Raw genomic sequence first — 57,671 nt, 5'->3', positions numbered from 1 at the left:
GGCAGCGAAGTGCTTGAGCGAGGTTCCGACGCCGCGAGACTGGATACCGGTGATCAGCGCTGCCGCGACGCGGCCGGAGAGGAATGGGTCCTCGGAGACGTATTCGAAATTCCTGCCACACAAGGGTGATCGTTTGATGTTGATGCCTGGGCCGAGGAGGACCGAGACCTGTTCGGCTTTGGCTTCGTCGCCCAGAGCCTCACCGACCTGGCGGATGAGGTCGAGGTTCCACGACGAGCCCAACCCGACCGCCGGTGGGAAACATGTCGCTGGAATGCTGTGGCCGAGTCCGAGTGCGTCGCCGCCCTCGGGTTGTTTCCGGACTCCGTGCGGACCGTCGGTCAGGAGTATCGATTCGATTCCGGCAACGGACTGGCTGTGCCAGAAATCCGAGCCGGACGTCAACGACGCCTTCTCCTCGAGTGAAAGCCCGTCTACGTAATTCTCGGTCACGTCATTCCTCCCGGTGGCAGCTGTGAGTTCCACTCACCACCGTAGGGGGATTTTTCGGACTTCGGGGTGGGTCAGGACGGCGCCTTCGAGGTCAGGAACGTAACAACCATGTCGCCGAGCATTGTTCGAAGATGCTCACGATGCGTCGAGTCGGTCAGATCGCGGTCGAAGAGCGCTTTGAAGGTGTATCGGTTGGCGATCCGAAAGACGCAATAACTGCTGATCAACATGTGAATGTCGAGAGCATCGACGTCGGAGCGAAATACTCCCGCCTGCTGCCCGTCGTGGAGAATCTGCGAGACGAGATCGGCGGCAGGGGCGCCGAGGCCACTGAGCAGCTCGGACTTCTCGATGTGCTCACCGCGGAGCATGTTCTCGTTGGCCACCAGGCGAATGAAGTTCGGGTGCTGTTCGTGGTGGTCGAAGGTGAGTTCTGCCAAGGCGCGGACTGCTGCGGTGGGGTTCAATCCCTCGAGATCGAGTTCACGTTCCTGCGCACGAATGACGCTGTACGCATGCTCGAGGACGGACTTGTACAGCCCTTCCTTGTCGGTGAAGTAGTAGTAGATCATGCGCTTGGTGGTGTGAGTCTTGGTTGCGATCTCGTCTACCCGGGCGCCGGCGAATCCCTTGTCGGCAAACTCCTCGGTGGCGACGGCGATGATGTTCACCCTGGTCAGATCGCTGTTTCGGCGTCGCTTCTCCGGCTTCGACACCACGGAGTTCACTGACTGCTCGGAAACCATGTGCTCACTCTATCTGTCAGCAGTTTGTCGACTTTGCTTGTCGAGTTCGCGTCGGGGGAGTAACGTCCAGTGAACTAACTCACTAGTTCGTACATTAGTTTCGAGCGTCAACCCCGAGGTGCCCCTGATGACTTCATCTCTACCGGTTCTGGTCCTCAACGGACCCAACTTGAATTTGTTGGGACAGCGCCAACCGGAGTTCTACGGGAGAGGCACCCTGGACGACGTGGTTTCCCGTTGTGAAGCGGCGGCTGAGAAGTTCGGAGCGGTGGTCGAGGCAAAGCAGTCGAACCACGAGGGTCAACTGATCGATTGGATCCACGAGGCCAGGGGAAATGTCGCGGGCATCGTGATCAATCCCGGTGGGTACTCCCACACCTCGGTTGCGTTGCGTGACGCTCTGGTCACACTCGATGCCCCCGTTGTGGAGGTGCACATCAGCAACATCCACAGCCGCGAGGATTTCCGTCACCACTCGTACGTCTCCGGCATCGCCGACGCTGTCATCTGTGGGTTGGGAATCGACGGCTACAGCGCCGCAGTCGAATTCGTCTGCATCCGAGAAGGGAAGAACTGATGAGTGATTCGATCCTCTGCGGTCTGATCGGCACCGGTATCGAGGCCTCCTTGACCCCGGTCATGCACGAGGAGGAAGGGCGCAGACAGGGCCTGCCGTACGTCTACCGCATCCTCGATCTCGACGTGATGGGAATGGGGCCGTCGGACATCGGTGAACTTCTCACCTATGCACGACGTTTCGGTTTCCGCGGTCTCAATATCACTCACCCGTGCAAGCAGTTGGTGATCGAGTATCTCGACGAACTCTCGCCGGATGCAGACAGGCTCGGGGCGGTGAACACGGTTCTCTTCGACTGCGGCAAGGCGATCGGACACAACACCGATTGGTCGGGCTTCGGCCGGAATTTCGACGACGGGCTTCCCGGAGCACAGCTCGATCGTGTCGTCCAGCTCGGTGCGGGTGGAGCCGGTGCGGCTGTTGCCTATGCGGCACTCACCCGCGGCGTGGGGACGCTGACGTTGGTCGATTCGAGCCTGGCTCGTGCGGAAGAACTCGCGCGAACTTTCTCGCAGCAGTTCCCGGCGCAGATCGTCGAGGCGCGCCACACGAGTGACCTCGCCGAAGTGCTCGGCAATGCAAACGGTTTGATCCACGCGACGCCGATGGGGATGGCGGCCCATCCTGGGATGGCATTCTCGCCGGATCTGCTCCGTCCTGATCTGTGGGTGGCGGAAATCGTCTACCGTCCGCTCGAAACGGAGCTGTTGCGTCAGGCCAGGCTGATCGGGGCGCCGACGCTCAGCGGTGGCGGAATGACCGTCTTCCAGGCCGTCGACGCGTTCCGGATCTTCACGGGCATCGAACCCGACAGTAAGAGGATGCTCGCTCACATGACCGAACTGGTGCACGGCGAACAGACTGCGGCAGCGCTGTGAGTGGCCCGGTCCGGACGTCGATCGCGACTGTATCGCTCAGCGGCACCCTCGAGGAAAAGCTCGACGCCATTGCTGCTGCCGGCTTCGACGGCTTCGAAGTGTTCGAGCCGGATTTTGTCGCTTCTCCCTGGTCGCCCGTGGAATTGCGAACGAGGGCTGCGGATCTGGGGCTGAGCCTGGACCTGTATCAGCCGTTTCGTGACTTCGACACGGTGGACGAGGCCCAATTTGCTCGGAATCTTGTTCGAGTGCAACGCAAATTCGAGCTGATGGATCAACTGGGGTGCGAGACGCTCCTGGTGTGCTCCTCGCCCCTGCCGACAGCAAGTCACGACGACGGTCAGTTGACAGAGCAATTCGGAGCTCTCGCCGAACTGGCGTCCCAGCACGGCAAGAAGGTTGCATACGAGGCGCTCGCGTGGGGTGCCCACGTCAACACGTACGGTCATGCATGGAAGATCGTCGAGGGAGTCGATCACGTAGCGCTCGGAACCTGTTTGGACAGTTTCCACATCCTCTCGCGCGGTGACGATCCTGCCGGAATTCGCGAGATTCCCGGAGAGAAGATCTTCTTCCTCCAGTTGGCGGACGCACCGTTTTTGGCGATGGACATCCTCCAGTGGAGCCGGCATCACCGAAACTTCCCGGGGCAGGGCAGTTTCGATCTGAGCGCGTTCGCTCAGCATGTGTACGTCACCGGTTACGACGGACCGTGGTCGCTCGAGATCTTCAACGACGTATTCCGCCGCGCTGACACCCAGCGGACGGCAATCGACGCTCATCGGTCGCTCCTCCATCTGGAAGAACAGGTCGCTGCCGCGAACCCTGCCGCCGGTGGACCCACGCTGTTCACCGCCCCGGAGCGCACCCCGCTCGAAGGAATCGTGTCTTTGCGAATCGCTGCGGGTCCGGCTAAACAGGACCAGGTCCACTCGATGCTCTCCCGTGTCGGTTTTCATCTGGTCGGACGGCACCACGATCACGACCTGCAGCTGTGGCGGCACGGACCGCTGACCGTTGCCGTCGACGCGACAGCGGGCACGGTGTGGACGGCGCCCGGGCTGCCCGCAGATCTGCCGGTTCTCACTCAGATCGGCATCAGGGCAACCGAACCCGAAGTGTGGGGAGAGCGCGCTCTGGCTCTCGAAGTACCGGCGACGCGAGTGCAGTTGCCCGGTTCGAGTGACGAGAACATCGCCGTACCGGACGTCGTACGCCTGAAGGTCACCGATGCGACATCGATCGACCTTCGTGGCCCCGGCAGCGCTGCGGCGTGGGAATCGGCCTTCGAGATCTACCCGCTGCCCGCCGAGCGCAATCGTGAACAGGGCGCAGTGTTCACCGGGATCGACCATGTGGCACTGGCAGTTCCGGCCGAGAGCTGGGACGGCATCATGCTGCTCCTGCGGTCTGTGTTCGAGATGCAACCGCACGAGGGGCAGGACGTCACCGATTCGGTCGGCCTCATGCGGAGTCAAGCGCTCACGCTTGTTCAAGACGGTGACGGACATGCCCTGCGTATCTCGCTGAACATGGTGGAGGGCAGTCGAAGCGGGCTGCCGACCGTCCGCCGCGGCGGCGTCAGCCACGTCGCCTTCGCGTGTGAGAACATCTTCGGTGCCGCTGCGTCCATGCAGGAGTGGGGGTTTGCTCCGCTACCCATTTCCCCGAACTACTACGACGATCTGGACGCACGTTTCGGGTTGAACTCCGAACTGCTCGACCGGATGCGCAGCGCCGGAATCCTTTACGACGCGGACGCTCACGGCGAGTTCTTCCACCTGTTCACCCCGACGGTCGGGGGAGACCTGTTCTTCGAGGTCGTGCAGCGAGTGGGTGGGTACGAGGGCTACGGGGAGGTCAACTCCGCTGTGCGACTGTCGGCTCAACTGCGCGCGAGTTCGTGACCTCGACTCGGTGCGGGTGCGAGTAGACGTTCATCGAATCGCCGCGGATGAAACCGACGAGCGTCAACCCCGATTCCTGTGCCAGTTCCACGGCCAGCGACGACGGCGCGGAGACCGCACCGAGTACCGGAAGGCCGGCCATGACGGCCTTCTGGACGAGTTCGAACGACGCCCGCCCACTGACGATCAGGATCGTGTCGTAGAGGGGCACTCTGCCGTCGGTGATGGCCCAACCGATCACTTTGTCGACGGCGTTGTGACGGCCGACATCCTCGCGCAGTGCCAGGAGTTCTCCGGTGGCGGTGAACAATCCGGCCGCGTGCAGGCCACCGGTGCGCTCGAAGATCCGTTGGCTCTCCCGCAGCGTGACCGGCATGGCCGACAGGACGGTGGAGGTGACGGAAGTCGTGTCACCGACCAGTGGATGCCGCGTCGTGGTGCGGACGGCATCGAGTGACGTCTTCCCGCACACTCCGCACGCGGAACTGACGACGGTGTTGCGGTCGGTGGTGTGATCGGGCAACGGCACTCCGGGAGCGAGCGCAATGTCGAGGACGTTGTACGTGTTCGCGCCGGTTTCGTCGACGCCGTCGCAATACCGGACGACGCTCACGTCGTCGCGGGTGCCGATGACTCCTTCACTGAGAAGGAATCCGTGGACGAGGTCGACGTCGTTGCCGGGTGTTCGCATCGTCACTGCCAGCACCTGACCGTCCACTCTCATTTCGAGTGGTTCCTCGACGGCCAGCGTGTCGGGGCGCGTGACGACCCGATCGCCCGAGATTCGAACGACCGGCGTGCGGGCGGTGACTCGTCCCATCTCAGGCCCCCGATGCCTCGAGTCGAACGGTGACGGCCTTCGAGACCGGCGTGTTCGACTTGGCTGCAACGTGTTCGAGGGGAACGAGGGGATTTGTCTCGGGGTAGTACGCTGCCGCGTTGCCGCGCGGGGTGTCGTAGGCGACGATGCGGAATTCGGTGACCCGACGCTCTTCGAGTGTGCCGTCGGGTGTTGTCCACTCGGACACGATGTCGACGAGATCACCGTCGCGGAATCCGAGTGCGGTGATGTCTTCGCCGTTGACGAGGATGACTTTGCGGCCGCCCTTGATGCCGCGGTATCTGTCGTCGAGGCCGTAGATCGTGGTGTTGTACTGGTCGTGGCTTCGCATGGTCTGCAGAATCAGGCGCCCGCTCGGAGTGGGTATCCAGTGCAGGTCGTTCACACCGAAGTTGGCTTTGCCGGTGTGCGTGCGGAATTCGCGCGAGTCACGTGGCGGGTGGGGGAGTTGGAATCCATCCGGCTGACGGACCCGGGTGTTGTAGTTTTCGCATCCGGGCACCACCCGTGAGATGGAGTCACGGATCAGGTCGTAATTGCCCTCGAAGGCCGACCAGCGGACGGAATGATCGTTGCCGAGTAGTTCGCGGGCGAGTTGGCAGATGATGGCGACTTCGCTACGCAGGTAGGGGCTGACCGGAGTGAGACGTCCGCGGGACAGATGCACCATGGACATCGAATCCTCCACGGAGACAAGCTGCTTTCCGCCGGCCTGGACGTCGAGGTCGGTGCGTCCGAGGGTGGGGAGGATGATCGCGGTCTGCCCGTGGACCACGTGACTGCGATTCAGCTTGGTGGAAACCTGCACGGTGAGTTCGCATTGACGCAACGCTGTTTCGGTGGCTGCGGTGTCCGGGCTTGCCTGGATGAAGTTGCCGCCCATCGCCATGAAGAAGCTCGCCTTGCCTGCGTTCATGGCGCGGATCGCATCGACGGTGTCCCAACCGTGCTTGCGGGGGCTCGAGATCGAGAACTCGGTGTCGAGCGCGGCCAGGAACTCTTCCGGCATCTTCTCCCAGATACCCATCGTGCGGTCACCCTGGACATTGGAGTGCCCTCGCACCGGGCAAACCCCGGCACCGGGTTTGCCCATCATCCCGCGCATGAGCAACAGGTTGACCGCTTCTTCGATGGTGGCGACGCCGTGGGTGTGCTGAGTGATCCCCATGGCCCAGCAGGTGACGGTTCGCTCGGACCGGGCAAGCGCGGCAGCCGTTTCCTCGAGCTGCGCCATCGACAGACCCGTCGCCTCGAGTACCGTGTCGAGATCGACCGCACGGATGTGCTTCTCGTATTCGTCCCAACCGGCGCAGTACCGGTCGACGAAGGCGCGATCGACGACGGTGCCGGGAGCGCGATCCTCCAGCGCGAGCAGCAGCTTTCCCAGGCCTTGGAACAGCGCCATGTCGCCGCCCAGCCGAATCTGGAGGAACTCGTCCGCGATGTCGACTCCGTGCCCGATCACGCCGGACACCTTTTGTGGATCCTTGAACCTGCGCAATCCCGCCTCGGGCAGAGGATTGATGGCGATGATCTTGGCGCCGTTGCCCTTTGCCTTCTCGAGCGTCGAGAGCATTCGAGGATGGTTGGTACCGGGATTCTGTCCGGCGATGAGGATGAGATCGGCGTTCTCGAGGTCGGGAACCGTCACCGAGCCTTTGCCGATGCCGATGGATTCGGTCAGTGCACTTCCGGACGACTCGTGACACATGTTGGAACAGTCGGGCATGTTGTTGGTGCCGTAGCTGCGAATCATCAACTGATAGAGAAATGCTGCTTCGTTGGACGTACGACCGGAGGTGTAGAACACGGCTTCGTCCGGTGAGGCGAGGCCGTTCAGATGTTCGGCGATGAGTGAGTACGCGCCGTCCCAGTCGATCGGCTGGTAATGGGTTGCTCCCGGGGTCAGGACCATCGGGTGCGTCAGTCGACCCTGTTGGCCGAGCCAGTAATCGGTCTTGCCTTCGAGGTCGGCGATCGAGTGCTCGGCGAAGAATTCGGGTGTGACCGTGCGAAGCGTTGCTTCCTCGGCAACGGCTTTCGCTCCGTTCTCGCAGAACTCGGCGGGCTTGCGATGCCCGGGAGTCTCCGGCCACGCACACCCCGGGCAGTCGAAGCCGTGACGCTGGTTGAGCCTGGTGAGCGTTCGGGCGGTCCGCAAGGCTCCCATCTGCTCGATTCCTCGTTGCAGTGACACCAGAACGGCCGGTACTCCGGCGGCGTAGTCCTTGGGGTGCGTGACTTCGAGATCGGATTCGTCGATGTCTTTCGAGGGGCCCTGGCGCGTCATGTCTCCATAGTGGCCCGAACGAGCCGGTACTGCCATCGAATGGGCCGGTCGAACTCACCGGAATGCGACATTCATCGGCTAGCCTTACCTACCGAACCAGCGGACTTAAGGGGTAAGAGCATGGATCGAACGGACGCAGGTCTGCTGACCCGGCGCGGATTTCTGATCGGCACGTCGGGAGCGTTGTTGGCATTCGCCGCAGCCTGCTCCAGTTCGAACGACGAGGACACACCCCCCAGCGGTGACTCTGCAGGATCGATCACCCACAAGTTCGGGTCTACCGAACTGCCCGAGGATCCGCAGCGGATCGTCAGTGTCGGATACAACGATCAGGATGCGATCCTGGCGCTCGGTGGGACCTTGGTCGGAACCTTCGACTGGTACGGCGATTACCCCTACGGTGTGTGGCCCTGGGCGCAGCCGCTGCTGAACGGGGCGACTCCCGAGATCATCGGAACCGCGGGCACCACCATCCAGATGGAGAAGGTCGCTGCCACGACACCCGACCTCATCGTCGGCACCTACTCCGGACTGACCCAGGCGCAGTACGACAAACTCAGTGCCATTGCGCCGACGGTGGCGCAGCCGAAGGAGTTCGCGGATTACGGAATCCCCTGGCAGGACCAGACGACCATCCTGGGCGAGGCCTTGGGCCAACAGGGCAAGGCCACCGAGTTGATCGCCGGTGTCGATCAGAAGTTCGCCGACGTGAAGACCGCCAACCCGGCGTTTGCCGGCAAGACTGTTCTGGTCGGCGCGTTGAAGGGGCCGGGGCAGTTCGGGGTCTACGGACCGGAAGACCCCAAGGTGCGGTTCTTCACCGAACTCGGATTCGTGAATCCGCCTGTCACCGATCAGATCACAGGTAACTTCGCCGAGATCAGCACCGAGCAACTCTCGCTCGCGGACGTCGACGTACTCGTCTGGTATGCCGGTGGTGGCTACGGCGACAAGCTCCGCGCGGAATTGGACAAGACCCCGATCTACCAGGAACTCGACGTCGTGAAGGACGGCCGCGCGATCATTCTGGAAGACGCTGCTGCCGAGGCCATGACGTGGAGCACCGTACTGAGCTTGCCGTATGCACTCGAACAGATTCCGCCACGGATTGCGAGCTTGCTCGTCTGATCGGTTCACCGACCGGGAATTCGGACGGTCGGCGGTACCCTCACCTCATGGGTGTACACGTGCGGCCGGCTGTCCGATCCGATATTCCGGCACTGTCGGCAGTGTTGGCCGAGGCGTTCGAGGATGATCCCTTGATGGCCTGGATGTTGCCGGACGAGGACTCCAGGGCTGAGCGCCTGTCGAAACTGTTTGCCGCAGAAGCTCGTTACCACCACTTTGCCGGTGGCGGTGTCGAGGTGGCCACCGATGACAACGGCGTGATCGGCGGGGCAACTCTGTGGGATCCGCCGGGGCGGTGGAAGCAGTCGTGGATTTCCGGGCTCGTGAGCCTGCCGGCCATGGTGCGTGTCTTCGGCAGGGGGCTACGACATGCGGCCGAGGTCAGCTCCGTTCTCGAAGGAGCACACCCGAATTCGCCGCACTGGTATCTCGCGACGGTAGGGACCGGCAGCGCGGCGCGCGGTGGGGGATACGGCAAAGCACTACTGAACTCCCGGTTGGAGCGTTGTGACCGTGAACATGTCGACGCTTACCTCGAGAGCAGCAAGGAATCGAACATCCCGTACTACAACCGCTTCGGTTTCGAAGTGACCCGCGACATCGTGATGCCAGGCGGCGGGCCGACGATCTACGCAATGATGCGTCAACCGCGTGGCGCGTGATACCAACTAGTGGTGACCCAGATTCCCGAGCTCCACGCAGGCACACCGTTCGACGAACTCGACGACTACATCGCTCTGGCCAGGTTGTCCGGCCTGGTGTTGTCACCTGACGGCTCGCTGCTGATCTGCGCGCGCGCCGTTCTCGACGACAAGCGCGCCGAATACGTGTCCTCGTTGTGGGAGATCGACCCGGAAGGTCGGCGTCCTGCACGTCGGTTGACATGGGGTTCGACCAGCGAGTCCGGTGCCGCCTTCGCGTTCGACGGCGACGTACTCTTCACTGCCACGCGAGCCGTGCCGGGCGAGAATGATCCGCAACCAGCACTCTGGCGCCTACCCGCGGCGGGCGGAGAAGCTCAGCTGTTGATCTCGCGTCCCGGTGGTGTCTCGTCGGTATCAGCGGCCAAGGCGGCGCCGACGTTCGTGGCACAGACGTCGGTCATGGCCTCGGCGATCAGCCTCGACCAGGACGATCAGGTGCGATCCGCGCGCAAGGACAAGAAGGTCACGGCGATGCTGCACACGGGGTATCCGGTGCGGCACTGGGACCACGACCTGGGCCCCGATCATCCGCATCTGGTTGTCGCCGAGACGGATTCGAAGGACTCCGTCGAATTGCGGGACATCACACCGACGGCAGGCGCGGCGCTGCGGGAGACGTCGACCACGATTTCCGACGACGGTCTCTTCGTCGTGACCACGTGGGCTGTCGGTGCGGCTAGTGCCGCCCGCCGATCGACGTTGGTTCGGATCGACACGGTGACCGGTGACCGAACCACCCTTGTCGACGAGGCCGACGCGGACGTCTACAACCCTGTGCTCTCGCCGGACGGAACCAAGCTCGCGTTCATCCGGGAGACCCTCACCACGCCGGAGTCTGCGCCGCGAATGACTCTGCAGCTCTACGACTTCGGATCCGGTGCTGTGACCGGCGTCGCCGACGGCTGGGATCGATGGCCTACCTCACTTGCCTGGCTACCCGACGGATCCGGGCTGGTGGTCACCGCTGACGACGGCGGCCGCGGTCCGATCTTCACCATCGACCTGTGGGGTCAACCAGTGCGCCTGACAGCCGACGACGCGGCGTACACCGACGTTCGAGTGGCGCCGGACGGTGAGTCGATCTACGCGTTGCGGGCTTCGTACGAAGCGCCCCCTCACGTGGTGCGGGTGGATCTGCGATCCGGTGAGATCACCGCACTTCGTGGACCCGACGCATTGCCGGAGCTGCCGGGAACACTGACCGAGATCACCGCTCGCGCCGAGGACGGTTCGACGGTCCGTAGCTGGTTGGCGCTGCCGACCGGCGCCGCACCGCACGCACCGGTGCCATTGCTTCTCTGGGTCCACGGTGGCCCACTCGGTTCGTGGAACACCTGGTCCTGGCGGTGGAATCCGTGGCTGCTCGTCGCCAAGGGCTATGCAGTACTGCTGCCCGATCCCGCACTCTCGACCGGCTACGGGCAGGATTTCGTCCAGCGCGGGTGGGGTCAGTGGGGCAAGGCGCCCTTCACCGATCTGATGGCGATCACCGATGCTGCCGTCGCGCAGCCCGAGATCGACCCCAAGCGGACAGGCGCGATGGGTGGTTCGTTCGGCGGTTACATGGCCAACTGGATTGCCGGCCATACCAACCGTTTCGACGCGATCGTCACCCACGCAAGCCTCTGGGCGCTCGATCAATTCGGCCCGACGACGGACGCGGCCTGGTACTGGCAACGCGAGATGTCGCCGGAGATGGCCGTCGAGAATTCGCCGCATCTGTACGTCGCAGACATCACGACGCCGATGCTGGTCATCCATGGCGACAAGGACTATCGGGTTCCGATCGGCGAGGGTTTGCGGCTCTGGTACGAACTGCTTGCAGAGTCAGGTCTGCCCGCCGACGACGAGGGGAAAACAGACCATCGCTTCCTGTACTTCCCCGACGAGAATCATTGGGTGCTCAAGCCGCAGCACACCAAGATCTGGTACGAGGTGGTCACCGCGTTCCTCTCCGAGCACGTTCTCGGCGAGGATGTCGCGCTGCCGGAGATTCTGGGTTGACCGCGCGTGCCTCGTTCGGCTGAAACAGCCGAACGAGGCACGATCTTCTTCGTGCGGATCCGGACTGGAATCAGGCGCCGGGGCAGCGAACCGTGTACGCCCACTCGGTGTGGTCGGGGCCGGTGACGCGAACCAGCACGGACGATGCACCGCCGGCGGGCACGTTGACGACCGCCGAACCGGTTCCCTCGTTGATGTCGTCGCCGATGTATCCGGTGCTGTGGATCAACCGTCCTTCGTAGTACACCTCGATCAGGTCCGGGATGTCCTCAGTTTCGTAGCCGAGTACGAACGACGTCGGTCCGCCGCGGCCGAGCTCGTGCTTGGTGCTGGTGATTCCTGCGCCGCCGGAGACCGTCGAGGCGTCACATCGCTGCGTCGGAGCAAACGATCCGCCGCCGCCGCTGCCGCTGGCCAGCCCACTGAGAATGTCCCTGACATTGCCACTGGCCAGGCCGTTGACGATGTCCGTCGCGCTGGTCGAGCCTGCGGCCAGGCCGCCGATGACGTCGTTGAAATTCCCGGTGGCAATTCCGCCGACGATGTCGCCCACGCTGCCGCTGGCGATGCCGTTTGCGATGTCGTTCCCGATGTCGCCGACACTCCCGTTGATCGTGGCGCTGCCACTGTCGATGCTTCCTTGCACACTTTCTTCGATGCCGGGTGCAGCGGACGCAGTCGCCGGAAGCACGAGGGCAACCGCCGCTCCGATCGTCGCGGCCGCCGCCAAGGTTCGAACGCCGGGACGGCGAGAACTCCAGTTGTTCAACATATTTGCTCCACAGGTCGTTGGTCGGTCGTCCTTCAGAGCGATCCTGTCAGCGGAGCGGATCGGTGAATATCGTTTGTTCGGCTGACCCTGGACCAACGGGACTGTCGTTCGTGCCCACCGCAGCCCTCGACGGGCGAATTCGTTCGCAGCGGGGGAGTCATTAGGATCAAGTGGTGACCAGTGCAGCTCCAGAGAACCCCCAGACCCCCGCCGACGCCCTACCCAAGAGCTGGGACCCCAGCGCGGTAGAGGCCGATCTGTATCAGGGCTGGGTAGACGCCGGGTACTTCCAGGCCGACGCGACCAGCGACAAGCCCGGCTACTCCATCGTGCTGCCGCCCCCGAACGTCACCGGCAGCCTGCACATGGGCCACGCCCTCGATCACACCCTCATGGACGTCCTCAGTCGCCGCAAGCGGATGCAGGGCTACGAGGTGCTGTGGCTGCCTGGCATGGACCACGCCGGTATCGCCACGCAGTCCGTCGTCGAGAAGCAACTCGCTGCCGAGGGCAAGACCAAGGAAGATTTCGGCCGCGAGCTGTTCATCGACAAGGTCTGGGACTGGAAGCGCGAATCCGGCGGAACCATCGGTGGCCAGATGCGGCGCATCGGTGACGGCGTCGACTGGAGTCGTGATCGTTTCACGATGGACGAGGGCCTCTCGCGCGCCGTCCAGACCGTCTTCAAGCGCATGTTCGACGAGGGCTTGATCTACCGCGCCGAGCGTCTCGTGAACTGGTCGCCGGTGCTGCAGACCGCGATCTCCGACATCGAGGTGAAGTTCGAGGATGTCGAAGGCGAGCTGGTCTCCCTGCGCTACGGCTCGCTCGACGACAACGAGCCGCACGTCATCGTCGCGACCACTCGCGTCGAGACGATGCTCGGTGATACCGCAGTGGCGGTCCACCCCGAAGACGAGCGCTACAAGCACCTCGTCGGCACCACCCTCGATCATCCGTTCACCGGGCGTCAGATCCCGATCATCGCGGACGACTACGTCGACCCCGAGTTCGGAACCGGCGCTGTGAAGATCACGCCGGCTCACGACCCCAACGACTTCGAGATGGGCCTGCGGCACAACTTGCCGATGCCCACCATCATGGACAAGACCGGCAAGATCGCCGACACCGGAACCGAATTCGACGGTATGGACCGCTTCGAGGCTCGCGTCAAGGTTCGCGAAGCTCTCGCCGAGCAGGGACGCGTCGTCGCCGAGAAGCGCCCGTACCTGCACAGCGTCGGGCACTCCGAGCGCAGCGGCGAGGCCATCGAGCCTCGTCTCTCGTTGCAGTGGTGGGTCAAGGTCGAGACGCTCGCCAAGGCTGCGGGTGACGCGGTTCGCAACGGGGACACTGTTATTCACCCGGCGAGCCAGGAGCCGCGCTGGTTCGACTGGGTCGACAACATGCACGACTGGTGCATTTCCCGTCAGCTCTGGTGGGGTCACCGCATTCCGGTCTGGTACGGCCCCGAGGGTGAAGTTGCGTGCTTCGGTCCCGACGAAACGGCACCGGAAGGCTGGGTCCAGGATCCCGACGTCCTCGACACCTGGTTCTCCTCGGGACTGTGGCCCTTCTCGACGATGGGTTGGCCCGACAAGACGCCCGAACTCGAAAAGTTTTATCCCACCAGCGTTCTCGTCACCGGCTACGACATCCTGTTCTTCTGGGTCGCCCGCATGATGATGTTCGGCACGTACGTGTCCGAGGACGAGTCGATCACCGCCGGTCCGGGCAAGTCGGGCGCGCAGATGCCGTTCAAGGACGTGTTCCTGCACGGACTGGTTCGCGATCAGTACGGCAAGAAGATGTCGAAGTCTCGTGGCAACGGTATCGACCCACTCGACTGGGTCGATCGTTTCGGCGCCGACGCCCTGCGATTCACACTCGCACGCGGCGCCAACCCGGGCAGCGACCTGTCCGTCGGTGAGGATTCGGCGCAGTCCTCGCGCAACTTCGCGACCAAGTTGTTCAACGCGACCAAGTTCGCGCTGATGAACGGCGCTGCTCCCGCGCCGCTGCCCGCTCGAAGCGAACTGACCGACGCCGATCGTTGGATCCTCGACCGTCTCGACACGGTCCAGGCCGAGGCGGACGCCGCATTCGATCGCTACGAGTTCAGCAAGGCGTGCGAAGGCCTGTTCCACTTCGCGTGGGACGAGGTCTGTGACTGGTACCTCGAACTCGCCAAGGTGCAGTTCGCCGGCGACGAGGCCGTCGCCGCGAACACCCGCGCCGTGCTCGGCAACGTTCTCGATGCACTGCTCCGCCTCCTGCACCCGGTCATTCCGTTCGTGACCGAAACCCTGTGGAAGGTGCTCACCGGCGGCGAGTCCGTCGTCGTCGCCGACTGGCCCACGTTGTCCGGCGTCGCAGTCGACGCCCAGGCCGCCACCAGGATCGAAGACACGCAGAAGCTGATCACCGAGGTGCGACGTTTCCGAAACGATCAGGGACTCAAGCCTTCCCAGAAGGTCCCGGCGCGTGCGTCCGGGCTCTCGGAGGCAGGCATGGACGGCCAGTTCGCCTACGTGGCGGCGCTGGCCAAGCTGACTGAACCCGAAGAAGGATTCACCGCGTCGATCTCCGTCGAGGTGCGTCTGAGCCAGGGAACCGTCACTGTCGACATCGACACCTCGGGCACCATCGACCTCGGCGCCGAGAAGAAGCGGCTCGAAAAGGACCTCGCGGCAGCGCAGAAGGAACTTGTCACCGCTGACAACAAGCTGGCGAACGAGGCCTTCCTGGCGAAGGCGCCCGACGCCGTCGTCGACAAGATCAAGACACGTCGCCAGATCGCCGTCGAAGAGATCGAGCGCATCACAGGACGTCTGAAGGAGTTGGCCGACAAGTGAGTTCGTACGAGCCGTCCCAATTCGACGCTCAGAGTTCGGTTCCGACTCCGGTCGACATCGCCGAACTGGCGCTGGTGGAAGCAGAACTCGACAAGCGTTGGCCCGAGACCAAGATCGAGCCGTCACTGACTCGTATCGAGGCGCTCATGGATGTCCTGGGCTCGCCCCAGCACAACTATCCGTCGGTGCACGTCACGGGAACCAACGGCAAGACGTCGGTGACGCGCATGATCGACTCGTTGATGACGGCTCTGCATCGTCGTACCGGCCGAACCACCAGCCCACACCTGCAGATCGCGACCGAGCGGATCAGCATCGACGGTCATCCGATCTCACCGCGGCTCTACGTGGACACGTTCCGCGAGATCGAGCCGTACGTGCAGATGATCGACGCACAGTCCGAGGAAGCCGGGGGACCGGCGATGAGCAAGTTCGAAGTGCTCACCGCCATGGCCTATGCGGCGTTCGCGGAGGCTCCGGTCGACGTCGCCGTCGTGGAGGTCGGACTCGGCGGACGATGGGATGCCACCAACGTGATCGACGGACAGGTCGCGGTGATCACGCCGATCAGTCTCGATCACGCCGAGTACCTGGGAACCGATCTTGCCGGGATCGCGGAGGAGAAGGCCGGGATCATCAAGAAGGGCCGCGAGGACCTGGTTCCGGTGGACACCGTCGCGATCATCGCCGAGCAGACTCCCGAGGTCATGGAGGTATTGCTGCGGCGAGCCGTCGAGGTCGAGGCCGCAGTCGCTCGCGAAGGCTCCGAGTTCAAGGTGCTCGCTCGCCAGATCGCGGTAGGCGGACAGCAGCTCGAACTTCAGGGCCTGAGCGGTGTGTACACCGACATCTTCCTGCCGCTTCACGGCGAGCATCAGGCGCGCAACGCGGCGCTTGCGCTCGCTGCTGTCGAGGCGTTCTTCGGTGCCGGTCCGGATCGACAACTCGATCAGGACGCAATCCGCAACGGGTTCGCCTCGATCGTCAATCCTGGTCGCCTCGAACGTGTTCGGAGTGCGCCGACCGTATTTCTCGACGCCGCCCACAACCCTGACGGTGCACGCGCACTCGCGGCCGCACTGGCCGCGGAGTTCGATTTCCGCAAGCTCGTGGGAGTGGTCAGCGTCATGGCGGACAAAGACGTCGACGCCATCTTGACCGCATTCGAATCCGTCTTCGACGAGATCGTCGTCACCCACAACGGGTCACCCCGGGCGATGGACGTCGAGGAGTTGGCGAACATTGCCGTCGCGAAGTTCGGCGACGAGCGCGTCGTCGTGGCGCCGGTGCTTGCCGACGCCTTGGAAGTCGCGATCGAAATCGCCGAGCAGGTGGCCGAACCCGGCGAAGCCGTATCAGGGGCAGGTGTCGTGGTGACGGGATCCGTCGTGACCGCAGGCGCTGCCCGCACGCTGTTCGGAAAGGACCCCGCGTGAGTACCCCGTCAGATGCCAATCCCGAGTCCGGCGACCATGAGTCCGGAGACCACGAGTCCGGAGACACTGCCGGCGAGTTCGGGCCTCCGACCAAGGACCCGTGGAAAAGTTTCCGCGGAGTAATGGCCGGAACCCTGATCCTCGAGGCGATCGTCGTGCTGCTGGCTTTGCCGGTCGTCGCGGTCGTCGGTGGTGGTCTCACCGCGGCCTCCGCGGGATTCATCATCGGGTTGGCGGTGCTGATGATTCTGGGTGCGGGCATCCAGGGCAAGCCGTGGGCGATGGGGTTCAACGTCGCACTGCAGGTGATTCTTCTGTTCGGTTTCTTCGTCCACCCGTCGATCGCCGGTGTCGCGATCACCTTCGGGATCGTCTGGGGATACCTCGTCTACCTGCAGAGAGACATCAAGCGCCGAATGGACAAGGGCCTGCTTCCCGGTCAGCGGGACTGACCATTTAGGCTGTCCGCTGTGACTGAGCGCACCCTCGTACTGATCAAGCCCGACGCCGTTGCCCGTGGATACGTAGGAGAAATCCTCAGCCGTATCGAGCGCAAAGGCCTGACAATTGCAGCACTCGACCTCCGCGTAGCTTCCGAAGAGGTGGCTGGTAGCCACTACGCAGAACACGCCGAGCGCCCGTTCTACCCGAGCTTGTTGGAGTTCATCACCTCCGGTCCGCTGGTGGCCGCAGTGCTCGAAGGCCCCCGCGCCATCGCTGCTTTCCGTCAGTTGGCCGGCGGAACCGACCCGGTAGACAAGGCTCTTCCGGGCACGATCCGCGGCGACTTCGGACTCGAAGCGCAGCAGAACCTCGTTCACGGCAGTGACTCCGTGGAGTCGGCAGAGCGCGAAATCGCTCTGTGGTTCCCCGCGCTGTCGTCCATCTGAATCTCCGATTCGGGCCTCCGGCCCACATGAACGGGCCTTGGGCCCACATCTCTACAGCGAATTCTCGGCATGTATCCCACATCGGTGCGCCCTTTGCAGTTGCAGGCGCATTGGTGTGGGATACTGCTTTCAGTTGAACCGCAATTTGTTTTACGCACGTTCAACCGGATGACACCTAGGTTCGATGCCCTTTCATCGCTGCTCCAGGTCAACAGGAAATCCCTGGACCTCTGCACGCTGGATGATCAGGCGCTCGCGCACAGGACAACGGCCATCCAGCCAGGCACTTCATGTGCTCGCAGTGAATAACGGGCACTGCGATCCATGCGGAGCGAGACCTTACAATCTCGCACTCACTTCTGGGTGCGAGTACACACAGCACGCTCCCGCGTGGCCGCGTGACAACTCGACTTCTGGGTTGGACGCGCCCGGGGGCTGAGGAGACTTACGTGGCCGATCAATCCCCAACCGAATCAGATTCCAGCACCACCCCGGAATTTCCCGACAAGATGCGCGTACACGCGCTGGCGAAGCTGCTCGGTGTCACCAGCAAGCAGGTCCTTGCCGAAGCCGCCGCGCTCGGTACCGAGTTGCGTAGTGCGCAGTCGAGTCTCCAACGTGACGTTGCCCAGCGGATTCACGCGTCGCTGACTTCCGCGGCCGAGGCCATCGAGCCGGTCGTCGCCGAGCTCGACACCCTCATCGACCCGGTTGTCGAGGCGCCTGTTGCCGACGAGCCTGCTGCAGAAGCCCCCGCGGAGGCTCCTGTTGCAGAGGCTCCGGCCGAGAAGCCCGTGAGGGCTCGTCGAACCCGCAAAAAGGCAGTAGTTGTCGAAGAGCCGGCAGCCGAAGAAGCGGTGGATCCGGCTGTCGCCGAGATCAGCGCTGGACTCGACGCCGCTGCTGCGCTGCAGAGCAAGGAAGCCGAGCAGTCCGATCTGTTCACTTCCTTCGAGGCACCGCAGACCCATCAGCCCGAGGCGGCCCCCGCCGCGCCGCAGGTCCCGCTGTTCTTGCAGCCGGATCTCGAAGCAGCCGAGGCAGCTCCGCGTCGCCGTCGCGCTCGCCGCGAGCCCGCAGCACCGGCAGTCGTCGAAGAGAAGCAGACTGCGGAAACCGAAACAGTCGCACCCGAGGCCTCGCCGGTTACAGTTCCTGCCGTCGAAGAGCCGGCTGTGACCGCTCCGCAAACCGAGGGTGAGAGCGCCGAGTCCGATGACGAGGACGACGATCAGCCGCGTCGCCGTCGTCGTGGACGCCGTGGACGTGGCCGTGGCCGCGGAGAACAGGGTGGAGATCAGGGCAGCGAGCAGGGTTCGGACGAAGAGTCGGATACCGCTACCGACTCGGAGCAGGAATCTGCCCCTGTGGCAGTCGAGAAGCAAACCGAAGACGTTGCCGGCGAAGAATCCGGTGAGAAGTCCGAGTCCACCGCGGATGCGGATTCCGAGAACGCCGACGATTCCGATCTCGACGCCGACGGATCGAGCCGCCGTCGCCGTCGCCGTCGCCGTCGCAAGACCGGCACCGATGGAGCCACCGACGCGACTGCGACGTCCGAGGACGATCCGCCGAACACCGTCGTTCACGAGCGCGAACCTCGCAACAAGACCCGCGTCAAGGACGAGGTCCAGGGCATCAGTGGTTCGACGCGTCTGGAAGCGAAGCGTCAGCGTCGCCGCGACGGTCGTGACGCCGGCCGTCGTCGTCCGCCGATCCTGACCGAGTCGGAGTTCCTCGCGCGTCGTGAGGCCGTCGATCGCGTCATGGTTGTGCGCGATCGAGCAGACAGCGGTCAACCGCATGCGACTACACAGGTGGCAGTCCTCGAAGACGGAGTGCTGGTCGAGCACTTCGTCACCAACTCGGCATCAGCGTCGATGGTCGGCAACGTGTACCTCGGACGTGTTCAGAACGTGCTCCCCAGCATGGAAGCTGCGTTCATCGACATCGGACGTGGCCGCAACGGTGTTCTCTACGCCGGTGAGGTGAACTGGGAGGCCGCCGGTCTCGGTGGCAACTCGCGCAAGATCGAGCAGGCTCTCAAGCCTGGCGATCAGGTGCTCGTTCAGGTCAGCAAGGATCCGGTCGGTCACAAGGGTGCTCGACTGACCACACAGATTTCGCTTGCCGGTCGTTTCCTCGTCTACGTGCCCGGTGGTACGTCCACGGGTATCAGCCGCAAGCTTCCGGACACCGAGCGCAAGCGTCTCAAGGAAATCCTGCGCGACATCGTTCCCGCCGACGCCGGCGTGATCATCCGCACGGCGTCCGAGGGCGTCAGCGAAGAAGAGTTGGCGCGCGACGTGACTCGTCTGCAGGCTCAGTGGGCCGGCATCGAGGAGCAGGCCGCGGCTGCGGACACCGGCAAGTCCGGCAACCCGCAGGCGCTGTACGAAGAGCCTGACATGCTGGTCAAGGTCATTCGTGATCTGTTCAACGAGGACTTCTCCAAGCTGGTCATCGAGGGCGAGAAGGCGCATACGACGGTCGAGAACTACATCAACTCCGTTGCGCCCGACCTGCTTCCGCGGCTCGAGAAGTACACGCCGAACAACGGTATCGACGTCTTCGCGGCTCGCCGTATCGACGAGCAGTTGGCCAAGGCGCTCGATCGCAAGGTGTGGCTGCCGTCCGGCGGCACCCTGGTGATCGACCGCACCGAGGCCATGACCGTCGTCGACGTCAACACCGGCAAGTTCACCGGAGCCGGCGGAAACCTCGAAGAGACCGTCACTCGTAACAACCTCGAAGCAGCCGAGGAGATCGTTCGCCAGATGCGCCTGCGGGACATCGGCGGAATGATCGTCGTCGACTTCATCGACATGGTCCTCGAATCGAACCGGGACCTGGTTCTGCGTCGGCTCACCGAATGCCTGGGTCGCGATCGCACGCGCCATCAGGTGTCGGAGGTCACGTCACTCGGACTCGTGCAGATGACTCGCAAGAAGTTGGGTACCGGATTGGTCGAGGCCTTCTCGACTACCTGTGAGCACTGCCACGGCCGCGGCATCATCGTCCACTCCGAGCCTGTCGAGGTGAAGTCCTCGGACGACGGCGGATCGCGTTCGGGCTCGCAGCGCAGTGATTCCGGCACCTCGCGCAAGAACAAGCGTGGCCGCGGAGACAAGTCGGCTTCGACCGAATCCAACGGACAGGAAGCTCCGGCGCCGGAGGTTCCGGCCGTCGACGCGACGGTCAAGCGGGCTCATCCGGTGGCATTGGCGATGGCCTCGCATCACCACGAGGACGACGAGACCGTCGCGGCCGACTCGATCGAGTCCGATTCCGCTGGTACGTCTTCGGGGGACGATGCATCCAAAAGTGCCGATCGGCAACAGGATCGGCCGATCGATACTCCTGCTGCTACTGAGCGCCCTGACGTTTCTGTTGTGGACTCTGCTGCGGAAGAAGCTCCCGCAGTGGACAACGAGTCGGCTGCAGCTTCGGCCGAAGCAGCTCCGCGAGGTCGTCGGCGTAGTCGCCGGGCGTCGCGGGCAGCGTCGGCACCGGTTGCCGAGGCGGCTCCCGAGGTGGGCACGGTCTTCGTGATTCCGACTCCGGAACCCGCAGCGGAAGCGGTCGTGGAGAACGTCCAGGCTCCGGCCATCGAGGTTCCGGCCGAGGAAGAAGTTGTCGTCGTCAAGCGGCCTCGTCGCAGGCGTGCAGCAGCACGTCCCGCGGGTCCGCCGGTCGACGGAGAGTAAGAACTATCGGTTTCGGTCGGTTGGATGTCCTGGCGATGAGCGAGGGCATCCAACCGTTATCCGAAGTTTCAGCTGGTAGAAGCAGTACAGAGTAGTGAGCACCACCCCTCGGCGGGGCGGTTTGACCCTGACGGTTGCTTTCCCGTAACCTTGGAGGGTCGCCACCCGGCGGTAGAGATTCCGTGTGCCTAGAGTGCGCGTGAATGTCCCGGTACGTCAGTACCGAGCCGAGGTGACATAAACCAGACCAGTCGCGATGCATTTGAAGCCTCAGGCAGCAGCGCGAGCAAGTTCGAAGAAGCAAGGGGTAGCCCTCCGATGGCAACGTACGCGATCGTCAAGACCGGCGGAAAGCAGTACAAGGTCGCTGTTGGTGACCTCGTCAAGGTCGAGAAGATCGAGGGTGAGCCCGGCACTGCTGTCTCGCTTGCTCCCGTTCTCGTGGTCGACGGATCTGACCTGACCACCGACGCGGCCAAGCTGGCCAAGGTCGCAGTCACCAGTGAGATCGTCGAGCACACCAAGGGCCCGAAGATCCGCATCCACAAGTTCAAGAACAAGACCGGTTACCACAAGCGTCAGGGCCACAGGCAGCCGATCACGGTGCTCAAGGTCACGGGCATCAAGTAACCAGTTCTTTCTAGCTAATTTCACCCGAGGAGGGTCAATAGCATGGCACATAAGAAGGGTGCATCCAGCTCCCGTAACGGTCGCGATTCAAACGCCCAGCGCCTCGGCGTGAAGCGCTTCGGCGGCCAGTCGGTCAGCGCAGGCGAAATCCTGGTTCGCCAGCGCGGCACGCACTTCCACCCCGGCGTCAACGTCGGCCGTGGCGGCGACGACACCCTGTTCGCTCTCGCTGCCGGTGCAGTCGAGTTCGGCCAGAAGCGTGGACGCAAGACCGTGAACATCGTTCCGGCCGTCGTTGCGGCTGAGGTCTAGTCTTTCTCGCTAGTTGTGCGTCACCGGTTCTACTTTCGGTAAGAGAGTGACGCGTTCCAAGCTCCCGATAGGGGCGGACCAGGGTTGAAATAACCCGGTCCGCCCCTATCGTTTGTTTAAGCAGTACCTGTTTTCCCGAGCAACCCTGCTCACCAGAAGTTCAGCTCATCGCGTGAGACCCGCAATTGACTGAGGAAGGATCCGGCAGTCATGTCCCGATTCATTGACCGTGTTGTGCTGCACGTCAGCGCTGGAAAAGGCGGCAATGGTTGCGCCTCCGTACACCGCGAGAAGTTCAAACCGCTCGGCGGTCCGGACGGTGCCAACGGAGGTCGCGGTGGCGACGTCATCCTCGTGGTCGACGAGAACATCCACACCCTCCTCGACTTTCACTTCCATCCCAACGCGAAGGCGACCAACGGCAAGCAGGGCGCCGGCAGTAACCGCGAGGGTGCAAACGGTGAAGACCTCATCCTCAAGGTTCCGGATGGAACTGTGGTTCTCGATACCGACGGCAACGTGCTGGCCGACCTCGTCGGTGTCGGCTCGCGCTACGACGCTGCTCAGGGCGGCCGCGGCGGACTCGGCAACGCTGCGCTCGCCTCGAAGGCCCGCAAGGCTCCCGGTTTCGCCCTCCTCGGTGAAGACGGTGTCGAACGTGACCTGGTTCTCGAACTCAAGTCGGTAGCCGACGTCGGCCTGCTCGGATTCCCCTCTGCCGGTAAGTCTTCGCTTGTGTCGGTTCTCTCTGCGGCCAAGCCGAAGATCGCCGACTACCCCTTCACCACTCTGGTCCCCAACCTCGGCGTCGTCTCGAGCGGTGACACCACGTTCACCGTCGCCGACGTGCCCGGGCTGATCCCCGGTGCCAGCGAAGGCCGCGGTCTGGGCCTGGACTTCCTGCGCCACATCGAACGCTGCGCCGTGTTGGCACACGTGATCGACTGCGCCACTCTCGATCCGGGACGTGACCCGATTTCCGACATCGACGCCTTGGAAGCGGAGCTGGCTGCATATACGCCCGCGCTCTCCGGCGACTCGGGACTCGGTGACCTCGACAAGCGTCCGCGGGTCGTCATCCTCAACAAGACTGACGTTCCCGAGGCAGCAGAGTTGGCCGAAATGGTCACGCCTGAGATCGAAGCGCGCGGGTGGCCTGTCTTCACCATCTCGGCGGTGAGCCGAGAAGGTTTGCGACCGTTGACTTTCGCGCTGGCGAAGATGGTCCTTGACTACCGCGAGGCTCATCCGAAGCCCGAGCCGAAGCGTCAGGTCATTCGGCCGGTCAAGGTCAAGGATTCCAGCTTCACCATCGAGAAGGACCCCGATATTCCCGGCGGATTCGTCGTCCGCGGCACCCGTCCGGAGCGGTGGATTCGTCAGACTGCCTTCGACAACGACGAGGCCGTTGGCTACCTCGCCGATCGTCTTGCGCGATTGGGCGTCGAGGATGCATTGGTCAAGAAGGGTGCTCAGCCAGGAGCTTCCGTCACCATCGGTGACGTCAGCTTCGAGTGGGAGCCGATGACGCCGGCCGGTATCGATCTGACCCGTACGGGTCGCGGAACCGACCCGCGTCTCGATCAGGTGGAGCGCATCGGCGCAGACGAGCGCAAGCATGCTCGTCGCGTCCGCCGCGGCCTGCTCGACGAAGACGCCTGACTCGCGCGATTTCAGGACGAAAACCGAAGAGAGGGAACGGGACTGTGCTCGGGTCCACCAGGGAGTCGATAGCGTCGGCTCACAGTATCGTCGTGAAGATCGGGTCGTCTGCACTCACCAGCCTGGTGACGGGACTCGATACTCACCGACTCGATCTGTTGGCCGATGCCATCGAGGCACGCATGCGTGCGGGTTCCGATGTCGTCGTCGTCTCGTCCGGTGCCGTCGGCGCCGGACTGGCGCCGCTGGGACTGACCAAGCGACCGCGCGATCTCGCGACCAAGCAGGCTGCAGCCAGCGTCGGTCAGTTGGCGCTGGCTCACGCCTGGGGGACGTCGTTCGCCCGGTACGGGCGCACCGTCGGGCAGGTACTTCTCACGGCGGACGACATCGCTCGACGGACGCAGCACCGGAACGCTCAGCGGACGCTCGATCGTCTGCGGGCGTTGCACGCAGTCGCGATCGTGAACGAGAACGACACAGTTGCCACCACCGAACTTCGATTCGGTGACAACGATCGGCTGGCCGCTCTGGTTGCTCATCTCGTCGGCGCCGACGCGTTGATCCTGTTGTCGGATGTGGACGGCCTGTACGACGGCGATCCCCGAAAGGGCGATGCCACACTGATTCCCGAGGTCAACAGTCCCGAGGATCTCGACGGTGTGGTTGCCGGTTCGGGTGGCGCTCTCGGTACCGGAGGCATGGCGTCGAAGCTCTCTGCAGCACGCCTGGCCGCTGATTCCGGAGTGCCGGTGCTGCTCGCGGCAGCCTCGGACGCTGCGCAGGCACTCAGTGGTGCCGACGTCGGGACGGCATTTGCGCCCCGGCCCACGCGATTGTCGGCTCGCCGATTCTGGGTCCGCCACGCCGCTGACACATCGGGTGACCTTCACCTGGACGAAGGCGCCGTTCGCGCGGTGGTGTCCAAGCGTCGAAGCCTGCTGTCGGCGGGCATCGTCGGTGTGTCCGGCGATTTCCATGCGGGCGACGTCGTGTCGCTGATGGGACCGGGGGAGAAGCCCGTCGCTCGGGGTGTCGTCGCATTCGACGCTGCGGAGATCGAGGAGATCCTGGGGCGCTCCACCGCCGATCTACCGGCAGACATGCAGCGTCCCGTGGTTCACGCGGACGACTTGGTGGCGCTGTAACTGTCGTGCTCGACCAGGGCGGAAAGTGCTTCAGCACAACCGACTTCGAGCTTGAGGTCGGCGAATTCGTCGCCGCGCGTCATGCCACGATTCACGATGGCGATCGGCTTCCCTGCCTTGGCGGCATGCCGGACGAAACGTAGGCCGGACATCACCGTCAACGACGACCCGGCTACCAACAGTGCGTCGGCTTGGTCGACGAGTCCGTACGCCCTGGCAACACGTTCCTTGGGGACGGATTCACCGAAGTAGACGATGTCTGGTTTGAGTAACCCACCGCATACGTCGCAATCCACGACGCGAAAGTGTGCGGTGGATTCGATCACGGCATCTGCGTCGGGTGCGATCTCGACTCCTGTTGCAGCAGAGACTGTTTCGGCGAATCCAGGGTTAGCTTCTTCCAATCTCTCCGCGAGAGTGGTGCGGGAGATCAACCGCTGGCAGCTCAGGCATCGAACCTGCGCGTAGGTGCCGTGGAGGTCGATGACGTTTCGCGCGCCGGCCTTGGTGTGCAGGAGATCGACGTTCTGGGTGATCACGCCGACAGCACGCCCTGCTCGCTCGAGTGTCGCGACGGCCCGGTGGCCCTGGTTGGGCCGCGAGCTGTCCATGTATCGCCAGCCGATGTGGTTGCGCGCCCAGTAGTGCCGTCGAAACGCCGCATCGCCGATGAACTGCTGGAACGTCATCGGATTGCGCGGTGGCGAATCAGGGCCGCGGTAGTCCGGGATTCCGGAGTCTGTGGAGATTCCTGCGCCGGTCAGAATTGCCAGGCGACGCCCGGCCAGGAGCTCGGGAAGGGCGTCGAGGCGGCTGTTGTCGGTAGGCACCGTTCCAGGATAGGCGCGTGTGCGAGACGGAGGCGCGGAGGAAGTCCGAAATGTTCAATAGAACACGTGTGCGATCGCCAATGCTCGTACTCATGAACACAGTGAACCCAATCCCCGCTGGTTACCGCACGATCACTCCCTACCTCGCGGTGCCGGACGGTCATGCCGCACTCGACTACTACAAGCGAGCACTCGGAGCTGAGATTGTCGATGCGATGAACGCTCCTGACGGCTCCCTCATGCATGCGGAGATCCGGATCGGCGATTCGATGCTGCAGCTCTCGAAGGAGATGCCGGACTTCGGACTCAAATCACCACACGACGGCTGGGTGCATTCGTCGATCGTCGTCTACACCGAGGACACGGACGAGTTTGTCGCTCGGGCCGTTGCTGAGGGAGGCACGCTGGTCACGGCTGTCTCCGATACGTTCTCGGGTGACCGGCATGGAGTGTTTCTCGATCCGTTCGGCCACCGATGGGCAGTCTGCACGAAGGTCGAGGACGTACCAGCCGAGGAAGTCGCTCGCCGGGCGCGGGCGCTCTTCTTCCCGGATACGGAGTCGCCACAGTAATTCGTGGCAACCCTCGTCTGAGCATTCGAGCTTCGACGGCGCGCTCAGTATCCGGCGACCGGGTCCACGAGGGCAGCCAGCGCCTCGCCCTTCGCGAAGCGGGTCACGTTCTTGGAGACGTGATCCGCGAACGCGGCGGGGCGAACGCCCGGCGGATTTGAATCATGGGGTGTGATGATCGCATTCGTCAGATCCCACAGAGGGTGACCGTCCGGGAGGGGTTCGGGATCGGTGACGTCGAGACCAGCGCCGCCGATCTGTTCCGACTCGATTGCCTCGACCAGCGCGTCGGTGTCCACCAGTGATCCGCGCGCGACATTGATCACCCAGGAATGGGGTTGCATCTCCGCCAACTGCGCACGGCCCACGAGGTGACGGGTAGCCGGGGTGGCGGGCGCTGCGATCACGAAGTGATCTGCGCGAGAATATATTTCATCCATCCTGGATGCGGGGTACGTCGAGATCGCCCCGGGGACAGGGCTACCGGAACGATTGACTGCGATGCTGTCCGCCCCCTGCGCGGCCAGCATCGGAATCAGCGCGCGGCCGATACCGCCTGCGCCGATGATCGCAACCGTCGAACCACGGAGTGTGCCGATCTTGGGAAAGAACTCGAACTGACGCCACGTTCGAGCCTCGATGTGCGCAGGCAGGTGACGAACTCCGGCCAACAGCAGCATGAGCGCGTGCTCGGCCACCGATGCCGAAAACGCGCCGGCCGCCGAGGTCCACGTGATATCGGTGTCCTTCGGAATCACACCGGAGTCGAACCAATCCTCGATTCCGGCCGACGGCAGCTGCACCCACCTGACCGACGCCGGTAACTCCGACGGAAAGGTTTCGGGTGAGCCCGCCCAGATCAGGGCGTCGGCAGTGTCGATCGGACTGATCAGACCACCGCCCCGAAGCACCGCGCTGTCGAGCAGTGCATCGGGGACGGGGCCGATCGCTACGCGTGGAGAGGTGTCAGTCGCCATGACTAGACGCTACGCGGGGACCTCCACCAGTGGGTAGACACCGTTCTCGTCGTGTACCTCACGCCCGGTGACCGGCGGATTGAACACACAGAGCATGCGCATCTGCGTATCGGGCTCGACGCGGTGACGCTCGTGGCCGTTGAGCAGGTACATCGACCCCGGCGCGAGATCGTATTCCTCGTTGTTGTCCAGGTCGATCAGCTTGCCGGTGCCCTCGACGAGCCAGACCGCCTCGACGTGGTTGGCGTAGTGGAACTCGTTGACCGAGCCTGCCTTGATGGTGGTTTCGTGGAACGAGAACCCGACGCGGTCGCCGCCGAGGACGATGCGCTTGCTGCGCCAGTTTCCGTCCTCACTCGTGATGTCGCGGTCGGTGTCGGTGATCTCGGTGGTGGTGCGAACGATCATGGGAGAGTCCTTCCTCTAGCTGCAAACCTTGAGTGTCGCCTCGGCCAGGATGGAGAGGCCGTGCTCGAGCTCGTCGTCGGTAATCGTCAGTGCCGGAAGCAGTTTCACAACCTGGTCAGAGGGTCCGGAGGTCTCGGCGAGCAATCCCTCGTCGAATGCCAGCTGGCAGACCTTGCCGGCGCGCTCGGGCTGTTCGAAGACGAGGCCCTGAACCAGGCCGCGTCCACGGTGCGAGACCTCGCCGGGGAACTGATCGGAGAGATTGGCGAAGCATTCGCTGATGCGTGCGCCCTTCTTCAACGTCGTCTTGGTGAGTGCGTCGTCGGACCAGTAGTGATCGAGTGCCACCTTGGAGGTGACGAACGCGGGGTTGTTGCCACGGAAGGTGCCGTTGTGCTCACCCGGGCCCCAGACGTCGAGTTCACGCTTGAACAGCGTGAGCGCCATGGGCATTCCGTAGCCACCGATCGACTTGGACAGTGTGACGATGTCGGGAACGATTCCGGCCTCTTCGAAGGAGAAGAACGGGCCGGTGCGACCGCAACCCATCTGGACGTCGTCGACGATCAGCAGGATGCCGCGGTCCGAGCACAGCGTTGCCAGTGCCCGAAGCCATTCGGGACGAGCGACATTGACGCCGCCTTCACCCTGCACGGTTTCGACGATGACTGCCGCGGGACGGTTGATTCCACTGCCGGAATCGTCGAGAACGCGAGAGAACCACTGGAAGTCCTCGGTGACGCCGTCGAAGTAGTTGTCGAAGGGCATCGGTGTCGTGTGCACAAGGGGGACACCGGCGCCCGCGCGCTTCATCGAGTTGCCGGTCACGGAGAGTGCACCGAGTGTCATTCCGTGAAATGCGTTGGTGAAGTTGATGACTGCCGAACGTCCGGTGACCTTGCGGGCCAGCTTCAGTGCAGCCTCGACGGTGTTCGATCCGGTCGGGCCGGGGAACTGGACCTTGTAGTCCAGGCCGCGCGGCTCGAGGATGTTGCGTTGAAAGGTCTCGAGGAACTCACGCTTGGCGACTGTCGACATGTCGAGGCCGTGTGTGATGCCATCGCTCATGATGTAGTCGACCAGTGCAGATTTGAGCACCGGGTTGTTGTGACCGTAATTGAGGGCGCCGGCACCGGCGAAGAAATCGAGGTAGTCGCGCCCGTTTTCGTCACGAATCCAGGATCCGGATGCGCTGGTGAACACTGCAGGCCAGTCACGGCAGTAGCTGCGAACCTCGGACTCGAGGGTTTCGAAAATGCTTGCTTCGTTGATATTCATATCTTCTTTGTTCCTCCGGGGCATGCTGTATGCCGAGCGCGAAGTGCGCTAGGCGCCGATCGTGTAAAGATCTTCGGCTTCGTGTCCATCGGGAAAATCATTGGGCGAGAACAAGTTCTGCCTGGTTATCGGTACTTCGCGCCGACGTGCGAGCGCGGTGAAGAGTGCGATCGAAGCCTCGTTGTCGGGGCTGATCGTCGTCTCCAGATGTGTAACACCCAGTGGGGCAGTGCGATCCATCAAGTCGGACAGCATGCGGGCAGCAATTGCCTTGCCGCGCTGGTCTTCGTCGACCGCAACTTGCCACACGAACAGGGTTTCCTGTGCGCTGGGGCGGGTGTAACCGGAAACGAATCCGACTACACGGCCGTCCACCTCTGCGACGATGGACGTCGCGCTGAAATCCCTGCACCACAACAGGTATGCATAACTCGAATTGAGGTCGAGCACCTTCGAATCACGTGCGATCTCCCAGAGCCGGACTCCGTCATCGATCTGTGGGCTTCTGAACAACACCGCGTCCGGCGCGGTGGTCGGGATAGCTCTCGTATCAACAGGCTTCATCGGTCATCTGAACGTAACAATCATTGCTGTCGAAGTCATGCAGATGTCCGTTTCGGGCCGTGCGGAACCCGTTGCGCCCCAGGTGAGGACATGAATGTGATGGTGCTCACATTATGTAACTTTTGCCGTTGTCCGAGCGACTATTTCGGGCAAAAACTCGCTATTTCGGGCTCGCGAGCGCCAAGGGAAGTACCGAATGGGCTCCGGCCTGCCGAAGTGCGCGTGCGGCCATCGTGAAAGTCCAACCGGTATCGGCGATTGCGTCGACAAGAAGTATTGGTCCCTGATGAATACTCATGTCCGGGACTTCCCAAACATCGACCAGTCCGGACACGCGATAGGCGGAGTTCGCTGCTGACACCGGAGGGTGGTCGGGTCGCAAGCGAAGGGTGCCGAGGTCGGTCAATCGCCCGACCTCGGCCAACTTGGCGGCCAGGCTCGATACCAGCAACGGACGCGTCGTGGATTCGAGGGCCATGACACCGGTGGGGCGCTCGGCCCAATTCCAGGCCGCCAGAACACTGATACACGCGCTGACCACCGCATCGGGTACCTCGGCGTCGGGGCCGTCGAAAAGCGCGCGGAGACGTTGGCCCCAGCCCAGATCCGACATCCGTCCGAGAATGCGCCCGGTTTCCGGACCCTCGGTGATCTTCCCGGACAGCTTGACACCCAGCTTGCTCAGGCCGGTCGGCCACATCTTGCGCGGCTCCAGGTCGAATCCGGGCCGCTGCAGGCGCGCCCGAGTCTCGTCGAGGGCGGTGGTGTCGACAGTGGTGTCGTAGCGATTGCCGGTGCAGTTGTCACAGCGACCGCACTGTGAGTTCTCCGACGTCAGGCCCGGATCGTCGAGTTGTTCACGCAGGAAGGTCATTCGACACGTCGTGATGCTCTGGTACTCGACCATTGCGGCCTGCTCGGCCTGGCGAGCGTCGTCGAGTCGGCCGTAGCGCTCGGCGTCGTACACCCAAGGTTCTCCGGTGCTGATCCAACCGCCCTTGACTCGTTTGACCGCGCCGTCGACGTCGAGGACTTTGAGGACCATTTCGAGACGGGTGCGATTGAGTTCCACCAGCGGTTCGAGTGCCGGTGTCGACGTGGCCTTTTCGGTGTCGAGGTGTTCGATGACGCTGCGGACCAGGTGCTCGCGGGGGAAGGCGACCGAGGCGAAGTAGCTCCAGATCTGCTTGTCCTCGGCGCCCGGCAGGAGGATCACGTCTGCCCTGTCGGTGGACCGACCGGCGCGGCCCACCTGCTGGTAGTACGAGATCGGCGACGACGGTGCGCCCAGGTGGACGACGAACCCGAGATCGGGCTTGTCGAAGCCCATCCCGAGGGCCGAGGTGGCCACCAGAGCCTTGACGCGATTGCCCAACAAGTCCTGCTCGAGGGATTCACGTTCAGTGGGATCGGTCTGGCCCGTGTAGGCGGCGACGGTATGGCCGCGCTCGGAGAGCAGGCTTGCGAGGTCGCGAGCGGCCGAAACCGTCAGCGTGTAGATGATGCCCGATCCCGGCAGCGTCTCGAGCATGTCGGCAAGCCAGGCAGCGCGCGCCGTCGCCTCCGGAATGTGGACTACAGAGAGGTGAAGTGACTCGCGTTCGAGCCCGCCGCGAAGGACGAGGGTTTCCTCGCCGCCGACGCCCAGCTGGGCGGATACGTCCTCGACAACGCGGTTGTTGGCCGTTGCCGTGGTCGCGAGGACGGGAATGCCCTCGCCGAGTTCGGCGATCAACGTCCTGATGCGCCGGTAGTCGGGACGGAAGTCGTGTCCCCAGTCGGAAACACAGTGAGCCTCGTCGACCACGACCAGGCCGGCGTCGGCTGCCAGGGCCGGGAGCACCTGATCGCGGAAGTCGGGGTTGTTCAGGCGCTCTGGGCTGACCAGAAGTACGTCGAGATCATTGGCTGCGACGCGGGCGTGGATGTCGTCCCATTCGGTGACGTTGCCCGAGTTGATGGTTGCGGCTCGCACTCCGGCACGCTCGGCAGAACTGACCTGGTTTCGCATCAGGGCCAACAAGGGCGAGACGATGACCGTCGGGCCGTGACCTGTTGCCCGGAGCAGCTTCGCCGAGATGAAGTAGACCGCCGACTTGCCCCAGCCCGTCCGCTGGACGACGAGGGCGCGTTTGCGTTGCACCACCAAGGCCTCGATGGCAGTCCACTGGTCCTCGCGTAGGCGGGCATCCGGCCCCGCGAGTTCGCGGAGCAGCCGCTCGGCTTCGTCGCGCATGGCTGGGGCAGTGGCGGTGGTCATGGACCCCATGGTGCACGACCCTGCCGACACGTGCGGGCTTCAGGGCTTGGCAACAGGTTCCTGCAGCTCGGTGACCCAGCCGTCGACGTCCTCCGGGCACGCCAGCGTCACCTCACGGCTGGGGCCGGCATTGCGGTATCCCGCTGCGTCGATCCACTGAGCCAAGGCCTGATAGGCGGGCAGGCAGTTGTCCATCGAGCCCTTGTGCAGCAGCGAAGCCACCTGAGCTTCGGCCTGCAGGTCGACGACCGCGAACTCGTAGTCGCCCTCGGGGTCCGCGTCGACCGGCAGCGCGGCATGCACGACGACGTTCTCGTCGTCGCCGGCATCCTCGTAGTACGCGACAGCGGGTCCGATCGGGACGACACCGGCACGATCCAAACCGGTACACAGCCGCTCGTACAGCCCGCGAACCACCGGGCCGATCGACGACGGATCCATCGTCTTGGCGGTACCGGTCAACTCCGCGACCCGCAGCGCCGGAACGGACTTGATCACAACCTCGTATGCGGACATCTGTCCCTCACTTTCGATGATGCGGAGGCGCGCTTGCACGTGCGCAAGTCGCGCGGTGTCTTCCTGGATTCGGGTCTCGAGTTCTGCTCGGCGAAGCATGAGCATCCCGCGGATCTCGTCGACCGTGACCGCCGACTCCACCACCTGCTGGACCTGGGCCAGGGTCAGGCCCAACTCCTTGAGCGCGACGATGCGGTTGAGCAATGCCAACTGGCCGGCAGTGTACGAGCGGTACCCGGTGGAGGCGTCGACCCTCGCCGGTGCGAGCAGGCCGATGGCGTCGTAGTGGCGAAGCATGCGCACCGACACACGACCTGCTCTCGCGAAGTCTCCGATGCTCAACATGGTTGCTCGCCCCGTTTCTCCCTCACCAACCCGATACCTACAGGTTTAGAACCTCACACGGTGTCAGAGTCAAGCTGTCGGTTCAGGACTTTTTCGATCGCAACGCGAGTAGGCGACGACACCGAGGCGCCGCGAACCGTCGTCGCCAGGCTTCCCGCCGTGGCCGCGAACTGCAGGGCGCGCTCCTGGTCCTGCACCCACTCCACGGCGAAGGCCCCGGTGAAGGCATCGCCTGCGCCGGTGGTGTCGACGGGTGTCACGGTAGGGGAGTCGGCGTGGACGGTCACATCGCCGGACCGAAGATCCGCGCCGCCCGCTCCGAGCGTCGTGACGAGGTGCGCGACGCGACCTGTGACCGCGGCCAACTGCTCCGACTCGGTCTGGTTCACGATCAAGGTGTCGACTGCATCGATCAGTGGATCCGGAAGTTCTTGCACGGGAGATGGATTCAGGATGACGGTCGTTCCGTTGGCGTGCGCGTGCTGGGCCGCTGCGATGACCGTGTCGAGTGGTATTTCGAGTTGGCACAGGAGAACGTCGGCGTGTGCGATCGCGTCGAGGTCTACTTCGGACAACGCGGTGATCGTGGAATTGGCGCCCGGGACGACGATGATGTTGTTCTCCGCGTCTTCGCTCACGGTGATGGCCGCGACGCCACTCGGGCCGTCGACGCCACGTAGCAGTGCGGTGTCGACCCCGGCGTCTTGCAGGGTCTCGCGCAACTGGGCGCCGAAACCGTCGTCGCCGACCGCGCCGATGAAGGACACGTCCCCACCGGCCTTCGCGGCTGCGATGGCCTGATTACTGCCTTTGCCTCCTGCCGCGGTGGCAAAGGCAGTGCCGAGCAGTGTTTCTCCCGGAGCGGGAAATCTGGCCACTGACGTGGTCAGGTCCATGTTGATACTGCCGACGACGACGATTCGAGGCGTGCTCATACCTCGAGGTTATCGGCCTTCATTCTCTTTCGGCGAACCTTCCGAATGATCCGGCGTGCTTCCTCGTCGGTGGCGACGGCGGGTGGCGAACCGTCGAGTGGCTTGCGTGCCGTCTCGGGGATGAGCAGTACCGCGATACCGCCGATCACTGCGGCGATCATCATGTACATCGGCGCGACCAAGTTGCTGCCCGTTGCACTTTCGAGAGCTGTCAGCACCAGGGGAGTGGTCCCGCCGAAGATGGAGACCGCGAGGTTGTATCCGATTGCCAAGCCGCCGTACCTGATTCCGGTCGGAAAGAGTGCGGGAAGCACGGACGGGAACACTCCGACGAACAGCAGGAGCAGGCCGCCGAGAATGGCGAGTCCCAGGAAGACCGTCACGTAGTTGCCGACGCCGATCAACAGGTAAGCGGGTAGGGACAGGACGAAGAATCCGATGAAACCGCTGAGCAGCAAGGGTTTACGCCCGACGCGGTCCGAGAACTTTCCGACGTAGCTGATTCCCATCATCATCACGATCATGACGATGATCATCAGAACGAGCCCGTGGGACTCGTCGTAACCCAAGGTGTTGGTCAGATACGTGGGCATGTAGCTGAGCAGGCCGTAGTGAGCGATGTTGTACGTGGCTACCAGGACGATGCACAGAACAAGGGGACGCCAGTTGTCGACGAGAGTTTCGCGCAGTTTCTTGCCGGTGGATTCGTCTGCGAGGGAGCGCTCTTCGGCCTGCTCCATCATCTGGAATGCGGGAGTTTCTTCCAGGCGCAGACGAAGGTACAGACCGATGAGACCCAACGGGCCGGCAATGAGGAAGGGGATTCGCCAGCCCCACTGGAGGAGATCCTCGGCGCTGACGACGGTCTGGATGATCGTCACGATGCCTGCTGCCGCCACATATCCTGCCAGAGTCCCGAATTCGAGGAAGCTGGCGAAGAAACCGCGCCGCTTGTCCGGTGCGTATTCGGCGACGAACGTACTGGCCCCGCCGTATTCGCCGCCTGTGGAAAAGCCCTGCAACAGGCGTAGGAGTACCAGCAGGATCGGGGCGGCGATACCGATGGACTCGTAGCTCGGGATGAGGCCGATGGCGAAGGTGCTGCCCGCCATCAGAATGATCGTGGTGGCCAGGACTTTCTTGCGCCCGATGCGGTCACCGAGTGGGCCGAAGAACAGTCCGCCGAGAGGTCGGACGATGAAGGCTGCTGCAAAGATTGCAAAGGTCGAGAGGAGTTGAGCGCTGCCGCTCGCCTCCGGGAAGAACACTTTTCCGATAGTGGTAGCTAGATATGCGTAAACGCCGAAATCGAACCACTCCATGGCATTTCCGAGCATCGTCGCCTTGACAGCGCGTTTGACGGACGCATTGTCGGTGACGCAGACATCGGGTGATTCGGCCACTTCGAGAGCGCTGATCGAGTTCTCTGGTGTAGTCATGACATGCGCTCCCCAGCGCAATCATCGAACCGAGCGGGGCACGTACCTGATGCACGCATCTTTTCGTTGCCCACTCGCCGATGAGCCGGTCGGGAAATCGAGCGTCCGCGTGCCCTGTGGCTCGTTGCGACCCCCGTCGCACGGCTCTGGCCCGCGGCAGTGTCCGGAGCCCACAGGGCTCCGGACTACCGGCAAGTAAGACGCTTACGCTATCAAAGTTGGACGCGGGAGCCGATTTTCGGGCTAGAAGGCGCGAGCGTACTGCGACGGGATATGTGGTCCCACCTCGGCGTTCAGTTCCCGGGCCGCCCGGCGCGCCCAGTACGGATCACGCAAGAGTTCGCGGCCGAGGAGCACCGCCACTGCGCTGCCGTCCTCGACGATCTTCTCGGCCTGTTCGGGTTCGGTGATGAGGCCGACGGCGGCGGCCGGCAACAGGCTTTCGTTCTGCAGGCGACGGGCGAACGGAACCTGGTATCCCGGCTCCACCGGAATCTGCGCCGCCGGTGAATTACCGCCGGTGGACACGTCGACCAGATCGACGCCGTAGTCGGAGAGGATGTTGGCGAGGGCAACGGTCTGATCCGCAGTCCAGCTGTCGACCTCGAGCCCACGTTCTTCCGTGAGCCAATCGGTCGCCGAGACCCGGACGAAGAGGGGTAGCTCGGCCGGCCACACCTCGCGGACCGCTGTGAGGATTTCGAGGAGCAACCGGATACGGTTTTCGAAGCTGCCGCCGTAGCGGTCGGTCCGCTTGTTGCTCTCGGGAGAGAGGAACTGATGGATCAGGTAGCCGTGGGCCGCGTGAATTTCCACGACCTTGAATTCGGCCTTCAGTGCGCGGGTAGCCGCCGCTGCGAAGTCCGCGACGACCTTCTCGATGCCTTCCGTGGTCAACTCGACCGGATCGGCAAGGTGACCGAACGGAACCGCGCTCGGGGCGACGGTCTGCCAGGCGAGTCGGTCGTCGGCGGGCAGGCTCTTGCCGCCGCGCCACGGAACCTGCGTCGACGCTTTGCGTCCGGCGTGAGCCAACTGGATCCCGGGCACTGCGCCGAAGTACGCGAGTTGCGCGTTGATCTCGGCGAAGGCTTGTGCCTGCGTGTCGTTCCAGATCCCCAGATCGGCGGCCGAAATGCGGCCTTCGGGGCTGACGGCGGTCGCCTCGGTGAGAATCAGGCCGGTGCCGCCGATCGCGCGGCTCACCAGGTGCGTGCGATGCCATTCGTTGGGCACTCCGACCTGGTCGCCGATGACGTCAGCCGAGTACTGGCACATCGGTGCCATCCAGACGCGGTTCGGGATGGTGACGCCGCGCAGGGTCAAAGGCTCGAACAACACACTCACGGATGGCTCCTGACTCGAAGAAGAAGGTCTGTGGGTGCAACAGTGTCGCGCGCCGGAATTGTTCCCCGGCGGTGCGGCGAAATGTTCCTCGGCGGTCCGCCGCAATGCTCTCGGGTGGTCACAGCCTCGTTCCGCCGAGCAGGCCGCCACGGTGGGTGGTTAATGTGTATTCATGACCGCTGTGACTTCCGACGCAGAAACCGTCGACTCGAACGCGTCCGACACCAAGACCGTCGTGCACGACGCCGCACGCCGAGCTCGCAAGGCGTCGCGCGTCCTGGCTCTGCTGACCACGGCGCAGAAGGATGCCGCGCTCCACGCCTCAGCCGACGCAGTACTCGCGGCGAGTGATCGGATTCTCGCGGCCAATGCTCTCGATATCGACACCGCGAAGGCGGGCGGTACCGAGGAATCACTGCTCGACCGTCTTCGGCTGACCGCTGACCGCATCGAGGGCATCGCGTCAGGTTTGCGCCAGGTTGCCGGACTACCCGATCCGATCGGCGAAGTTCTTCGCGGCTCCACTCTGCCGAACGGTCTGGAGCTGCGCCAGCAGCGTGTTCCGCTCGGCGTCGTCGGCATGGTGTACGAGGCTCGTCCCAACGTGACCGTGGACGCGTTCGGTCTGACACTCAAGTCGGGAAATGCTGCGCTGCTTCGTGGTTCGTCTTCGGCGGTCAAGTCCAACGAAGCATTGGTGGCGGCCCTGCGTGCGTCGCTGGTCGCTCAGGGACTGCCCGAGGACTCCGTTCAACTTCTGCCAAGTGCGGATCGCTCCACGGTCACTCATTTGATTCAGGCCCGTGGCCTCGTCGACGTCGTCATCCCACGAGGCGGCGCCGGCTTGATCAGCGCCGTCGTTCGCGATGCCACCGTTCCCACCATCGAGACCGGTGTCGGTAACTGTCACGTCTATGTTCACTCGGCCGCCGATCTGCTCATGGCCGAGAAGATTCTTCTCAACTCCAAGACTCGTCGGCCCAGCGTGTGCAACACCGCGGAGACGGTGCTGGTCGACGCCGCTATTGCCGAGACGGCCGTGCCGAAGTTGCTGCAAGCACTTCAAATGCACGACGTCGTCGTGCACGGCGATCTGCCGGGACTGGTTCCCGCGACCGAGGACGACTGGTCGAAGGAGTACCTCACACTCGACGTCGCCCTCAAGGTCGTCAAGGACTTGGACGCTGCCGTCGAGCACATCGACCAGTACGGAACCGGTCACACCGAAGCCATCGTGACGTCCGATCTTTCGGCTGCCCGCGAGTTCACCGCTCGCGTCGACGCCGCGGCAGTGATGGTCAATGCGTCGACTGCCTTCACCGACGGTGAGCAGTTCGGATTCGGCGCCGAGATCGGCATCTCCACCCAGAAACTGCATGCGCGTGGCCCTATGGGGTTGCCGGAACTGACGTCCACCAAGTGGATCGTCTGGGGCGACGGGCACACCCGACCCGCCTGAAAAGTTCACCAGACTTGCCCCACCCTTTTTAGGAGTTAACCGTGGACCGAGCTCTTCCCGATACAACACCGTTCTTCTCGAGCGTCGACGACGTGATCGAGCGTTTGGCCGAGACGGGTTACCTGTCCGACAAGGGCACTGCAACGGCAGTGTTCCTTGCCGACCGACTGGGCAAGCCCCTGCTCATCGAGGGACCGGCCGGTGTCGGTAAGACCGAGTTGGCGCGCGCGGTAGCCCAGACGACAGGCGCCGAGTTGGTGCGCCTGCAGTGCTACGAGGGCGTCGACGAGGCTCGTGCGCTGTACGAGTGGAATCACGCGAAGCAGATTCTTCGGATTCAGTCCGGAGGGGCGAGCGGAGCGAGGGGTGATGTCGCAGTCGACCACAGCTGGGACTCGACGAGGGCGGATGTCTTCTCGGAGGAGTTCCTGCTCGCACGTCCACTGCTCAAGGCCATTCGCCGCGAGGACCCGACGGTGTTGTTGATCGACGAGACGGACAAGGCCGACGTCGAGATCGAAGGTCTGCTCCTCGAAGTGCTCAGCGACTTCGCGGTCACGATCCCCGAGCTCGGAACGATCACCGCCACCCGCAAGCCGTTCACGGTGTTGACGTCGAATGCCACTCGCGAACTCTCGGAGGCCTTGAAGCGTCGTTGCCTCTTCCTGCATCTCGATTTCCCGGACGCCGACCTCGAGCGTCGCATCCTCGCAAGCCGGGTGCCGGAGCTTCCTGAAGCGATTGCCGAGCAGCTGGTCAACACCATTCGTGTTCTTCGCGGAATGCAGCTCAAGAAGGTTCCGTCGGTGTCCGAAACCATCGACTGGGGACGCACCCTTCTTGCTCTGGGCATGGACACTCTCGACGACGATGCCGTTCGCGCCACGCTCGGCGTGATCCTCAAGCACCAGTCGGACCAGGTGCGTGCCGCCGCTGAACTTCGGCTGAACTGAGGTCTGACATGGCTCCCGCAGCATCGACGTCGCCGCTCTCACCTGGCGGCCTGGCAGCGCCGCACGGGATTCCCGGTCACCTCGTCGATTTTGTCGAGGCTTTGCGACGACGCGGAATCATGGTCGGCCCGTCCGAGACAGTCGACGCCGGTCAGGTCATGTCTGTTCTCGACCTGCTCGATCGTGAAGCGCTTCGTGAAGGGCTGGCATGCTCGCTCCTGCGCAGGCCGACCCACCGGGCGACGTTCGACGCCGTCTTCGACCTGTGGTTCCCCAAGGCGATCGGTGACCGTGCGGTCGGCGACGTCGACGTCACACTGCCGCGCAAGCCAGACGGCTCGATCGACCTGCAGGCCTTGCGTGAGCTCATTGCCGAACTGCTGACAGACGGCAGTGACGAGGCGATGGAGATGACCGAACTCCTGACCGCCGCGATGGTCGAGGAACTCGGGCAGTACCAGTCGAGCAACGGCCCGTCGTTCTCCGCCTACCAGGCGCTGCGCGACGTCGCCCCGGAGACGTTGCTCAACAAGATCCTGCAGGGCCTGCTCGGCAACCAGGAGGGCTCCGGGTCCGAGGGCAAGGACAACTCCGACTACCAGTCCGAGGTCGCCAAGCGCACGGCAGCGCAGCGCATCGCGGACTTCCGCAAGATGGTCGAGAAGGAAACGCGTCGACGCACAGCCGAGAATCTGGGTAAGGAACGCGTCGCCACGTACGGCGTTCCGAAACTCGCCGAGGAAGTCGACTTCCTGCGGGCCTCCGACGCAGAACTCACCACGCTGAAGAAGAACGTCGCACCCCTGGCTCGTCTGCTGGCCAGTCGACTCGCCGTGCGTCGTAGCCGCTCCCGCGCGGGTTCGATCGACCTGCGTCGCACGCTGCGCAAGTCCATGTCGACGGGCGGAGTGCCGATCGATCTGGTGCAGCGCAAGCCGAAGCGAGCGCGACCGGAACTTGTGGTGATGTGTGACGTGTCGGGTTCGGTAGCGGGGTTCAGCCACTTCACCCTGCTGCTCGTCAATGCGTTGCGTGAGCAGTTCTCGCGAGTGCGGGTATTCGCGTTCATCGACACGACCGACGAGGTCACGCGGTTCTTCGACTCGAACGCCGACCTCGGATCCGCGATGTCACGCATGGTGCGTGAGGCCGAACTGATCACCTACGACGGCCATTCCGACTACGGACACGCATTCGGGGTGTTCCAGGAGAAGTTCGCGCAGTCCATCACCAGCCGTACGTCGCTGCTGGTACTCGGCGACGGTCGCAACAACTACCGCGATCCCAACCTTCAGTCGCTGTCGCAGATGGTTGCGGTAGCCAAGCACGCGCACTGGCTCAACCCCGAGCCGAAGGGGCAATGGGGAACGGGTGACTCCGCGGCGAAGGTCTACAACGAGGTCATCAGCATGCACGAGTGCCGCTCGGCCCAGCAGCTCGCCGACGTCGTGTCCAGACTGCTGCCGGTCTGACCCGTAAGCTCGACACTCGTGCAGAAGGGACTATCGGTGGAACGTGCTCGACGCCTCGGAGTGATGGGTGGCACCTTCGACCCCATTCACCATGGCCACCTCGTTGCGGCCAGTGAGGTCGCCGACCGGTTCGGACTCGACGAAGTGATCTTCGTCCCCACCGGACGGCCCTGGCAGAAGCAGGGGAGAGGCGTCAGTCCCGCCGAGGACCGATACCTCATGACGGTCATCGCCACCGCCTCCAACCCGCGGTTTTCCGTCTCTCGGGTCGACGTCGACCGTGAAAAAGTCACGTACACCGTGGACACCCTGCGAGACCTCCGGGCCTACCATCCTGACGCCGAACTCTTCTTCATCACCGGTGCCGATGCGCTGGCCAGCATCCTTTCCTGGCAAGATTGGGAAGAGTTGTTCGCATTGGCGAAGTTCGTCGGGGTATCGCGACCGGGTTTCGATCTCAATGCAGAACACCTGGCCGGTCACCTCGACACCATGCCCGCCGACGCGGTCACGTTGATAGAGATTCCGGCACTTGCCATTTCGTCGACCGAATGTCGTCGTCGGGCAAGTGAAGACCGCCCCGTCTGGTACCTGGTGCCGGACGGAGTGGTGCAGTACATCTCGAAGCGGAACCTGTATCGACCTGTCGACGCGGAGCGCCGCGACGGAGCTACAACGATGTCGGAGCCTGCACCGGGGAAGTCGGAAGCCGTCCCGGGCGCAACCGACTCGAGCTAGCCGAGAACAACAAGTACTTTCTGAAGACGAAACTGGAGAACATCGAGTGAGCGCAAACACCGAAGCCATCGACATGGCACGCATCGCGGCCTTGGCAGCCGACGAGAAGCTGGCCACCGAAGTGGTGGTGCTCGATGTGTCCGAACAGTTGGTCATCACGGACTGCTTCGTGATCGCATCTGCGACCAACGAGCGTCAGGTCAACTCGATTGTCGAGAACATCGAAGACCGACTCCGCGAAGCGGGACACAAGCCTGTCCGCCGCGAAGGCACCCGCGAGGGACGCTGGGCACTGCTCGACTACGCCGACATCGTCGTCCACGTCCAGCACGACGAGGAGCGCAACTTCTACGCTCTCGATCGACTGTGGAAGGACTGCCCGACGGTCGAGGTCGAAGGCCTCGGACAGAACCATCCCGGCCCCGCCGATGCCAACACGGTGTTCGAGACCGACACGGTTTCCGAGCCGGACGCGCAGGATCCCTCGCTGTGACTTCGTCGGCGCCCAGTGCGGCGTCGAACCCTGTCCGCCGGCTCATCCTGCTGCGTCACGGACAGACCGAATACAACGCCGACTCTCGGATGCAGGGGCAACTCGACACCGATCTGTCGGAGTTGGGACGCACGCAGGCCAAGAGTGCAGGTCCGGTGATCGCCGATCGCAGACCGTTGACGATCGTGTCCTCGGATCTGCGTCGCGCGTATTTCACAGCCGTCGCTGTCGGTGACGCCGCCGGACTTCCGGTACTCACCGACACGCGTCTGCGTGAGACACACCTGGGCGAATGGCAAGGCCTGACTCATCACGACGTCGACGAGCGCACTCCCGGTGTGCGATCTGCCTGGCGGGCGGATGCCACGTTGGCGCCGCCCGGTGGCGAAAGCCGAATCGACGTTGCACATCGCAGTCTTCCTGTCGTTCACGAATTGCTCGAGACGCACCCGGACTGGGCCGAGCGGCCCGTGGTTCTGGTGGCGCACGGAGGCTTGATTGCGGCTCTGACGGCGGCATTGCTCGACCTGCCCATAGATCGCTGGGCCGTCCTCGGCGGATTGGGAAACACCAGTTGGGTGCAACTCAGCGGACATGGTGACGTCAAGTCGATCGAGTGGCGACTCGACGTATGGAATGCTTCTGCGAGTGTCGCAAATGACGTCCTCTGAAATTGCCGACGGGCAGCGCCCCGTCCTCCTCGTACTCGCGGATTCGCTGTCGTATTTCGGCCCCAAAGGCGGCCTCGCGGCAGATCATCCACGGATCTGGCCCAACATCGTGGCCGACGAACTCGGCTGGGACGTCGAGCTGGTCGCCCGTATCGGCTGGACGTGCCGCGACGCGTGGTGGGCACTGACTCAGGATCCTCGTGTGTGGGCGGCGGTGCCGCGGGCAGGCGCCGTCGTGTTCGCGGTCGGCGGTATGGACTCGCTACCGTCTCCGCTGCCTACCGCGCTCCGCGAGACCATTCGCTACGTTCGTCCTCCGGCGCTTCGACGCGTGGTGCGCGAGGGTTATCAGTGGCTGCAGCCACGGCTTGCACCACTGGGCCGCCCGGTCGCGCTTCCGCCCAAGCTGAGCGTCGAGTATCTGGAAAGCTCGCGAAATGCGTTGGAGTACATGCGACCCGAACTGCCGATGATCGCGACCCTGCCGTCGGTGCACCGCAGTGATGCCTACGCCAGCGTGCATGCCGGACGACCGGCCGCGGTGTCCGCGATCACCGAGTGGGCTACGGAGAAAGACGTTCCCGTAGTCGATCTCGCGGATGCAGTGCGTGACAACGTCTTTTCCGAGAACGGTAATCCCGACGGAATTCACTGGGGGTGGGACGGTCACGTCGGTGTAGCCCGCGCGATGATCGCTGCGATTCGCGGGGTCGAGTCGCAGAAAACGGTTTCGCCGGAACTGGTTTCGCCGGAACTGGTATCACCGCCGAGCGAAGTCGGGTAGCAGAATGCCGGTCGTCGTCGTCACGGATTCCTCCGCCTGCATCCCGCAGGAGTCGGCCGACGCATGTGGCATTCAGGTGGTTCCGCTCCACGTGCTCCGTGACGGCTGCGACTTGCGTGAGGGTGTCGATGCAATGCCGAACGACCTGTCGGGAGTGACAACGGCCGGAGCGTCACCCGCCGAGTTGTCCGAGGCATATGCACGCGCCCTGGACATGAGCGACGGCGACGGCGTCCTCGCTGTTCACATTTCACGTCAACTCTCGGGAACGTGGGAAGCCGGACGAGTCGCGGCCCAGGAATTCGGTGGCGCCGTCCGGATCGTCGATTCACAGTCCGCAGGTATGGGTTTGGGCTATCCCGCTCTCGAAGCTGCGCGCCTCGCCGAGAAGGGTGCGTCACTCGAAGAGGCATACGGCCGGGCGGTCGACGTCGCCAGCCGTGGGCGCTGCTACATCGTCGTCGACAAACTTGATCAATTGCGTAGGGGCGGACGAATCGGAACCGCCGCTGCGTTGCTGGGTACTGCATTGGCGATGAAGCCGATCCTGCATCTGGTGGACGGCAAACTGGTGCTCGGCGAGAAAACACGTACCACCACCAAAGCGCTTGCGCGCTTGGTTGATTCGGCAGTCGAGCGCGCCGGTCTCGGCCGCGTGGCGATAGCCGTGCATCACATGCGAGCGCGAGAGCGTGCCGACGGGATAGCGGAACAGTTGGCCGAGCGCATTCCCGATGTAGCGGAATCCGTGGTTACCGACTTCAGTGCGGTTATCGGAGCGCACGTCGGTGTCGGCGCGATCGGTGTTGTGGTGTGCCCGTTGCCGGAGATCGACGCGAACACCTGATCGGTTCTCCACAATCCCCGAGTTCTCCACAGGTCGAAATTCATCGTCTTCGGTGGCATGGTCCCTCGTTAGCGTCCAGTCATGAGGATCAGCGAGGAGCGCGAGCGGGCGCGTGATCGCCTCGCGGCGATGGACGAAAACTACAGGCAGCGACAGGCCGTCGACGACTTCGAGGATTCAGTGTCTTTCGGGAGGTCCCCCGAGTGGCTCCAGGACTTCGACGAGGACGAATACGAAGTTCCGCCTGACTCGTCCAGGTTCGATCGCCTGCCCGAGCGCTGGCGCGGAACGCGTTGGCGCCCGAGCCGATCGGCGACTTGGGTGTTGGCGATCGTCGCAGCACTGGCCACGGCTATCGGCTTGTTCACCGTGTGGTGGGACTCTCCGAGTTTGCAGGCGGTCCCACCGTTGCCCTCGCCCCAGAATGTGACGGCCCAGAATGTCACGGAGCAGAGTGTCACTGCCGGCGATGGTGAATCAGCGGGTCCCGTACCGACCGCCGTCGTAGCGGAGCAGCCGCCCGAGGCTTTGGTGGTCAGTGTCGTCGGACTCGTGCGCACGCCTGGGCTTGTCAACCTGCATTCGGGCTCGCGCATCGCCGACGCGCTCGCTGCGGCAGGTGGAGTGCTCGACGGAGCGGAGACAGTAGGCCTGAACCTGGCTCAGAAGCTTGCCGATGGTGATCAGATCGTGGTGGGTGCGGCCGATCAGTCCGGTGGTGTTTCAGCGAGTTCGAGTACCACTGCGGGAGGGACCAGCCCCGCCGCTGCGGGGGATTCCGGCGGGGCTGGGCTGGTGAACCTCAACACCGCCACCGAAGCCGAACTGGACGGGCTTCCCGGGGTAGGGCCGGTAACAGCGGCGGCGATCATTTCCTGGCGTACGTCCAACGGGAAATTCACGGACGTAGAACAATTGGGGGAAGTCGACGGTATCGGCCCGGCAAGGTTGGCGAAGCTGCGAGTGCTGGTGTCGGTGTGAACGAATCGGAGGTCCGGCCCGTTCTCGACGCTCGACTGCTTCTGTCGGCCGTTGCCGCGTGGGGGAGTAGCGCGGTGGGGATCCTGTTCGGCGCGGTCGCCGCGTGGGTACTTGCGGTGGCGTGCGCGGTTCCAGCGGCAATCCTGGCTGTCGTGGTCGTGCGCCGGACATCTACGGGGTGGGTGCGAATCATGTTGGTGGCATTACTGTTCGGTGCCGGGTGCAGTGTCGTCAGCGGATGGCGGGCGTTCGAGGGGGAGAGTCACCCACTGGCCCGAGCTGCCCTCGAAGGAGCCTGGGTGAGTGTCGACGTGGAACCAACTGAGGATCCGCACGTGGTCTCTGGCGCAGTGGGTCAAGGTCAGGTCTTCTTCAGGGCAACCGTCAATTCGGTGACTGCCCGGAATCACAGGTACTCCGGAGGCGGATTGGTCACGATCCGGGCGCCCAGTTCGTCGTGGCTCGACGTTGTTCCAGGGCAGAGCCTCACGGTTCGCGGCCGGGCGAGTAAGCCATGGCGCAGCGATTCCACACTCGCCGTCATCACGTCCGAAGGGCCTCCCGTCGCGGTGGGAGAAGCGCCCTGGTACCAGCGATGGGCGAGTGTGGTGCGTACTCGTTTCGCCGCTGCGTGCTCGGCTGCGCTCCCGCCGGATCAGGCGGGTCTGCTGCCTGGCCTGGTCGTCGGAGACACGTCGTCGCTGTCGCCGGTGGTGAAGGACAACTTCACTGTTGCCGGGCTTTCCCACCTCACTGCGGTCTCCGGCGCCAACATCAGCATTCTGCTGGGGGCCGTTCTGCTGTTGGTCAGAGCGGCGGCACTGAGCCCGCGGGTCGGCGCCGCTTTGGCGCTGGTGGCCCTCGTTGCGTTTGTTGTCGTCGCGAGGCCGTCGCCGAGTGTGCTGCGTGCCTCGGTGATGGGCCTGATCGGCCTGCTCAGTCTGGTCACCGGTCGACGGAAACAGGCGCTGCCTGCTCTTGCCGCAGCCGTCATCGTTCTGGTTGTCGTCATGCCCGAGCTTGCCGTCGACTGGGGGTTTGCGTTGTCGGCTACTGCCACGGGCGCGCTGGTGATCATTGCTCCGGTGTGGGTGGACGTGCTTCGCCGACGGGGTTGGCCCCGTTGGTTTTCGGAGATGACAGCTGTCTCGAGTGCTGCGTTCGTCGTGACTGCTCCATTGGTGGGCGCCATGGCGGGAACCTTCAGCGTGGTCACGATTGCAGCGAACATGGCGGTGGCGCCCGTGATCGGAATCATCACGGTATTCGGTGCGGTGATTGCCCTGTGTGCGCTGATCTGTCCACCGATCGCGGTGTTCGTCGCGCCACTGGTCCGGCCGCCGATGGGGTGGCTGCTGTACGTGTCCGAGCGGGCGGCGGCTCTTCCCGGAGCGTCGGTGGTGGTGCCGTCGGGGCTCATCGGCGCTCTGGTCGTCGTGGGCGTCTTACTGGCCGCGGCCCTGACGCTGTGGAATCGGATTTCGAGGTGGGTGGTCGGCGTCCTCGTGTTGGGAGTCGTTCTAGCCCTGATCTTTCAACACGTGTTCGGCGGCAGCCGCATTGCGCCGGGGTGGGTACTGGTGATGTGCGACGTAGGCCAAGGGGACGGTCTTGTGCTCTCGACCGGAGACGGCAGGGTGATCGTGATCGATGTCGGTCCTGATCCCACGTCGATGGATCGTTGCCTGAACATGGTGGACGTCAACGACATCGCTTTGCTGATGATCAGTCATTTTCATGCCGATCACATCGGAGGATTGGAAGCGGTCCTGGCTGGGCGTTCGGTCGCTGCGGTCGGAGTCGGGTCGATGTTGTTGCCGGAGTCAGGTTTTCGGGCGGTGAAGGATGCCGCCGAATCGCAGGCCGTTCCGGTTGTCTCGTTGCGTGCAGGTACCGAGTTGACGTTGGGATCGGTGAACGTGGAGGTTCTCGGTCCGTTGGTTCCGGCTCCCCGCGATGCGAGGGACGGCGCGGACGCCGCCAACGATCAGTCGCTGGTGGTGATGGCACACACGGACGCGGGTCGAATTCTGTTGACGGGAGACGCCGAAGTTGCGGGGGAGGAGGCCATTCTCCGATCGGGAACGGACGTGAAGGCAGATGTGTTGAAGCTGCCCCATCACGGTTCCCGGACCACGTCGTCGGCATTTCTGGAAGCGGTGCGTCCGAGGTTGACGATGATCAGCGTCGGCGCCGGCAACGGTTTCGGGCACCCGAACACCGTGGTTCTCGACGAACTGGATTCGTTGGGCGGGGCGGTGGTTCGGACCGACGTCGACGGCACCGTCGCCGTGTACGGCGGGGGCGGCGGGTCTGTGTCGATCGTGTCGGTTCCTCGTGGGACCATCTTCGGGTGAGTAATCCGTCTGGAGTCGATCCGCTGCATCTTGTTCTCGGGGACGACGAGTTCCTGATCGACCGCACGGTATCGCAGCTCATCAGAGCTGTCCGCGGTGACCGCGGCCAGGGCATTTCCGATCTCCCGGTCACCAAGATGCGTGCCGGGGACACCAATGCGCCGGAGTTGGCTGAGCTGCTCAGCCCTTCTCTTTTTGCCGAAGACCGTGTGATCGTCCTGGAATCGGCGGCGGAGGCAGGCAAAGATGCCGTAGCTCTTGTCCTCGAAGCGGCACGCGAGCCTGCGGAAGGCGTCGTTCTGATCGTCGTGCACTCGGGTGGTGGCCGTGCGAAGGCGTTGGCGCCGGCGCTGGAGAAGCTCGGCGCGACGGTTCATGCTTGCGGAAAACTGAACAAGAGTCAGCTTGTCGACTTCGTCCGCGGTGAGTTTCGGACCGCAGACGTCAGGGTTGCGCCCGATGCGATCGCCGCGATGATCGAAAGCGTCGGCTCCAACCTCCGCGAACTTGCGTCGGCCTGCTCACAATTGGCGGCAGATACCGGCGGCAAGATCGACGTCGATGCGGTCCACAAGTACTACTCGGGCAAGGCCGAGGTTTCCGGATTCGATGTGGCCGACAAGGTCATCGTCGGCGATACCCGGGGTGCGCTCGAGGCCCTGCGGTGGGCTGATCAGATCGGAACGGCGCACGTTCTCCTCGCGGATGCCCTCGCTGATGCAGTTCACACCATCGCGAAGGTTGGCCCGTTTGCACGGGGCGGTGACCCGTTCCGGTTGGCGTCGGATCTCGGTATGCCGCCGTGGAAGGTCAAGAAGGCTATCAAGGAAGTCGGCGGTTGGGATCCCACGTCGATCGGCGCTGCGATGCAGATCGTCGCCGCTCTCAACGCCGACGTCAAGGGTGCCGCAGTCGACTCGTCCTTCGCCCTGGAGATGGCAGTGCGGAAAGTGTGCGCGTTGCGGAAGAACTGAGGGCTCGATGTCCCGGTGGCCGGGGCGTTCGGCGTCGGTCCGATCGGATACGCAAAATAGCCGCCTGGTCTTTCGACCTGGCGGCTATCGAGACGAACCAATATGACGGCGAACCGTCACAGTGGAAACGTCAGAGCTTGTTGGCAGCCTGCGAGAGTGCAGACTTCTTGTTGGCAGCCTGGTTGGCGTGAATGACGCCCTTGCTGGCTGCCTTGTCGAGCTTGCGGCTGGTGGAGACGAGGAGCTCGTTGGCCTTGTCCTTGTCACCGGCTGCCGCAGCCTCGCGGAATGAACGGATCGCGGTACGCAGCGAGGACTTCACCGACTGGTTACGGAGTCGGGCCGCCTCGTTGGTACGGATTCGCTTCACCTGGGACTTGATGTTGGCCACGCGTAAAATCCTTGTCGTCTTTAGCTGGTTACGGTCGAGAAAGCTGTGGGCGCACTGATGCACCGACTGGCAAGATTACCAGCCGAGGGCCCAAGAACCCAAACCGTCGCACGTTGCGTCTGTCGAGAAGAGTACACCGAGCGCTCGATTTCTCGCCGCGCTGCCGAATAGCCCCACTTGTAGCAGCATGTTGCCCTATGACGCCGCCGCCTTCGAAAAGTTCGAGTAAAACAGGTTCGACCACCACCCGAGCGCGTCCTGCTGCAGTGTTCGACGGATATTCAGACATCGGTCGCTACGAGTTGGCTTTCGACGAGATGTTCGAGCCCGACGGCTCGGTGCGTGCTCCGTACAAGGGCGTGTACAAAGCCCTGGCGCCGACGAGCAGCGCCGACCTCGCCGCGCGCGCAGACGCGCTCGGACGCGCATTCATCGATCAGGGCGTGACGTTCTCGCTGTCCGGGCAGGAACGACCCTTTCCGTTGGATCTGGTGCCACGCGTCATTGCCGCGCAGGAGTGGTCGCGCCTGGAAAAGGGCATCAAGCAGCGTGTGAAGGCACTCGAGCTGTTCCTTGCGGACATCTACGGCGAGCAGCGAATCCTGCGCGATCACGTCCTGCCTCGCCGCCTGGTCACCTCGTGTGAGCACTTCCATCGTGAAGCGGCGGGCATCGTTCCGCCCAACGGTGTGCGTATCCACGTCGCGGGTATCGACCTGGTCCGAGACGAGGCCGGAGAGTTCCGAGTTCTCGAGGACAACCTGCGATCTCCGTCCGGCGTCTCCTACGTGATGGAGAACCGTCGCACGATGACTCGGGTGTTCCCGGATCTGTTCATGTCCCACAAGGTGAGGGCGGTCGGTGATTACGCAACACACTTGCTCAGGGCGCTGCGTGCGGGTGCTGCACTCAACGAAGCGGACCCGACAGTGGTTGTTCTCACACCGGGTATCGCCAACTCCGCCTACTTCGAGCACTCGTTGCTCGCTCGTCAGATGGGCGTGGAACTCGTCGAAGGTCGCGACCTGTTCTGCCGCGACAACATGGTCTACATGCGCACGACGGAGGGCGAGCGCCAGGTAGACGTCATCTATCGCCGCATCGACGACGAGTATCTCGACCCGATGCACTTCCGTCCGGATTCGATTCTCGGCGTCGCCGGCCTGCTGAATGCGGCCCGAGCGGGCAACGTGGTGATCTCGAGTGCCGTCGGCAACGGAGTCGGTGACGACAAACTCGTCTATACCTACGTTCCGCAGATCATCGACTACTACCTCGGCGAGAAGCCGCTCTTGCAGAACGTCGACACGTTCCGCTGTTGGTTGGACGAGGAGTGCGAGCAGGTCCTCGACCGCGTCTCCGAACTCGTCATCAAGCCGGTGGAAGGGTCCGGCGGCTACGGAATCGTCTTCGGGCCCGACGCGAGCCCCAAGGAACTGGCTGCGATCACCCGCAAGATCAAGGCAGACCCGCGCGGGTGGATCGCGCAGCCGCTCGTGCAGTTGTCCACGGTGCCGACCAAGATCGACGACGTTCTCTCGCCGCGACACGTGGACTTGCGACCCTTCGCGGTCAACGACGGTGAGGACGTGTGGGTGTTGCCCGGCGGCCTGACCCGGGTGGCGCTTCCGGAAGGTTCGCTGGTGGTCAACTCGAGCCAGGGCGGCGGAAGCAAGGACACGTGGGTGCTCGCAAGCCGCACCTCCGACGAGGATCCTGAGCTCTCCGGTGAGGAACTGGTGTCCGAGCCCCCGGAATCCGCGGAACCGGTGCAGGGCCCCGAACTGAGCACATCTCAACAACAACAGCAGCAACAGCAGTGAACACCTCAGAAGTGCCCAGCTACCAAGAACTATCAGCGAACGGAGCGTGGTGACCGATGCTTGCTCGCAACGCAGAGTCCCTCTACTGGATCGGCCGCTACGTCGAGCGCGCCGACGACACCGCTCGAATCCTCGACGTCGCCGTCCATCAACTGCTCGACGACGCCACCGTCGACCCGGACCGCACGTCGCGTCTGCTCCTGCGTGTCCTCGGCATCGAAGCGCCGGAGGAGAAGCTCGACGTACGCTCGCTCACCGATCTGGTTGCGTTCAGCCGCAATCAGGTTGGTTCGATCGTGGACTCGCTGGCAAGTGCGCGGGAGAACGCGCGCGGAGCGCGTGAGGTGACGTCGAGTGAGATGTGGGAGTGCCTGAACACCACGTACAACGGACTGGCCGAGCGTGAACGCGCGTCACGCAGGCTGGGGCCGCACGAGTTCTTCCGCTACGTGGAAGAACGCGCAGCGATGTTCGCGGGCCTGGCGGATTCCACGCTCAGCCGCGACGACGGTTATCGGTTCCTTCTGCTTGGCAGGTCGATCGAACGTGTCGACATGATCGTGCGGATGCTCCTGGCGCGCGCCGGTGACCGCCCGTCCTCGCCGGCGTGGGTCAGTGTGCTGCGCTCGGCGGGTGCGCACGACACATATCTGCGTACGTATCGCGGAGCGCTCGACGCCAATCGGGTGGTCGAGTTCATCTTGTTGGACAGGCTCTTTCCGCGCTCGGTGTTCCACTCGATCAGGCAGGCCGAGAAGTGCCTGCAGGAACTCGACCCGCAGCCGGGCAGTCGCGTCGGAATCCGGGCGGAGGCGCCGCGGCTTCTCGGCCGCGCTCGCAGCGAGCTGGAGTTTCTGCCGCAGGGCGTGTTGCTCGAGGATCTGCAGGGGCGATTGCTCGGTTGGCAGGAAACCTGCCGCGAACTGGGTGAGGCAATTGCTTTGCAGTACTTCCACGCTGCGCCGTGGGTCGCATGGACGGATGCCGGCGCCGCGTATGCGGATTCGACGGTGGAGGGAGAGCTGTGAGCTGGCGAATGAGGGTCGTGCACACCACGGGATATGCGTACGACGCCCCGGTGACGTCGTCGTACAACGAAGCGCGTTTGACGCCTCGCGGTGACACCAGGCAGACGGTGATTCTCACGCGCGTCGAAACGCAACCGGCAACGCGGTCCTACCGGTACACCGATTACTGGGGTACCGCGGTGACCGCATTCGACTTGCACGCACCGCACACGGAGCTGGAAGTGACCGGACTGTCGGTAGTGGAGACGGAACCGTTCGTTCAACCCGAGGAAACCGTCGACTGGGATGAATTGTCGGGTGAAGCGATTAAAGATCGATTCAACGAGCAACTGAGTTTCACGAGATATGTTCCGCGTGATCGGAAGCTGGCGACAATTGCCAAAGAATTGCGCAAAGATAAATCACCTGAAGATGCAGTAGTCGCTGCGTCGCAATGGGTTTACGGCGAAATGTCATATGTTCCGGGTACGACCGGAGTGCACACGTCGGCGGTCGAGGCCTGGTCGGCCAGGAAAGGTGTCTGCCAGGATTATGCGCATCTGACCTTGGTACTGCTTCGAACGATGGGCATACCGTGTCGTTATGTTTCCGGCTATCTCCACCCCAAACGTGATGCGGCAGTCGGGGACACGGTGGTCGGGGAATCGCACGCGTGGATCGAGGCGTGGACCGGCGCGTGGTGGGGATACGACCCGACCAATGCGATAGCTGTGAATGAACAGCACGTCTCGGTGGGAATAGGAAGGGACTATTCGGATGTGCCGCCTTTGAAGGGAATCTTTTCCGGCGGTCGCTCCACAGATCTCGAAGTTGTTGTGGAGATCACCAGGCTTGCGTAAAGTCCGGCAAATCTAGGCGCGTGAGCATTACTACCGTTCGATGAGAAGAAGGTGGGAATATGTCTCCAACTGCACAGGAATTGACTGAGATCGAACCGATCTCGGATGTGAAGAAGTATGCGGCCGAAGCGGTGGGAACATTTGTGCTCGTGTTCTCCGCAGTCGGAACTGCCGTCTTCGCAGGAGCGAAAGTCGGCAATCTCGGAGTTGCCTTCGCATTCGGCTTGACCCTGCTGTTCCTCGTATATGCGATCGGACCGATTTCCGGTTGCCACGTCAACCCAGCCGTGACTCTCGGCCAGTTCGTGATCGGGCGCATCTCGGCCGTCAATGCGGCGATTTACGTTGTCGCGCAAGTGATCGGCGGCTTGGTCGCCGGCGTCGTGATCTACACGGTTGCGAACAGTCTCCCGGCGTACAACCGAGCCGCAGACGGACTCGGCGCAAACGGTTGGGGCGCGCACAGTCCTTCGGCCGAGAAGAATCTTCTCGGACAGGTGGTTTCCGACGGTTACGGCATCGGTGCCGCCATGATCATCGAGATTCTCCTGACCGCTCTGCTCGTCTTCGTAGTTCTCGCGTCGACCGATCAGATCTCGGACGTACCGCTTGCCGGAGTGTCCATCGGCTTCACCCTGGCCGTGATCCACCTGATCTCGATCCCGATCGACAACACCTCCGTCAACCCCGCTCGAAGCCTCGCTGTCGCGCCGTTCCAGGACGGCGCACTGGGTCAGGTGTGGTTGTTCATCGTGTTCCCGCTGATCGGCGGCGCACTCGGTGCACTCATCTATCGAGCACTCTTCGGACGGTTCAACCGTATGGACAGCTGATCGAGACTGCTTCCATCCTTCGGGTCGGCTTCAGCTCCAGCTGAAGTCGGCCCGAAGTTTTGCCGCGACCGCGTCGAACTTCTTGTGATCCATGACGGCGCCCTCCCGGCGTATCCCGCTCTCGGGAACATCGAGCACTCGGTCGAGCCGAACCCAGCTTGGCCGGCCTTCGCCGTCCCACGGGCCCGAACCGATTGCGAGCCAGTCACGTTCACCCTCGCGCTTGCTCTGTGAAGACAACATCAAACCGAGCAGCGTGTCGCCGTCGCGGCCGACGACCAGCACCGGACGGTCTTTGCCCTGGGTCGGATCCTCTTCGTAGGCAACCCAGGTCCAGACGATCTCGCCGGGATCGGCCTTGCCGTCGAGGTCGGGGGAGTACTCCACCTTGCGGGCGCGATGCGCGGTCGGAGACGTCCGCGCGGCGATCGGGCGGCCCGACGGACCCGGCTTCGAGGCAGACGACTGAGACGTGGACGACTGCAACTGGCGCAGCAGTGCAGGCCCCTTCTCCACCGCGAGGGCGCCGAGGGTTCTGCCGATCTGCTTCCACATGCTTGCCATAGCGTTCGAGCATAATCACCCGCCCGTGGGAACCCCTGGTACGGCGGCGCCGAGACTTGGATATCCTGAGGGTTGACAGTGGCCCGGATCCGGGCCGGTGCCGGTCCGACTAAGGGGTCTCCCATCAGCAGCTTCGCCGACAAGACGTTCACGGATCCTGCGCAGATCCGGAACTTCTGCATCATCGCGCACATCGATCACGGTAAGTCGACGCTGGCAGATCGCATGCTTCAGCTCACCGGTGTGGTCGAAGAGCGGGCGATGCGTGCGCAGTACCTGGACCGAATGGACATCGAGCGTGAACGCGGCATCACCATCAAGGCCCAGAACGTTCGTCTGCCCTGGACCGTCGACGGCGAAGAGTTCGTCCTCCACCTCATCGACACTCCCGGCCACGTCGACTTCACGTACGAGGTCTCCCGTGCGCTCGAAGCGTGTGAGGGCGCAATTCTGCTGGTCGACGCTGCTCAGGGCATCGAGGCTCAGACGCTGGCCAACCTCTACCTGGCGATGGAGAAGGATCTCAAGATCATTCCCGTCCTCAACAAGATCGACCTCCCGGCCGCGGATCCCGACCGCTATGCCGAAGAGATCGCGCACATCACGGGCTGCGAGCCCGGCGATGTCCTGCGCGTCTCGGGCAAGACCGGCATGGGCGTCAAGGAACTGCTCGACGAGGTGATCAAGCAGGTGCCCGCGCCCGTCGGCGACGCTGACGGTCCCGCTCGCGCGATGATCTTCGACTCCGTCTACGACGCGTACCGCGGCGTGGTCACCTACGTGCGTGTGGTCGACGGTCGGATCCGTCCCCGCGAGAAGATCACGATGATGTCCACGGGCACCACACACGAACTGCTCGAGGTCGGCATCATCTCGCCCGAGCCGAAGGCCAGTATCGGTCTGGGCGTCGGCGAGGTGGGCTACCTCATCACGGGTGTGAAGGACGTCCGCCAGTCGCGCGTCGGTGACACCGTCACCACAACCCGCAACGGCGCGACCGAACCGCTGGTCGGCTACCGCGACCCCAAGCCGATGGTCTACTCCGGCCTCTACCCGATGGACGGCTCGGACTACCCGGTTCTGCGTGACGCTCTCGACAAGCTCCGTCTCAACGACGCGGCCCTGGCGTACGAGCCCGAGACGTCGGTTGCCCTCGGCTTCGGCTTCCGCTGCGGCTTCCTCGGCTTGCTGCACATGGAGATCACCCGCGACCGCCTCGAGCGCGAGTTCGGCCTCGAACTGATTTCCACTGCGCCCAACGTCGTCTACCGCGTCGTGATGGAGGACGGGGCCGAGGTCATCGTCACCAATCCGTCGTACTGGCCGGAAGGCAAGGTTCGCGAGGTCTACGAGCCCGTCGCCAAGTGCACCGTCATCGCGCCGAGCGAGTACGTCGGCGCCATCATGGAGCTGTGCCAGTCCCGTCGCGGTGAGCTCGGCGGTATGGACTACCTCTCCGAGACTCGCGTCGAGCTGCGCTACGAACTGCCCATGGGCGAGATCATGTTCGACTTCTTCGACGCCCTCAAGTCCCGCACCAAGGGATACGCCAGCCTCGATTACGAGGAGGCCGGTGAGCAGCAGGCTGACCTCGTGAAGGTCGACATCCTTCTGCAGGGCGAGGCCGTCGACGCGTTCTCGTCGATCGTGCATCGCTCCAACGCCGGTGCTTACGGCGGACGCATGACGTCGAAGCTGCGTGAGCTGATCCCGCGCCAGCAGTTCGAGGTTCCCATCCAGGCGGCGATCGGCGCCAAGATCATCTCGCGCGAGAACATTCGCGCGATTCGCAAGGACGTTCTTGCCAAGTGCTACGGCGGCGACATCAGCCGTAAGCGCAAGCTGCTCGAGAAGCAGAAGGAAGGCAAGAAGCGCATGAAGACCATCGGACGCGTCGAGGTGCCTCAGGAGGCATTCGTCGCAGCCCTGACGTCGGAATCGGTCGGCGAGAAGCCCAAGAAGTAGGAGCGCATGGTCACCACCTGGTTGTCCCGAGAGTTCGGAATCGATATCCCCGTTCTCGGGGCACCCATGGGTGGCCGCGCGGGTGGCGCGCTCGCCGGAGCCGTGTCGGCGGCCGGCGGTTTGGGTCTGCTGGGCGCGGCCCGGTACAACACGCCGGAGTGGATCGAAGCGGAAGCCGAAGTCGCTCGGACCGCCGCCGGAAGATTCGGCGTCGGCCTGATGACGTGGTCGCTGCCCGAGAACGAGTTGATGCTCGATGCGGCAATTGCCGTCGAGCCGACCATGATCACTTTGTCGTTCGGTGATCCCGCCGCGTATGTCGGACGTATTCACGAGGCGGGCATTCCTGTTGTGTCCCAGATCAATACGCTCGAGGACCTTCGCATCGTCGAGGCCGCAGGTGTCGACGCGGTGATCGTGCAGGGCGGTGAGGCAGGCGGCCACACCGGCCGGATCGGAACCTTGCCGCTGCTGCAGGAGATCCTCGAAGCGACGTCACTTCCGGTTCTGGCGGCCGGTGGAATCGGGACCGGCCGCGGTTTGGCTGCGGTTCTGGCTGCCGGCGGCGACGGCGTGATGATCGGAACGGCGCTGCTCGCCAGTCCGGAGACGGTCGGCCCGGGATATGCCCGCGACCGCGTCGTCGAAGCCGGAAGTGCGGACACCGTCTACACCTCCGTTTTCGACCGTGCTCGCAGTCAGCCGTGGCCCTCGCGGTGGGGTGGTCGTGCGGTGGCCAACGAGTTCACCGCAGCCTGGGACGGAGTCGACGCCGACGACGAAACGCTGGCACAGGCGTACGACCCGTCGGACCCGCACAGTGGAGTCGTCTATGCCGGAGAAGCAGTCGGACTCGTGCACGGAGCCCATCCTGCCGGAGACGTGGTTCGACGCATCGGCGCCGATGCGGAGCGTCTGCTCGCTCGTTTTGCCTGAAAGCAAGGTCGGACACGGCCGGGTCCCATATGAGAAGGTAAGCCTCTACTAACTAGTGGAGGAGTATTTTCGTGCGTGCGATGAAGTTCTCGGCAGTGGCGCTCTTGGGAGCACTGGTCGTGGGTATCAGCGGTTGTTCGTCTTCGGACGCCGACGAGATCGCGGACGGTCGGGTCACCACGATCGATCACAAGTTCGGCGCCACCACGATCACCGGGACGCCGACGCGCATTGTCGCGGCCGACACCCAGTGGCTCGACGTTCTGCTCGAGCTGGGAATCCAGCCGGTGGGGTATCTGTCCGCCGGAACGATGGGCGACGAGCGTGGCCTGTTCCCGTGGGAAAGCGGCGTGGACGCGTCGGCGAAGGAACTCGATCGCTCTGCGATCCAGCAGGTCGGTGTCCCGCTCAAAGCGGAAGAAATTGCAGCCTTGGATCCCGATCTGATTCTCGGCGGGTTCTCCGTCGCCGATCAGGACGATTTTGATCAGTTGAGCAAGATCGCTCCGACAATTGCGGGTCTGTCCGAGGTTCAGGTCGATCCGTGGCAGGACCAGGTGGAGATTCTCGGTCGAGTTCTCGACAAGGAGTCGCGAGCCGACGAGATCGTCGAGGCGACAAACGGGCAGATCGACGCGCTCGCGCAGCGACTTCCCGGGCTGAAGGGTAAGACCGCTCTTTTGTCGCAGTACGTCTTCCCGACGTCGCAGTTGGTGATCGTCGCCGATCCCAAGGACGGTGCATCGGGACTGTTCACGCGCCTGGGAATGTCGTTGCCGCCCAAGCTGGTCGAAGAGGCCGGCGTCACCGGTGGACGACTGATGCTCAGCCCGGAACGAGTCGACGCTCTGAGTGCCGATGTAGTGGTGCTGCTGCCGAACGGCGGAACGCTGGACGACATGATGAAGTTGCCGGGGTTCGCTGACCTCCCCGCAGTCAAGAGCGGCGGTCTGGCCATCGTGGACTATCCGACTGTTGCCGGGCTGAACACTCCGTCGTCGCTGTCGGTGAAGTACTCTCTCGAATCGATCACGCCGCAGCTCGAAGCGGTGGCCGGCTAGACCTGCTGTGCGCCTTTATTAACCGCGGGCGGGACGCCGGCGACTACGCCCACCGTGAACGACATCGCGATCTTCTCCGCGATTCCCATCG

At 63.6% G+C, this 57,671-nt stretch carries 51 protein-coding genes (1 of these 51 running past the window's edge); 34 read left to right on the top strand and 17 right to left on the bottom strand.

Going from position 1 to position 57,671, the window contains the following annotated elements; all coding sequences use genetic code 11:
• Both ABWI03_RS25545 and ABWI03_RS25540 read right to left on the bottom strand, forming a co-directional pair.
• Positions 1 to 453: the 5' end (the start) of a glycoside hydrolase family 3 C-terminal domain-containing protein gene (locus ABWI03_RS25545; RefSeq protein ID WP_298781257.1), read on the bottom strand. 1,770 nt of this gene lie to the left of the window's left edge; the window shows 453 of its 2,223 coding nt (coding positions 1-453); it begins with the start codon at positions 451 to 453; its stop codon lies off the left edge, out of view.
• 71 nt (positions 454 to 524) lie between these two features.
• On the bottom strand, positions 525 to 1,199 hold the full coding sequence (locus tag ABWI03_RS25540; protein WP_298781254.1) for a TetR/AcrR family transcriptional regulator: 675 nt from the start codon (positions 1,197 to 1,199) through the stop codon (positions 525 to 527).
• Between the two features lie 127 nt (positions 1,200 to 1,326).
• On the opposite strand from ABWI03_RS25540, the gene aroQ reads away from it, so the two are divergent.
• From aroQ to ABWI03_RS25525, 3 genes are read left to right on the top strand one after another with little or no spacing between them, the layout of a single operon-like run.
• Positions 1,327 to 1,776 carry a type II 3-dehydroquinate dehydratase gene (aroQ, locus tag ABWI03_RS25535; protein WP_095969719.1) on the top strand — a complete coding sequence of 150 codons (450 nt, stop codon included), beginning with the start codon at positions 1,327 to 1,329 and terminating at the stop codon, positions 1,774 to 1,776.
• Positions 1,776 to 2,654 carry a shikimate dehydrogenase gene (locus tag ABWI03_RS25530; protein WP_298781250.1) on the top strand — a complete coding sequence of 293 codons (879 nt, stop codon included), beginning with the start codon at positions 1,776 to 1,778 and terminating at the stop codon, positions 2,652 to 2,654. Before aroQ ends, ABWI03_RS25530 begins: the two co-directional genes overlap by 1 nt.
• Positions 2,651 to 4,561: a sugar phosphate isomerase/epimerase and 4-hydroxyphenylpyruvate domain-containing protein gene (locus tag ABWI03_RS25525; protein ID WP_298781247.1), complete on the top strand. Its 1,911-nt coding sequence runs from the start codon at positions 2,651 to 2,653 to the stop codon at positions 4,559 to 4,561. Before ABWI03_RS25530 ends, ABWI03_RS25525 begins: the two co-directional genes overlap by 4 nt.
• On the opposite strand, the gene fdhD is transcribed toward ABWI03_RS25525, so the two are convergent.
• Together fdhD and ABWI03_RS25515 are read right to left on the bottom strand one after the other, a co-directional pair.
• Complete coding sequence (gene fdhD / locus ABWI03_RS25520; protein WP_235169719.1) at positions 4,515 to 5,381, bottom strand: formate dehydrogenase accessory sulfurtransferase FdhD; 867 nt, start codon at positions 5,379 to 5,381, stop codon at positions 4,515 to 4,517. The two genes, ABWI03_RS25525 and fdhD, sit on opposite strands and share 47 nt — an antisense overlap.
• Before the next feature lies 1 nt (position 5,382).
• Entirely contained in the window at positions 5,383 to 7,692 is a 2,310-nt protein-coding gene (locus ABWI03_RS25515) for an FdhF/YdeP family oxidoreductase (RefSeq protein WP_298781244.1), read from the bottom strand.
• Positions 7,693 to 7,812: 120 nt separating this feature from the next.
• On the opposite strand from ABWI03_RS25515, the gene ABWI03_RS25510 reads away from it, so the two are divergent.
• The 3 genes from ABWI03_RS25510 to ABWI03_RS25500 are packed head-to-tail and all read left to right on the top strand — an operon-like array spanning position 7,813 to position 11,528.
• Entirely contained in the window at positions 7,813 to 8,820 is a 1,008-nt protein-coding gene (locus tag ABWI03_RS25510; protein WP_298781241.1) for an iron-siderophore ABC transporter substrate-binding protein, read from the top strand.
• Positions 8,821 to 8,867: 47 nt separating this feature from the next.
• The gene (locus tag ABWI03_RS25505; RefSeq protein WP_095969725.1) at positions 8,868 to 9,482 is read left to right on the top strand and encodes a GNAT family N-acetyltransferase; all 615 of its coding nucleotides are present in this window, start codon (positions 8,868 to 8,870) and stop codon (positions 9,480 to 9,482) included.
• Between the two features lie 12 nt (positions 9,483 to 9,494).
• Positions 9,495 to 11,528 carry a S9 family peptidase gene (locus tag ABWI03_RS25500; protein ID WP_298781238.1) on the top strand — a complete coding sequence of 678 codons (2,034 nt, stop codon included), beginning with the start codon at positions 9,495 to 9,497 and terminating at the stop codon, positions 11,526 to 11,528.
• 70 nt (positions 11,529 to 11,598) lie between these two features.
• On the opposite strand, the gene ABWI03_RS25495 is transcribed toward ABWI03_RS25500, so the two are convergent.
• Positions 11,599 to 12,300 (bottom strand): hypothetical protein, encoded by a 702-nt coding sequence (locus tag ABWI03_RS25495; RefSeq protein ID WP_298781233.1) that lies wholly within the window; start codon positions 12,298 to 12,300, stop codon positions 11,599 to 11,601.
• A 173-nt stretch (positions 12,301 to 12,473) separates the two neighbouring features.
• Between ABWI03_RS25495 and ABWI03_RS25490 the strand changes: the two genes are divergently transcribed.
• From ABWI03_RS25490 to proB, 9 genes are all read left to right on the top strand, one after another.
• Positions 12,474 to 15,155 carry a valine--tRNA ligase gene (locus ABWI03_RS25490; RefSeq protein ID WP_166811424.1) on the top strand — a complete coding sequence of 894 codons (2,682 nt, stop codon included), beginning with the start codon at positions 12,474 to 12,476 and terminating at the stop codon, positions 15,153 to 15,155.
• Complete coding sequence (gene folC, locus ABWI03_RS25485; RefSeq protein ID WP_003944455.1) at positions 15,152 to 16,591, top strand: bifunctional tetrahydrofolate synthase/dihydrofolate synthase; 1,440 nt, start codon at positions 15,152 to 15,154, stop codon at positions 16,589 to 16,591. Before ABWI03_RS25490 ends, folC begins: the two co-directional genes overlap by 4 nt.
• Entirely contained in the window at positions 16,588 to 17,043 is a 456-nt protein-coding gene (locus tag ABWI03_RS25480; RefSeq protein WP_095969728.1) for a DUF4233 domain-containing protein, read from the top strand. Before folC ends, ABWI03_RS25480 begins: the two co-directional genes overlap by 4 nt.
• A gap of 18 nt (positions 17,044 to 17,061) precedes the next feature.
• On the top strand, positions 17,062 to 17,481 hold the full coding sequence (ndk, locus tag ABWI03_RS25475) for a nucleoside-diphosphate kinase (protein ID WP_003944527.1): 420 nt from the start codon (positions 17,062 to 17,064) through the stop codon (positions 17,479 to 17,481).
• 449 nt (positions 17,482 to 17,930) lie between these two features.
• Entirely contained in the window at positions 17,931 to 21,188 is a 3,258-nt protein-coding gene (locus tag ABWI03_RS25470) for a translation initiation factor IF-2 N-terminal domain-containing protein (RefSeq protein ID WP_298781225.1), read from the top strand.
• A gap of 318 nt (positions 21,189 to 21,506) precedes the next feature.
• On the top strand, positions 21,507 to 21,818 hold the full coding sequence (rplU, locus tag ABWI03_RS25465) for a 50S ribosomal protein L21 (protein WP_003944533.1): 312 nt from the start codon (positions 21,507 to 21,509) through the stop codon (positions 21,816 to 21,818).
• Positions 21,819 to 21,860: 42 nt separating this feature from the next.
• Positions 21,861 to 22,130 carry a 50S ribosomal protein L27 gene (gene rpmA, locus ABWI03_RS25460; RefSeq protein WP_003944532.1) on the top strand — a complete coding sequence of 90 codons (270 nt, stop codon included), beginning with the start codon at positions 21,861 to 21,863 and terminating at the stop codon, positions 22,128 to 22,130.
• 210 nt (positions 22,131 to 22,340) lie between these two features.
• The gene (obgE, locus tag ABWI03_RS25455; protein WP_298781220.1) at positions 22,341 to 23,792 is read left to right on the top strand and encodes a GTPase ObgE; all 1,452 of its coding nucleotides are present in this window, start codon (positions 22,341 to 22,343) and stop codon (positions 23,790 to 23,792) included.
• Positions 23,793 to 23,836: 44 nt separating this feature from the next.
• Positions 23,837 to 24,940 carry a glutamate 5-kinase gene (gene proB / locus ABWI03_RS25450; protein ID WP_095969730.1) on the top strand — a complete coding sequence of 368 codons (1,104 nt, stop codon included), beginning with the start codon at positions 23,837 to 23,839 and terminating at the stop codon, positions 24,938 to 24,940.
• On the opposite strand, the gene ABWI03_RS25445 is transcribed toward proB, so the two are convergent.
• Complete coding sequence (locus ABWI03_RS25445) at positions 24,913 to 25,770, bottom strand: NAD-dependent protein deacetylase (RefSeq protein WP_095969731.1); 858 nt, start codon at positions 25,768 to 25,770, stop codon at positions 24,913 to 24,915. The two genes, proB and ABWI03_RS25445, sit on opposite strands and share 28 nt — an antisense overlap.
• Before the next feature lie 50 nt (positions 25,771 to 25,820).
• On the opposite strand from ABWI03_RS25445, the gene ABWI03_RS25440 reads away from it, so the two are divergent.
• Positions 25,821 to 26,342: a VOC family protein gene (locus ABWI03_RS25440; RefSeq protein WP_353798990.1), complete on the top strand. Its 522-nt coding sequence runs from the start codon at positions 25,821 to 25,823 to the stop codon at positions 26,340 to 26,342.
• A 44-nt stretch (positions 26,343 to 26,386) separates the two neighbouring features.
• Here the strand turns inward: ABWI03_RS25440 and ABWI03_RS25435 are convergent, their stop codons facing one another.
• The 9 genes from ABWI03_RS25435 to ABWI03_RS25395 form a co-directional block, all read right to left on the bottom strand.
• The gene (locus ABWI03_RS25435; RefSeq protein ID WP_095969733.1) at positions 26,387 to 27,319 is read right to left on the bottom strand and encodes a D-isomer specific 2-hydroxyacid dehydrogenase family protein; all 933 of its coding nucleotides are present in this window, start codon (positions 27,317 to 27,319) and stop codon (positions 26,387 to 26,389) included.
• A gap of 9 nt (positions 27,320 to 27,328) precedes the next feature.
• On the bottom strand, positions 27,329 to 27,727 hold the full coding sequence (locus ABWI03_RS25430; RefSeq protein ID WP_095969734.1) for an ectoine synthase: 399 nt from the start codon (positions 27,725 to 27,727) through the stop codon (positions 27,329 to 27,331).
• Positions 27,728 to 27,742: 15 nt separating this feature from the next.
• The gene (gene ectB, locus ABWI03_RS25425) at positions 27,743 to 29,005 is read right to left on the bottom strand and encodes a diaminobutyrate--2-oxoglutarate transaminase (RefSeq protein ID WP_234036631.1); all 1,263 of its coding nucleotides are present in this window, start codon (positions 29,003 to 29,005) and stop codon (positions 27,743 to 27,745) included.
• A gap of 48 nt (positions 29,006 to 29,053) precedes the next feature.
• On the bottom strand, positions 29,054 to 29,569 hold the full coding sequence (ectA, locus tag ABWI03_RS25420; RefSeq protein WP_234036632.1) for a diaminobutyrate acetyltransferase: 516 nt from the start codon (positions 29,567 to 29,569) through the stop codon (positions 29,054 to 29,056).
• A 160-nt stretch (positions 29,570 to 29,729) separates the two neighbouring features.
• On the bottom strand, positions 29,730 to 31,829 hold the full coding sequence (locus tag ABWI03_RS25415; RefSeq protein WP_298781209.1) for a RecQ family ATP-dependent DNA helicase: 2,100 nt from the start codon (positions 31,827 to 31,829) through the stop codon (positions 29,730 to 29,732).
• Positions 31,830 to 31,868: 39 nt separating this feature from the next.
• A complete protein-coding gene (locus ABWI03_RS25410; RefSeq protein ID WP_235169707.1) occupies positions 31,869 to 32,690 on the bottom strand; it encodes a MerR family transcriptional regulator in 822 nt (273 codons plus the stop codon).
• 53 nt (positions 32,691 to 32,743) lie between these two features.
• Positions 32,744 to 33,625 (bottom strand): ribokinase, encoded by an 882-nt coding sequence (locus ABWI03_RS25405; protein ID WP_298781201.1) that lies wholly within the window; start codon positions 33,623 to 33,625, stop codon positions 32,744 to 32,746.
• Positions 33,622 to 35,064 carry an MFS transporter gene (locus tag ABWI03_RS25400; RefSeq protein WP_095969738.1) on the bottom strand — a complete coding sequence of 481 codons (1,443 nt, stop codon included), beginning with the start codon at positions 35,062 to 35,064 and terminating at the stop codon, positions 33,622 to 33,624. The genes ABWI03_RS25405 and ABWI03_RS25400 overlap by 4 nt, the downstream gene beginning before the upstream one ends.
• A 243-nt stretch (positions 35,065 to 35,307) precedes the next feature.
• Positions 35,308 to 36,411, bottom strand: a complete 1,104-nt coding sequence (locus tag ABWI03_RS25395; protein WP_095969739.1) for an NADH:flavin oxidoreductase/NADH oxidase — start codon at positions 36,409 to 36,411, stop codon at positions 35,308 to 35,310.
• Between the two features lie 172 nt (positions 36,412 to 36,583).
• Here ABWI03_RS25395 and ABWI03_RS25390 point away from each other — a divergent pair, with 172 nt between their 5' ends.
• From ABWI03_RS25390 to holA, 11 genes are all read left to right on the top strand, one after another.
• Complete coding sequence (locus ABWI03_RS25390) at positions 36,584 to 37,870, top strand: glutamate-5-semialdehyde dehydrogenase (protein ID WP_298781197.1); 1,287 nt, start codon at positions 36,584 to 36,586, stop codon at positions 37,868 to 37,870.
• Between the two features lie 41 nt (positions 37,871 to 37,911).
• The gene (locus ABWI03_RS25385; RefSeq protein ID WP_298781194.1) at positions 37,912 to 38,823 is read left to right on the top strand and encodes an AAA family ATPase; all 912 of its coding nucleotides are present in this window, start codon (positions 37,912 to 37,914) and stop codon (positions 38,821 to 38,823) included.
• 8 nt (positions 38,824 to 38,831) lie between these two features.
• The gene (locus ABWI03_RS25380; RefSeq protein WP_007731020.1) at positions 38,832 to 40,295 is read left to right on the top strand and encodes a vWA domain-containing protein; all 1,464 of its coding nucleotides are present in this window, start codon (positions 38,832 to 38,834) and stop codon (positions 40,293 to 40,295) included.
• 18 nt (positions 40,296 to 40,313) lie between these two features.
• Positions 40,314 to 41,033, top strand: a complete 720-nt coding sequence (gene nadD / locus ABWI03_RS25375; RefSeq protein ID WP_095969742.1) for a nicotinate-nucleotide adenylyltransferase — start codon at positions 40,314 to 40,316, stop codon at positions 41,031 to 41,033.
• Between the two features lie 46 nt (positions 41,034 to 41,079).
• Positions 41,080 to 41,526 (top strand): ribosome silencing factor, encoded by a 447-nt coding sequence (gene rsfS, locus ABWI03_RS25370; protein WP_298781189.1) that lies wholly within the window; start codon positions 41,080 to 41,082, stop codon positions 41,524 to 41,526.
• The gene (locus ABWI03_RS25365; protein WP_095969743.1) at positions 41,523 to 42,197 is read left to right on the top strand and encodes a histidine phosphatase family protein; all 675 of its coding nucleotides are present in this window, start codon (positions 41,523 to 41,525) and stop codon (positions 42,195 to 42,197) included. The genes rsfS and ABWI03_RS25365 overlap by 4 nt, the downstream gene beginning before the upstream one ends.
• On the top strand, positions 42,184 to 42,981 hold the full coding sequence (octT, locus tag ABWI03_RS25360; RefSeq protein ID WP_298781185.1) for a diglucosylglycerate octanoyltransferase: 798 nt from the start codon (positions 42,184 to 42,186) through the stop codon (positions 42,979 to 42,981). Before ABWI03_RS25365 ends, octT begins: the two co-directional genes overlap by 14 nt.
• Positions 42,982 to 42,985: 4 nt before the next feature.
• Positions 42,986 to 43,828 (top strand): DegV family protein, encoded by an 843-nt coding sequence (locus ABWI03_RS25355; RefSeq protein WP_298781182.1) that lies wholly within the window; start codon positions 42,986 to 42,988, stop codon positions 43,826 to 43,828.
• Positions 43,829 to 43,909: 81 nt separating this feature from the next.
• Positions 43,910 to 44,809, top strand: a complete 900-nt coding sequence (locus ABWI03_RS25350) for a ComEA family DNA-binding protein (RefSeq protein ID WP_298781174.1) — start codon at positions 43,910 to 43,912, stop codon at positions 44,807 to 44,809.
• Positions 44,806 to 47,166: a ComEC/Rec2 family competence protein gene (locus tag ABWI03_RS25345; RefSeq protein ID WP_298781171.1), complete on the top strand. Its 2,361-nt coding sequence runs from the start codon at positions 44,806 to 44,808 to the stop codon at positions 47,164 to 47,166. The genes ABWI03_RS25350 and ABWI03_RS25345 overlap by 4 nt, the downstream gene beginning before the upstream one ends.
• Positions 47,163 to 48,140: a DNA polymerase III subunit delta gene (holA, locus tag ABWI03_RS25340; protein WP_095969746.1), complete on the top strand. Its 978-nt coding sequence runs from the start codon at positions 47,163 to 47,165 to the stop codon at positions 48,138 to 48,140. Before ABWI03_RS25345 ends, holA begins: the two co-directional genes overlap by 4 nt.
• Positions 48,141 to 48,270: 130 nt before the next feature.
• On the opposite strand, the gene rpsT is transcribed toward holA, so the two are convergent.
• Positions 48,271 to 48,531: a 30S ribosomal protein S20 gene (rpsT, locus tag ABWI03_RS25335; RefSeq protein ID WP_003944567.1), complete on the bottom strand. Its 261-nt coding sequence runs from the start codon at positions 48,529 to 48,531 to the stop codon at positions 48,271 to 48,273.
• A gap of 197 nt (positions 48,532 to 48,728) precedes the next feature.
• Here rpsT and ABWI03_RS25330 point away from each other — a divergent pair, with 197 nt between their 5' ends.
• The 4 genes from ABWI03_RS25330 to ABWI03_RS25315 are packed head-to-tail and all read left to right on the top strand — an operon-like array spanning position 48,729 to position 53,054.
• Positions 48,729 to 50,354: a circularly permuted type 2 ATP-grasp protein gene (locus ABWI03_RS25330; RefSeq protein ID WP_166811456.1), complete on the top strand. Its 1,626-nt coding sequence runs from the start codon at positions 48,729 to 48,731 to the stop codon at positions 50,352 to 50,354.
• A 56-nt stretch (positions 50,355 to 50,410) separates the two neighbouring features.
• Positions 50,411 to 51,382 carry an alpha-E domain-containing protein gene (locus tag ABWI03_RS25325; RefSeq protein ID WP_095969748.1) on the top strand — a complete coding sequence of 324 codons (972 nt, stop codon included), beginning with the start codon at positions 50,411 to 50,413 and terminating at the stop codon, positions 51,380 to 51,382.
• Between the two features lie 8 nt (positions 51,383 to 51,390).
• Positions 51,391 to 52,221 carry a transglutaminase family protein gene (locus ABWI03_RS25320; protein WP_095969749.1) on the top strand — a complete coding sequence of 277 codons (831 nt, stop codon included), beginning with the start codon at positions 51,391 to 51,393 and terminating at the stop codon, positions 52,219 to 52,221.
• 59 nt (positions 52,222 to 52,280) lie between these two features.
• Positions 52,281 to 53,054 carry an aquaporin gene (locus ABWI03_RS25315; protein ID WP_042952240.1) on the top strand — a complete coding sequence of 258 codons (774 nt, stop codon included), beginning with the start codon at positions 52,281 to 52,283 and terminating at the stop codon, positions 53,052 to 53,054.
• Positions 53,055 to 53,084: 30 nt separating this feature from the next.
• Here the strand turns inward: ABWI03_RS25315 and ABWI03_RS25310 are convergent, their stop codons facing one another.
• On the bottom strand, positions 53,085 to 53,618 hold the full coding sequence (locus ABWI03_RS25310) for a type II toxin-antitoxin system PemK/MazF family toxin (protein WP_030536620.1): 534 nt from the start codon (positions 53,616 to 53,618) through the stop codon (positions 53,085 to 53,087).
• A gap of 72 nt (positions 53,619 to 53,690) precedes the next feature.
• Between ABWI03_RS25310 and lepA the strand changes: the two genes are divergently transcribed.
• From lepA to ABWI03_RS25295, 3 genes are all read left to right on the top strand, one after another.
• Positions 53,691 to 55,583 carry a translation elongation factor 4 gene (lepA, locus tag ABWI03_RS25305; protein WP_003944564.1) on the top strand — a complete coding sequence of 631 codons (1,893 nt, stop codon included), beginning with the start codon at positions 53,691 to 53,693 and terminating at the stop codon, positions 55,581 to 55,583.
• A gap of 6 nt (positions 55,584 to 55,589) precedes the next feature.
• Positions 55,590 to 56,519: an NAD(P)H-dependent flavin oxidoreductase gene (locus tag ABWI03_RS25300; protein ID WP_298781162.1), complete on the top strand. Its 930-nt coding sequence runs from the start codon at positions 55,590 to 55,592 to the stop codon at positions 56,517 to 56,519.
• Between the two features lie 80 nt (positions 56,520 to 56,599).
• The gene (locus ABWI03_RS25295) at positions 56,600 to 57,580 is read left to right on the top strand and encodes an ABC transporter substrate-binding protein (RefSeq protein ID WP_298781451.1); all 981 of its coding nucleotides are present in this window, start codon (positions 56,600 to 56,602) and stop codon (positions 57,578 to 57,580) included.
• Positions 57,581 to 57,671 lie beyond the last annotated feature (91 nt).

Origin of the sequence: Rhodococcus baikonurensis, from assembly GCF_040489275.1 — a bacterium.
Lineage (GTDB): Bacteria > Actinomycetota > Actinomycetes > Mycobacteriales > Mycobacteriaceae > Rhodococcus_F > Rhodococcus_F baikonurensis.
This window is presented reverse-complemented; position numbering and strand designations above follow the sequence as displayed.

Bases quoted from the DNA above. Each gene is read 5' to 3' on its own strand.
- ABWI03_RS25410 (WP_235169707.1), bottom strand. From the start codon at position 32,690: ATGTTGAGCATCGGAGACTTCGCGAGAGCAGGTCGTGTGTCGGTGCGC.
- fdhD (WP_235169719.1), bottom strand. From the start codon at position 5,381: ATGGGACGAGTCACCGCCCGCACGCCGGTCGTTCGAATCTCGGGCGAT.
- ABWI03_RS25515 (WP_298781244.1), bottom strand. From the start codon at position 7,692: ATGACGCGCCAGGGCCCCTCGAAAGACATCGACGAATCCGATCTCGAA.
- ABWI03_RS25295 (WP_298781451.1), top strand. From the start codon at position 56,600: ATGAAGTTCTCGGCAGTGGCGCTCTTGGGAGCACTGGTCGTGGGTATC.
- ABWI03_RS25390 (WP_298781197.1), top strand. From the start codon at position 36,584: ATGACCGCTGTGACTTCCGACGCAGAAACCGTCGACTCGAACGCGTCC.
- ABWI03_RS25510 (WP_298781241.1), top strand. From the start codon at position 7,813: ATGGATCGAACGGACGCAGGTCTGCTGACCCGGCGCGGATTTCTGATC.
- aroQ (WP_095969719.1), top strand. From the start codon at position 1,327: ATGACTTCATCTCTACCGGTTCTGGTCCTCAACGGACCCAACTTGAAT.
- ABWI03_RS25400 (WP_095969738.1), bottom strand. From the start codon at position 35,064: ATGACTACACCAGAGAACTCGATCAGCGCTCTCGAAGTGGCCGAATCA.
- obgE (WP_298781220.1), top strand. From the start codon at position 22,341: ATGTCCCGATTCATTGACCGTGTTGTGCTGCACGTCAGCGCTGGAAAA.
- ABWI03_RS25325 (WP_095969748.1), top strand. From the start codon at position 50,411: ATGCTTGCTCGCAACGCAGAGTCCCTCTACTGGATCGGCCGCTACGTC.
- ectB (WP_234036631.1), bottom strand. From the start codon at position 29,005: ATGAATATCAACGAAGCAAGCATTTTCGAAACCCTCGAGTCCGAGGTT.
- ABWI03_RS25435 (WP_095969733.1), bottom strand. From the start codon at position 27,319: ATGGCGACTGACACCTCTCCACGCGTAGCGATCGGCCCCGTCCCCGAT.
- ABWI03_RS25355 (WP_298781182.1), top strand. From the start codon at position 42,986: ATGCCGGTCGTCGTCGTCACGGATTCCTCCGCCTGCATCCCGCAGGAG.
- rplU (WP_003944533.1), top strand. From the start codon at position 21,507: ATGGCAACGTACGCGATCGTCAAGACCGGCGGAAAGCAGTACAAGGTC.
- ABWI03_RS25540 (WP_298781254.1), bottom strand. From the start codon at position 1,199: ATGGTTTCCGAGCAGTCAGTGAACTCCGTGGTGTCGAAGCCGGAGAAG.
- ABWI03_RS25530 (WP_298781250.1), top strand. From the start codon at position 1,776: ATGAGTGATTCGATCCTCTGCGGTCTGATCGGCACCGGTATCGAGGCC.
- ABWI03_RS25430 (WP_095969734.1), bottom strand. From the start codon at position 27,727: ATGATCGTTCGCACCACCACCGAGATCACCGACACCGACCGCGACATC.
- ABWI03_RS25440 (WP_353798990.1), top strand. From the start codon at position 25,821: ATGTTCAATAGAACACGTGTGCGATCGCCAATGCTCGTACTCATGAAC.
- octT (WP_298781185.1), top strand. From the start codon at position 42,184: ATGACGTCCTCTGAAATTGCCGACGGGCAGCGCCCCGTCCTCCTCGTA.
- ABWI03_RS25380 (WP_007731020.1), top strand. From the start codon at position 38,832: ATGGCTCCCGCAGCATCGACGTCGCCGCTCTCACCTGGCGGCCTGGCA.
- ectA (WP_234036632.1), bottom strand. From the start codon at position 29,569: ATGAAGCCTGTTGATACGAGAGCTATCCCGACCACCGCGCCGGACGCG.
- ABWI03_RS25350 (WP_298781174.1), top strand. From the start codon at position 43,910: ATGAGGATCAGCGAGGAGCGCGAGCGGGCGCGTGATCGCCTCGCGGCG.
- ABWI03_RS25300 (WP_298781162.1), top strand. From the start codon at position 55,590: ATGGTCACCACCTGGTTGTCCCGAGAGTTCGGAATCGATATCCCCGTT.
- ABWI03_RS25405 (WP_298781201.1), bottom strand. From the start codon at position 33,625: ATGAGCACGCCTCGAATCGTCGTCGTCGGCAGTATCAACATGGACCTG.
- ABWI03_RS25415 (WP_298781209.1), bottom strand. From the start codon at position 31,829: ATGACCACCGCCACTGCCCCAGCCATGCGCGACGAAGCCGAGCGGCTG.
- ABWI03_RS25495 (WP_298781233.1), bottom strand. From the start codon at position 12,300: ATGTTGAACAACTGGAGTTCTCGCCGTCCCGGCGTTCGAACCTTGGCG.
- ABWI03_RS25320 (WP_095969749.1), top strand. From the start codon at position 51,391: ATGAGGGTCGTGCACACCACGGGATATGCGTACGACGCCCCGGTGACG.
- rpmA (WP_003944532.1), top strand. From the start codon at position 21,861: ATGGCACATAAGAAGGGTGCATCCAGCTCCCGTAACGGTCGCGATTCA.
- ABWI03_RS25310 (WP_030536620.1), bottom strand. From the start codon at position 53,618: ATGGCAAGCATGTGGAAGCAGATCGGCAGAACCCTCGGCGCCCTCGCG.
- ABWI03_RS25505 (WP_095969725.1), top strand. From the start codon at position 8,868: ATGGGTGTACACGTGCGGCCGGCTGTCCGATCCGATATTCCGGCACTG.
- ABWI03_RS25315 (WP_042952240.1), top strand. From the start codon at position 52,281: ATGTCTCCAACTGCACAGGAATTGACTGAGATCGAACCGATCTCGGAT.
- ABWI03_RS25330 (WP_166811456.1), top strand. From the start codon at position 48,729: ATGACGCCGCCGCCTTCGAAAAGTTCGAGTAAAACAGGTTCGACCACC.